The organism is Klebsiella sp. GFKo11 (assembly GCF_056490265.1).
The window spans coordinates 5910378-5966622 of sequence record NZ_CM151369.1; the positions used below are offsets into that span (position 1 = coordinate 5910378).

Here is a 56245-nt window from a genome sequence, read left to right on the forward strand (position 1 = left end):
CAGCTCAACGGCGCGACCATCGCAGAACCGGCACCGTATCGTGACGTACAGGGACTGGAACATTTCGACAAAGTGATCGATATCGACCAGAGCCCCATCGGCCGTACGCCGCGCTCTAACCCGGCGACCTACACCGGCGTCTTTACGCCAGTGCGTGAACTGTTTGCGGGCGTGCCTGAATCACGTTCACGTGGCTATACGCCTGGCCGCTTCAGCTTTAACGTACGCGGCGGGCGCTGTGAAGCCTGTCAGGGCGATGGCGTGATCAAAGTCGAAATGCACTTCTTGCCGGATATCTACGTGCCGTGCGACCAGTGCAAAGGCAAGCGCTATAACCGCGAAACGCTGGAGATTAAGTACAAAGGCAAAACGATTCATGAAGTGTTGGATATGACCATTGAAGAAGCGCGTGAGTTCTTTGATGCGGTTCCGGCGTTGGCGCGTAAGCTCCAGACCCTGATGGATGTCGGTTTGACCTATATTCGCCTTGGTCAGTCGGCGACCACGCTCTCCGGCGGTGAGGCCCAGCGCGTCAAGCTGGCCCGTGAGCTGTCCAAGCGCGGTACCGGGCAGACGCTGTATATCCTTGATGAGCCGACCACCGGTCTGCACTTTGCTGATATCCAACAGCTGCTGGAAGTTCTGCATCAGCTGCGCGACCAAGGCAATACCATCGTGGTGATCGAACACAACCTGGACGTTATCAAAACGGCTGACTGGATTGTTGACCTCGGCCCGGAAGGCGGTAGCGGCGGCGGTGAAATCCTCGTTTCCGGAACGCCTGAAACCGTCGCCGAGTGTGAAGCTTCATATACGGCACACTTCCTCAAACCAATGTTGAAGTAAGTTCATCTGCCTCTTCTCTGCGGGGAAGAGGCATCATTTAATCTCATTTCACCTCATTTTTTCCTGCTGAGCATTTGTGATTTGCGACCGTTCGTCATCTGGCATGACGATAGCTGCATAACCACTACTTGCAGGAAGCATCATGTCTTTAAAACACGGATTTTATCGATACGCCCTCGCCGCTGCGTTATTTGCGCTGACCGCCTGCAGTTGGGTGGATAGCTACAGTAGCTCAGCGCATCAGCAGTTACTTATGCTGGAACAACTTCATCTCCAGTTCATCACCGATGCCGCGGTAACGCCTGTCGTTCGGCCGCTGCTCAGGCAAGAGGATAGCCAGATTCGTCAGCTATTCAGCCTGGCGTTAAACAATAGCGATACGCTGCGGCAGGATAATCTGCTGGTACTGAAGCAAAACTACCAGCGGCTATACGCGCAAGTATCCAGCCAGGATACCGCACTGACGCCTTTCGCAGCCTCGGTTCTAACGAAACAAACGGAAAACCTTTACCAACAGGCCATCAATGGCGAACAACAACGTTCAGGGAAATAATGATGTCTACCCTAGAGGAACTCAGCACCCAGTTCACTGACGCCGGAGTCAATACGGCGGAGTGGTTACAGCTAATAAAAGACATCATTAACGATGATGATAGCGGCATCCGCGACGCCGGAACGCTAACGCTTCAGGCCTTACAGGAGAAGGCACGGGGCTGGTTGACCCAGGACGATCTGATTCTGCTGCTGCAAGGGCAGCGTGATATTGCCGCCATTCGTGCCAACAACGAACGTATCGCGATGCAGACGCATCTTCAGTCCACGCTGCTTCGACTCTTTGATATCACGCTGCTGGCGCTATTAGGCGGCCTGTAGTTTTTATGACAACAACTTACGCTTACTTTCAGGGAGCATATCAAGCGCCTGCTGGTAAGAAGCATCGACCAGGTAGTAAATCTGCGAATCCGGCAGGGAGCCGTCAAGGAACACCGTACTCCAGTGGGCTTTATTCAAATGTCTACTGGGACGAACATCGTGATGCTGCTCCCGCAACAGCTGAGCAAGCTCCGGGCTGGCCTTTAACGATACCGCAGGCCGATTGTCTTCCACTTCTTTTACCATCGCAAACAACACGTCTGCCACTTTGATCTGCGTGGCTTTCCAGTCGCTATGCACGCTTTGCTCCGCACCCGATTTCGCCATGCAGTAGCGCAATAACTCCGAAATTGTCATCTTTATTCCCCTGTGAGCGTCGCGATGATATGGCGCGATCCGCCGTGAATACGGTGCTCCCCTAGCCAGATACCCTGCCAGGTCCCCAGTCTGACGCGCCCATCCTGAACAGGTAGCATCAGCGATACGCCAAGCATCGACGACTTAATATGCGAGGGCATATCATCGGGACCTTCATAATCGTGTTCATACGGCGCGTTGTCCGGCACAGCATTGAGAAAATGCTGTTCCATGTCGTAGCGAACGGTCGGATCGCAGTTTTCGTTTAGCGTCAGGGAAGCCGATGTATGTTGGAGCAGCAGATGCAGCAGGCCGGTCTTAACGCGCGACAGCTCGCGAATTTGACCCAGAACTTCATCAGTGACCAGGTGAAAGCCCCGAGATTTCGGCCCTAAGGTCAGAGTTTGCTGATGCCACATGAACGACTCCTTTTACCAGTGAATCCTCCTAAGTGTGCAGCAATAAGCGAAAAGGTAAAACCTTTGACGCTTTATTTTGCACAAAAAAACGGCAGTTTGCGGGCTGCCGTTTTTACAATAAATGATTAACCCGCTAGGCGGCTTAATATTCTGAATTCACAATCACCTCTTCGCCCTGAGCTCCCGCCATCGGCAGTGGCTTATAGGACGAGTTTGAAGCCCGCATGATGCGGATACCACGAGCACCGACGTCGCGAGCAGCGGCAATATCATTATCTGAATCACCGTAGAAGACTTTGATGTCCTTCTCCTGCAACCATTGCGTCTTTGTATTCTGTCCCGGCTTGTCGCCGGCAAAAATAACCGGATTCATATTCGTGGCCGGGATCAGGAAATCATCCTGCAAGGTTTTTGATACCGTTTCTGTTTTGGTCTGGCTGCGGCCGGTGACAAAATAGATGCTATCGCCACGTTTAACGTGCATCGCGATCAGCTGGCGAGCGACCTCTTTCGGCATGCTGAATTCATCCCAGCCATTGTTCATTTTTTCCCAAAATTCCGGGTTTTTCAGGTAATCATCGCTGCCAGGTGAATAGGTTTTCTGCCCGCGCCAGAATCCTGGGCTGGAAAATAGAACCGTGTCATCAATATCAAAACCGACGGCCATCGGCTGGCGTCCCAACAGGCTATTTTCAATCTGAGCCACGGAAACCCAATGGATAGGTGCCTGTTCGGCGAGTTTCGCCATATTAGTGCCCGTCCACAGCGGTTGCGGTGTGGAAGCGCGGGCAACGACGGAGCTATTTAGTGCGAACAGTAAGCAGACGGCCCCAAAGGCCAGGGTAATCTTGCGCATATTTTTCCCTAAATAATCGAATCGTTATAGTTTTCAATAATGTGTGTGCTTATTAATGCACCAAAACCTTACCCCCGACGAGCCCGGATAGAAAGGTTTTTCTGCTTTGATGTCATATAAAAAGAGAATGATCACACTTCAGGAAGGGAGTTGCCCCACCAAAATACTGGCAAGGGCAACAAGTCAGGCAAAGACTTATATTACAGCTGCAAATGCCTGCGCCACGCGCTGAACATTGCGTGAATTCAGCCCGGCCACGCACATGCGGCCGCTGGCGATCAGGTAGACGCCAAATTCATCGCGTAGGCGATCAACCTGAGCCGCGCTGAATCCGGTATAGCTAAACATTCCGCGCTGCTTAAGCAGGTAATCAAAGTTACCTCCGGGCACCGTATCTTTGAGCACGTTAACCAGTTCCTGACGCATAGCCAGAATACGGGTGCGCATCCCTTCAACTTCCGCCAGCCATGAGGCTTTCAGCTCCGTATCGTTCAATACTGCCGCCACAACCTGCGCACCAAAATTCGGTGGGCTGGAGTAGTTGCGACGCACGGTCGCTTTTAATTGTCCCAGTACGCGACCCGCGGTTTCTGCATCTTCGCAAACCACCGACAAACCGCCAACGCGCTCACCATACAGGGAGAAGATTTTTGAGAAAGAGTTGCTGACGAGCATCGGTATTCCGGCGCTGGCGATCGCGCGGATAGCGTAGGCATCCTCTTCGATTCCGGCGCCAAAGCCCTGATAAGCGATATCCAGGAAGGGGATCAGATTGCGCGTTTTCAGCACCTTAACCACCTCATCCCACTGGGCGTTGCTCAGATCGGCCCCCGTTGGGTTATGGCAGCACGGATGCAGCAGCACGATATCGCGCTCCGGCAGGGTGTTGAGTTTTTCCAGGAAAGCCTCGAAACGCACGCCGTTGGTCTCATCATCAAACCAGGGGTAAGTACTTACTTCGAAGCCAGCCCCTTCAAATATTGCAATGTGGTTTTCCCACGTCGGATCACTCACCCATACGCGCGAGTCAGCGAAGTAGTATTTCAGGAAATCAGCACCCACTCTCAGCGCACCGGAACCGCCCAGAGTTTGAATGGAAGCGACGCGATTCTGCGCCAGTACCGGATGGTCAGCCCCGAACAGCAGCGGTGCAATCGCGTGACGGTAGGTATTCAGTCCTTCCATCGGTAAATACAGAGAAGCACCATGCGGCTGAGCATTAAGGCGCGCTTCCGCCTCCGCAACCGCCTGTAGCTGCGGGATAATTCCATCTTCGTTGTAATAAAGACCGATGCTGAGGTTTACTTTGTCACTACGCGGATCTTCTTTGAAACGCTCCATCAGGGAGAGAATGGGGTCGCCAGCATAGGCGTCAACTTTCTGAAACACGTGATGTTTCTCCAGGTTTACATAAGGCAGGTTATTACACAATAAACCGGATGCGCAGGAAGATCGAGAGGATGTTGGTGGATAAAACAGGGCAATAACAAATCGGTGACTGTCCCGGCGGCGGCGCTTGACGCGCCCTGTCCGGGCTACCTGACCTCAGCATAGCCCGAACGAGGTATGTATTAATCCACGTACTTCATCGACACCCTTGAAGTCAGGCGCGTGATAAGTTCGTAAGCACTTACTTTTGTGATCTCAGCAATACGTTCGACGGGCAAGCCTTCCCCCCAGAGCACAACCGGGTCGCCCGCTTTATCCTGCGATCCGGGCCCGAGATCGACGCAAATCATATCCATCGCCACGCGTCCGACAATCGGCACCTCGCGGCCATTAACCAGCACCGGCGTTCCGGACGGCGCAGCGCGCGGATAACCATCTCCGTAGCCCATCGCCACCACACCTAAACGCGTATCGCGCTCGCTTATCCAGGTACCGCCGTAGCCAACCGGTTCACCGGTTTTATGCTCGCGGACCGCGATCAGGCTCGAAGTCAGCGACATCACCGGCTGGCAACCAAAATCCGCACCTGTCGACTGGTTTTCCAGCGGCGATACGCCGTAGAGAATAATTCCAGGACGCGCCCAGTCGAAATGCGACTGCGGCCACAGCAAAATCCCACCCGAGGCAGCGATGGAACGCAGCCCCGGCTTACCTTCCGTGAAGGTGGTAAAGATATCCAGCTGACGTTCGGTGGCACCGCATTCCGGTTCATCAGCACGGGCAAAATGGCTGACCACGTTGACCGGCTGGCGGACGTTTTTGCACTGGCTCAGGCGCTGATAAAACGCTTCCGCTTGTTCCGGCAGGACGCCTAATCGATGCATCCCGGTATCCAGCTTCATCCATACGGTCACTGGCTCGGGCAAATCAGCCTCTTCCAGCGCCGCCAACTGCTCCGGGCTGTGTACCGCTGTGTGCAGGCGCTGGGCGGAGATCACCGGCAGATCGGCGGCCTCAAAGAAACCTTCCAGCAGCAGGATCGGCTGGGCGATACCGCCTGCGCGCAGGCGTAGCGCTTCTTCGAGACGGGCGACGCCAAAAGCATCGGCGTCAGGGAGCGTTCGCGCGGTCTCCAGAAGACCGTGTCCGTAGGCGTTCGCTTTCACCACCGCAACCAGCTTGCTGGCAGGAGCCAGTTCGCGTAGACGTTGCAGGTTGTGTCGCAGAGCGCGGCGGTTAATCACTACAGTTGCCGCTTGCATTTAAATTCCTTAATAAAAGAATCTCCTAAATCATTCGTGTTGCAGGAAGGCGACAAGCCTGAGAATCCCCGGGAGCTTAGTAAACTAAGTGGCTGGGGTGAACAGGCGTAGTCAACGCATCTGCGGCATGAAGGATGACGGAGATTTACTCGTCGTCGTATTGTGGCCCGGCATAGTTATCAAAGCGCGACCACTGACCGTTAAACGTCAAACGTACCGTCCCGATGGGGCCGTTACGCTGTTTACCAATAATAATTTCGGCAATGCCCTTTAAATCACTGTTCTCGTGATACACCTCGTCACGATAGATAAACATGATTAAGTCGGCATCCTGCTCGATGGAGCCGGATTCACGCAGGTCCGAGTTAACTGGGCGCTTATCCGCACGCTGTTCCAGAGAGCGGTTAAGCTGCGACAGTGCGACCACCGGGACATGAAGTTCTTTGGCCAGCGCCTTCAAAGAGCGGGAAATTTCGGCGATTTCTAGAGTTCGGTTATCGGAGAGCGACGGCACGCGCATCAACTGCAGGTAGTCGATCATGATAAGACCGATACCATCATGTTCACGGGCAATACGGCGCGCGCGGGAGCGCACTTCCGTCGGCGTCAGACCGGAGGAGTCATCAATATAGATGTTGCGTTTTTCCAGCAAGATCCCCATGGTGCCGGAGATACGCGCCCAATCCTCGTCGTCAAGCTGACCGGTACGAATGCGGGTCTGGTCAACGCGCGACAGCGAAGCTAGCGTACGCATCATAATCTGTTCCGAGGGCATCTCGAGACTGAAGATAAGAACCGGCTTATCCTGCAACATCGCTGCGTTTTCGACGATGTTCATCGCAAAGGTTGTTTTACCCATCGACGGACGGGCTGCGACAATAATCAGGTCTGACGGCTGGAGACCCGCCGTCTTTTTGTTCAGGTCGTCATAGCCGGTGTTCACTCCGGTGACACCATCATGCGGTTGCTGGAACAACTGTTCGATACGCGCAACGGTGGCATCCAGAACATCGGCGATATTTTTGGGGCCTTCATCTTTATTGGCGCGGCTTTCGGCGATCTTGAAGACTCTGGACTCAGCCAGATCGAGCAGGTCTTCACTGGTACGGCCCTGGGGGTCGAAACCGGCCTCAGCGATTTCATTCGCCACCGAGATCATTTCACGCACAACTGCACGTTCGCGCACAATATCGGCATAAGCGCTAATGTTCGCTGCGCTTGGCGTATTTTTCGATAATTCAGCCAGATAGGCGAAGCCGCCGACGCTGTCCAGTTGCCCCTGACGCTCCAGCGATTCCGCGAGCGTGATCAGGTCAATCGGGCTACCCGATTCTTGCAGGCGCGCCATTTCGGTAAAAATATGGCGATGCGGGCGAGTATAAAAGTCTTCTGAAACCACGCGCTCAGCGACATCGTCCCAGCGTTCGTTATCCAGCATTAAACCACCCAACACCGACTGCTCCGCTTCAATCGAGTGCGGCGGGACTTTCAGCCCGGCAACCTGATAATCGCGGTCACGGGGTTCAGTCTGTGGTTTGTTGAAGGGTTTATTTCCTGCCATAGTGAATGGAGTTACCGAGATAGTGAATGGGTCGAAAGATTACCACATTTATGGAGGAAGCATGGCAACACGTATTGAATTTCACAAGCACGGAGGGCCTGAAGTTCTGCAAGCGGCGGAGTTCACACCGAAGGATCCGGCGGAGCACGAAATTCAGGTAGAAAACAAAGCCATCGGTATCAACTACATTGATACTTACATCCGCAGCGGCCTTTATCCGCCCCCCTCTCTACCGAGCGGACTGGGCACCGAAGCCGCAGGCGTAGTGAGTAAAGTCGGCAGCGGCGTGAAGCATATTAAAGCGGGCGATCGGGTGGTTTATGCGCAATCCCCCCTGGGGGCCTACAGTTCGGTGCATAACGTACCTGCCGATAAAGCCGCCATTTTACCTGACGCTATCTCTTTCGAGCAGGCGGCAGCCTCATTCCTGAAAGGGTTGACGGTCTATTATCTGCTGCGCAAAACCCACGAAATTAAGGCGGGTGAACCGTTCCTGTTTCACGCGGCGGCCGGTGGCGTAGGATTGATTGCCTGTCAGTGGGCAAAAGCGCTGGGCGCTAAACTGATCGGCACCGTCGGCAGCGCGCAAAAAGCTGAGCGCGCTAAACAGGCCGGAGCCTGGGAGATCATTAACTATCGTGACGAGAATATCGTCGAGCGCTTAAAAGAGATAACCGGCGGTAAGAAAGTTAACGTGGTCTATGACTCGGTAGGCAAGGATACCTGGGAAGCGTCACTCGACTGCCTACAGCGCCGGGGACTGATGGTCAGCTTCGGCAACTCGTCCGGCCCGGTGACCGGCGTGAACCTTGGGATCCTCAACCAGAAGGGTTCGCTATATGTGACCCGCCCTTCGCTGCAAGGCTATATCACCACTCGCGAAGAGCTGACGGAAGCCAGCAATGAGCTGTTCTCGCTGATCGCCAGCGGCGTGATAAAAGTGGATGTGGCGGAGAGCCAAAAATATGCATTAACCGATGCCAGACGCGCGCATGAGGTGCTGGAAAGTCGGGCAACGCAGGGTTCGAGTTTGCTATTGCCGTAATGGCCGGAGCACAAAAGTTTAGGGCTTCCACATGGGAAGCCCTTACTTTTTTTGTTCGGCTGTATGTAGGGTACAGCTCGATGAATTCGTTAACGCGCTAATAGTGACAGATTTAATAAGCAAAGCCTACGCTGCTTTATGCAAAAATCTTCAGGTTGTGACATACCGCTCAATACCTTAGTAACGCCAACGGTTATTACGGCGATAACGACTTTCAGTTGGCGATTTTATCGCCCGAATCACCCAGACGACGACAACGGCCAGCAGCAACCATGGCAACAGTTTAATCATTAATGCAAACAGGCCGCCGACAAACATCAGCGCGGTTGCGACGACTATTGCGGCGATAATTCCCAGCAGCGATACGCCGGTAACCAACAGCATGACAAAAAAGCCAATAACAAATAAGAGTTCCAGCATCGTCTTCTCCCCAAAGAATTTCTGTATGTCTTCCCGGATATTACAAAAAACGTGCCAAATTTAACCTATTGAATTTAAAGAAAAACACCCTGCGTAATTAACGCAAAGCGTGGTGAATTTGACCAGGTTTTAGTGAAAAAATTAACGCTTGTCGGCAACCAGCTGCAACGCCTGCTCCAGCACATTAATATCGGCACCGGCTTTATGCGCATTCTCACTCAGATAGCGACGCCATTGACGTGCGCCCGGGATCCCCTGAAATAGTCCCAGCATATGACGCGTCACATGGCCCAGGTAAGTGCCGCTACTCAGTTCACGTTCGATATAAGGATACATCGCGCGAACCACGGCAACCGGATCGGGATCGATGCCTTCAATGCCGAAAATTTCCCGGTCAACCGAAGCCAGAATACCCGGATTCTGGTAAGCCTCACGCCCCACCATCACCCCATCCATATGCTCAAGGTGCAGCTTTGCCTCTTCCAGCGACTTGATGCCGCCATTGATGGACATGGTCAGGTGCGGGAAATCGCGCTTGAGCTGGTAAACGCGCGGGTAGTCCAGCGGCGGGATCTCACGATTCTCTTTCGGGCTCAGGCCGGAAAGCCAGGCTTTACGCGCATGGATGATAAACATCTCGCACTCGCCGCGACCGGACACGGTTTCAATGAAATCACACAGAAATTCGTAGCTATCCTGGTCGTCAATGCCAATACGGGTTTTAACCGTCACCGGGATAGACACCACGTCGCGCATCGCCTTGACGCAATCCGCCACCAGTTGCGCGTTACCCATCAGGCAGGCACCAAACATGCCGTTTTGCACGCGATCGGAAGGGCAGCCGACGTTGAGGTTTATTTCATCGTATCCGCGCGCTTGAGCCAGCTTCGCGCAGTGCGCCAGCGCTGCCGGATCGCTGCCGCCCAGTTGCAAAGCAACCGGATGTTCTTCTTCGCTATAGGCCAGATAGTCGCCTTTACCGTGGATAATCGCGCCGGTGGTCACCATTTCGGTGTACAGCAGCGTATGGCGCGACAGTTGACGCAGGAAGTAACGGCAGTGTCTGTCGGTCCAGTCGAGCATCGGCGCGATGGAAAAACGGTGAGCAGCAAAAGCAGTAGGCGTTGATTCTGACATCATGGCGAATAAATAAGCATCCGGGTAAAAAGGGGCGCTACTATAGCATAAAGATAAACCACTGGCGCATCGCGCCAGCGTTCACTTCCTCTATCCGGTAAGAAGCGCTATTTTCTCCGCGGCTTACCGTCGTGCGGGCCAAAAAACTGCGGTGGATGATCGACCCAGCGATCCTGGCGCGTGGCGGCATAACCGGGGTTAAGCGGATAGTAAATGCGATTAAATTTTTTGTTCGCCTCCCCCACCACTAACAGGCGAACTTCCTGTTCGGTGTTGTTAAGGAAAGTGTGGCAAACGCCGGTTCCGGCAGGAAAACCGACGCTATCCCCCGGCTCCAGCCTCCAGAGATAGCCGTTGATCCACACTTCAGGATAACCATCCAGCACGTAGATAAATTCTTCTTCATCGCTTTCCGCATGCGGATAAGAGGTACGACGCCCGGGCAGCAAGCGCTCGTGATGAATCCCTAAGCGGTTCAGGCGCAGGCCGCGCGCCAACGGTGCGCCAATAGAGAAAAGCTCCGTACTGTCGGGATAGGTGGAATCGTCCGCACCTTCCAGTTCGCGCCAATGTCGAATGCAATCAGGTCGTTTCATCGTTTTTTCCCGAAAATGAGATGCATCATGTATAGCACACCTGGTGGGTCTCGGTGTTTTACTGGGATCGTGATAAAGTAACAGCTTCGAATTCACGCAACCAGAGAACGCTCATGGATAAGACCACTTCGCAACAAATGTTAGCGCATGCTGAAAAGCTCTGCGCGCAGCGTGGCGTGCGCCTGACCCCGCAGCGCCTTGAAGTGTTGCGTCTAATGAGCCTGCAAAAAGGGGCTATTAGCGCCTATGACCTGCTCGATCTGCTGCGCGAAAAAGAACCTCAGGCTAAACCGCCGACGGTTTATCGGGCGCTGGAGTTTCTGCTGGAGCAAGGGTTCGTGCATAAGGTGGAGTCCACCAATAGCTACGTACTGTGCCACCTTTTCGATCAGCCAACCCACAGCTCGGCGATGTTTATCTGCGACCGCTGCGGCAGCGTCAAAGAAGAGTGCGCGGAAGGTGTAGAAGATATTATGCATACGCTGGCGGCAAGAATGGGTTTTGCCCTGCGTCACAATGTGATTGAAGCTCACGGCCTGTGCGCCGCCTGTGTGGAGGTGGAAGCGTGCAGTACGCCAGGGCACTGCCATCATGACCACACCATCCAGATCAAAAAGAAAGCCCGCTGAGGCGTTAGCCGCAGCGGGAATCAAGGGTATAGGTACCTCCATGTACCATTCGGGCAGGCAATAACCACGGGTTAAAACACGAACGTTAGTCGCTACCAGCGATAATCGTTTTTAGTTTCCCAATCCTTCACTTCTTTCTCGGCCTGGTCTTTGGCGTATCCATAGCGTTCCTGAATTCTGCCAACCAGCTGGTCGCGCTTACCCTCGATGACGGTCATATCATCGTCGGTAAGTTTGCCCCATTGTTCTTTCGCTTTACCTTTCAACTGTTTCCAGTTACCGCCGATTTCATCTTTATTCATCATGTCATCCTCATCGTTCGGTGATCGTTCGGTGAATGAACAGCCCGCTGTGTGCCGGACATGACTTAACTATAGATGAGTATTCTGAGTAAGATTTATTATTCGGAATCTTTAACCACCATCTGAACAATGCACGCTATGAAAACCAGGTGCCGCGCTGCCAGTGACGCCGCCAGACAATCGCCAGTGAAGCCCCGCGCAGGGCAAGAAACACCGCCAGCGCCAACCATAGACCATGATTACCAAGAACCGGCACCGTCAGCAGCGTCAGGGCGAATCCCGCCGCCGCTACCGCCATGCTGTTACGCATCTCGGCACCGCGCGTTGCGCCGATAAACATACCATCCAACAAGTAGCACCAGACGCCAATGACCGGCAGTATTGTCTGCCAGATGAGATAGCGGTCGGCAAGCTGCTGCAGAGAAGGGAGCGACGTTAACAAGGCGATAATCTGCTCGCCAGCAAGGCTGTAAATCAGCGCAAACGCCAGCGCTACCATGCCTGACTGACGGCAGGCCGCACGCCAGACCTCAAGCAATTGGCTGCCGTCGCGGGCACCGTAAGCCTGCCCGGAGTGCGCCTCCACGGCGTAGGCGAAACCATCCAGCGCGTAGGCGGTAAAGGTCAGCATCGTCATCAACACCGCATTGACCGCTACAACATCAGCGCCGAGCCGGGCACCGTATACCGTCATCGCCCCAAAGCATAGCTGTAGCAGCAGCGAGCGCAGCATAATGTCGCGGTTCAGCGCAAGGAGACGACGCACATCGCCGCGCCAGGCGTTTTTCAGCATCGATAGCGAAACGCCCCGTAGTACCAGCACGCGCTTCGCCATAACGAGTCCGATGAAAAAGGTGGCGTATTCAGCTGTTACGGTCGCCAGAGCTGCGCCCTGCACGTTCAAATGCAGGCCCATCACCAGCCATAAATCAAGCACGATGTTGAGTACATTGCCGACAACCAGCAGGATCACCGGTGCACGGGCATACTGCACGCCCAACAGCCAGCCCAGCAGCACTAGATTCGCCAGAGATGCCGGAGCGCTCAGCCAACGAATCTCAAGGAAACGGCGGGCCTGTTCAAGCACCGCATCACTGCCGCCGACGATATGCAGCGCCAGATTAATTAACGGCATTCTGAATAGGACGATGGCTATCCCGGCAGCCAGTGCCAGCCCTAGCGGCTGCACCAGCGCACGCGCCAGCCGTTGCGGATCTTTCGCGCCGAATGCCTGAGCCGTCAGGCCGGTGGTGCTCATGCGCAAAAACAGGAGCAGCATGAAGAGAAAGCTGGTCGCCATCGCGCCAACCGCAACGCCGCCCAGATAAACCGGACTATCAAGATGACCAATAACGGCGGTATCCACCAGCCCCAGCAAAGGAACGGTGATATTGGAGAAAATCATGGGCGGCGCTAAGCGCCACAGGGCTTTATCGGCGGCGTTAAAAAGCATGGGGAAGAGCCCAAATGAAGAAGGAAAACAGCGCAGCACCATGCATCAGATGATGCTGCGAGATGAAGAGGTTACTGCCAGTTGCCGTTGCGGATAACGCCGACAGCCAGACCTTCAATAGTGAAACTTTGCTGGCGTAAATCCACCACGATCGGGGAAAATTCGCTGTTTTCAGGCAGCAGTTCGACGACGTTACCCTGTTTTTTCAGACGCTTCACGGTGACTTCATCGTCAATGCGGGCCACAACAACCTGGCCATTGCGCACATCCTGAGTTTTATGTACCGCGAGCAGGTCGCCATCCAGGATACCGATATCTTTCATCGACATTCCGCTTACGCGCAGCAGAAAATCGGCATTCGGCTTAAACATTGCCGGATCGACCTGGTAGTGGCCTTCGATGTGCTGCTGTGCGAGCAGTGGTTCACCTGCTGCGACGCGGCCGACAAGCGGCAGGCCGTTTTCTTCTTCCGTCAGCAGACGGATACCGCGGGAGGCACCGGAAACGATCTCGATTGCGCCTTTACGCGCCAGCGCTTTCAGGTGTTCTTCCGCCGCGTTTGGGGAACGAAACCCCAAGCGCTGAGCAATCTCCGCACGCGTCGGCGGCATGCCCGTCTGGCTGATATGATCCCGAATGAGATCAAACACCTCTCGCTGCCTGGTCGTTAACGCTTTCATTCCGCCCCCTGGGTGTATATACAGTTATGCTGTGAGTATATACAGCTAACGGTGATTTTGGAACCATATTTCACACAAAAATCAGGAGTTTCTTTCCGTTTTGCGAGCCGCTATGGCAAGACTTAGCGGTAGTTTGCCCACAACAGCGTTCCCCATGTGATCAACGCGATAATAATCGCCAACAGGACCGCCGCAGAACCCATATCTTTCGCGCGGCCAGACAACTCATGATGTTCAGGGCCAATACGGTCAACAACCGCTTCGATCGCGCTGTTGATAATTTCAACTATCATCACTATCAGGACCGAGCCAATCAGCAAAACGCGCGTGATGGCATCGACATCCAGCCAGCAGGCTATCGCCACGGCAATAATGGCAGCGATGCCTTCCTGACGAAATGCGGCCTCATTGATCCACGCCGCACGGAATCCTTTCCAGGAATACCCCGCTGCTTTAACGATTCGAGTTAACCCAGTGGTATTATTGGCCATCAAACAAACCTTTTTATGTAAATGACGTCAATGAGTGTACGCGTTTGCCGCGTTACAACGGAAATTTTGCGCACTTTCTGTTATTCTTGCGGCGCATTTGCATGATTAACCAGAGGCTTCACATCGTCTATGTCTGGCTGGCAACGAATTTACTATAAATTACTGAATTTACCATTAAGGGCACTGGTAAAAAGCAAGTCAATTCCGGCACAACCTGCTCAGGAATTGGGCCTGGATACCTCACGTCCCATCATGTACGTCCTGCCCTACAATTCGAAGGCGGACCTGCTGACGCTTCGCGCTCAATGTCTGGAACATGAGTTACCGGACCCGCTTGAGCCGCTGGAGATCGATGGTACCCTGCTTCCCCGCTACGTGTTTATTCACGGCGGCCCGCGTGTTTTCACCTACTACACGCCAAAAGAAGAATCCATCAAGCTGTTCCATGATTACCTGGATCTGCACCGTAACCATCCCGATCTTGACGTGCAGATGGTGCCGGTTTCGGTGATGTTTGGTCGTGCTCCAGGGCGTGAAAAAGGCGAAGTAAACCCGCCGCTGCGTATGCTAAACGGCATTCAAAAATTCTTCGCCGTTCTGTGGTTGGGTCGCGACAGCTTTGTGCGTTTCTCGCCTTCGGTCTCTCTGCGCAAAATGGCAGACGAGCACGGTACCGATAAAATTATCGCCCAAAAGCTGGCCCGCGTGGCGCGTATGCACTTCGCCCGTCAGCGTCTGGCGGCGGTCGGCCCGCGCCTACCTGCGCGCCAGGATCTGTTCAACAAGCTGCTGGCGTCAAAAGCCATTGCTCGCGCGGTAGAAGACGAAGCGCGTAGCAAGAAAATCTCCCACGAGAAGGCCCAGCAAAACGCCATCGCCTTGATGGAAGAGATCGCCGCAAACTTCTCTTATGAAATGATTCGTCTGACCGACCGCGTACTGGGTTTCACCTGGAACCGGCTGTATCAGGGCATTAACGTCCATAACGCCGAGCGCGTACGCCAGCTGGCGCATGAAGGCCACGAGATAGTCTATGTTCCATGCCACCGCAGCCATATGGACTATCTGCTGCTCTCTTACGTCATCTATCACCAAGGTTTGGTGCCGCCGCATATCGCCGCCGGTATCAACCTGAACTTCTGGCCTGCCGGGCCGATTTTCCGTCGTGGCGGCGCGTTCTTTATTCGCCGCACCTTCAAAGGGAATAAGCTCTATTCGACGGTGTTCCGCGAATATCTGGGCGAGCTGTTCAGCCGCGGTTACTCCGTGGAGTACTTCGTTGAGGGCGGTCGTTCACGTACCGGACGCCTGCTGGACCCGAAAACCGGCACCCTGTCGATGACGATCCAGGCGATGCTGCGCGGCGGTACCCGCCCTATCACCCTGGTGCCGATTTATATTGGCTACGAACACGTGATGGAAGTCGGTACCTACGCCAAAGAGCTACGCGGGGCGACGAAAGAGAAAGAGAGCCTGCCGCAGATGTTGAAAGGCCTCAGCAAGCTGCGCAACCTCGGCCAGGGCTACGTCAACTTCGGCGAACCGCTGCCGTTGATGACCTATCTCAATCAGCATGTCCCTGACTGGCGCGAGGCTATCGATCCTATCGAAGCGGTCCGTCCGTCATGGTTGACGCCAACGGTGAACAATATCGCCTCCGATCTGATGGTTCGTATCAATAACGCCGGCGCGGCAAACGCCATGAACCTGTGCTGTACCGCGCTGCTGGCCTCACGTCAGCGTTCTCTGACCCGCGAACAGCTCACCGAACAGCTGGAGTGCTATCTCGCTCTGCTGCGCAACGTGCCTTATTCGCCGGATGCCACAACACCTGAGGCCTCCGCCAGCGAGCTTATCGACCACGCGCTACAGATGAACAAGTTCGAAGTCGAGAAAGACACCATTGGCGATATCATCATTCTGCCGCGCGAGCAGGCAGTGTTGATGACCTATTACCGCAACAACATCGCACACATGCTGGTGATGCCGTCGCTGTTAGCCGCCATTGTGACCCAGCATCGTCGCATTACCCGCGCCGAAATATTGCGTCATGTCGAGATGTTCTATCCATTCCTGAAGGCTGAGCTGTTCCTGCGTTGGGAGAAAGCCGAGCTGGGGGGCGTCGTCGATGCGCTGATTGCTGAGATGCAGCGTCAGGGGCTGATCGCCCTGAACGAAGACGAAGTGAGCGTCAATCCGTCTCACGCCCGCTCTCTGCAACTGCTGGCCGCAGGCGCGCGTGAAACGCTGCAGCGTTATGCCATCACCTTCTGGCTGCTGAGTGCCAACCCGTCCATGAACCGCAGTTCGCTGGAGAAAGAGAGCCGCACCGTGGCTCAGCGTCTGTCCGTGCTGCACGGTATCAACGCGCCGGAGTTCTTCGATAAGGCGGTGTTTAGTACTTTGGTGCTGACTCTGCGTGATAGAGGCTATATCAGCGATACCGGGGATGCCGAGCCGGAAGAGACGTTGAAGATCTACCGCATGCTGGCAGACCTGATTACTTCTGATGTGCGTCTAACGATTGAAAGCGTTACTCAGGATGAAGCGTAACGTTTGAAGAGCGATCCCGGCTTGCGCTACGCTTAGCCGGGATCGCAGAATAATGCGGTTTTGTAGCCCGGCTAAGGCGCTTACGCCGCAAGACGGGTAAACCACAAAACTACTGCATATACCCCATCGCCAGGCCAAGAAACAGCACCAGCCCCACGTAGTTATTGTTTAAAAACGCCTTAAAGCAGTCATCGCGTTCACGTTTAAATATCAGCTTCTGCTGCCAGACAAACAGCGCTGCGGCGATAAACAATGACCAGTAATACTCCCAGCCCAGACCGCTCAGCCAGCCCACTGCCGCCATCAGCGCCAGTACCGCCACCTGTAAAATCCCAATAATTAAACGGTCGTTGTCGCCAAACAGAATCGCCGTCGACTTAATGCCAATCTTCACGTCATCATCGCGGTCGACCATTGCATACTGGGTATCGTAGGCCACCGCCCACAGAATATTGGCGAGAAACATCAGCCAGCAGCTCAGCGGCAGAGATTCGCTGACCGCAGAAAAAGCCATCGGAATCGACCAGCCGAACGCCGCGCCCAGCACCACTTGTGGCAGGTGGGTGTAGCGTTTCATAAACGGATAGACCCAGGCCAGCGCCAGCGCGGCAACCGACAGCAAAATGGTCATGGTGTTTAAGGTCAACACCAGTAGAAATGAGAACAGCACCAGCACAACAAACAGCGTTCGCGCCTCTTTTTCGGTGACGTCGCCGCTTGGCAGCGGGCGGCGGGCGGTGCGCTTAACGTGGCCGTCAAACTTACGATCTGCATAGTCATTCACTACGCAGCCGGCAGCGCGCATCAGCCAGACGCCCGCGACAAAAACGGCGAGGATCCACAGCGGGGGTATCCCCGGCGTTGCTACCCACAGCGCCCACAGCGTCGGCCACAGCAGCAGCAGCGCGCCGATCGGTTTGTCAGTCCGCATCAGGCGGTGAAACGCCAACAGCTTATTCTGCGTCAGACTCCACTCCATTTTCTCTTCCTCTTAATACAACGGCGATGCAGGCAGAAACAATTCTGTCAGCAGCAGCGGTTTGCCACTCAGCCGGAGGCGGGAACGACGCCCCCAAAGCTCTGCATGACGACCGATTTCAATAAAATCACGGGTTAACGTAGACGACGTAAACAGATAGCGGCCCAGCGGCGTCTGCCCAAGCTGTTGCAGCGCCAATTCCGGACCATTGAGCGTCGACTCCGGCACGATAGTCCGACCGGCCAGCCAGGGTTCATCATCGGCACAAAGGATAATTTCCCGCAGCCAGTAACGCGGTTCATCCGCGAGCAGGGTCTCTTCACCCGCCAGCGCTTCGCGTCCAACAAAACCTTCGTTGACCATGATGACGCTGATTTTTTTCCCTTGTTGCTCAAAACGTTTGGTCATTGAGTCTTCAAGCAATAACCAATCGCGCAGATGCGCGTCCAGCGGGGGCTGAGTGGCAAAATAACGCAGCGCACGCAGTTGCGTCAGCGCAGGATGTGACATGCCTGATTCTCCGGAACATAACGAGAAACTATTGTATCGCAGAATGGGGCGGTGGGGGCGGGCAAACGTCAATATACGATCATCCGCGCAACAGCCATGCAACAGCGGCTATCGCGCGATAAAAAAAGGTGCGCCCAGGCGGACGCACCTAAAGGCTGTGCCTAAACATCAGCATTGTGGGGAGACGATCACCCCTTGCCTTTTACACTGCTGATAAAGGTGGAACGAGCAGATTTCGAGCCAAGACGTTCAGCTTCGTTCATCAATTTCAGAGCCTTGTCGATATCGCCTTTCGCGACAGCCTGCTTGATACCGTTGTTGAAGTAGGTTTCGGTGTCATCAAGCATCGGCTCGCTTTTCGCCGCCGGAGCTGGGGCGGCTACAGGTGCAGCAACAGGCGCCGCCGTATTACCGACGGTTACAGGGCCAGGGCCGGAAGAGCCAAACAGCGGGCCGACCAGCACGCTAGAGCCGCTATTGGTTTTCACTTTTAGCTTCAGCACGCCATCAGTGGTGTGCCTGGCAATCGGGTCTGGAATATCCGGGATCGCGTTGCCTGCGCCTTTAGCGTAAGCCTTCGCCGGATCCATCAACGTTGTGGTTTGCTGTAAATCTTTTTCCGTTGTAAAGACCAGCACATACAGCTTCTGCTGTCCTAATGCCGGAGTCAGGCGCATCACGCCCTCAAGCCGATCTGCGGTCATCACGCCAGGCTGCTGATAGGTAAAATAGCTGCTGGGGAAGAACGCGGCTGGCGTCATATTCTGGTCAAGAATCAGTACGTTCGGGGCAAAAATTTGTTTTTGCTTATTCACTTCACTAGTGAGCGTCAGGGTCAGCTCGCCAATATTCGCCGGAACGCTCCAGGCGGCAACCGGTCCAGTGATACCAGCAACATCTAAACGTTGCCCGCCGGTGAGTAAATCAACGGACTGCGTCTTAGATTGATCAACTGGAGTCCAGACTAATTGCTGCAGGGCAGCGCCAGGTATGGAGGGGGCTGAACTGGTGTTTTGTGGGACAAAGTTGACATCGGCAAGGCTAATCCCCGGCACGCATGCCAACATCCCTGCGGATAAACACAGGGCGACGAGAGTTTTCTTCATTTTCATTGTTCTCACCTCGGATAGCATAGATTTAGCGGTAGCCAGGCAATAGCGCGCTAATTCTGAATAATCAGGAGGGGCATAAGCCCCTCCGTGTTACGACATAATGACTACTGAATTACCACCAAACTTCCATCTGCGCGCCGAAGGTCACTTCGCTATCGCTACCGCGGCTGTTAGTCAGGAGACCATTACCGCTGCTGTCTTTAGTCTGCAGACCGGAGATGTTGCTGTTACCCCAGTTTTCATCCCATTTCGCGTAGGTGGCGAAAATACGGATTGCCGGACGGGACCAGACGCTGTTACCTGCCTGCCATTGCTGGGCCAGAGTAATTTTGTACTGGTTGTTGTTTTCGCTGGTACGCTGGGATTTCACGTTGTCATAACCGACTTCCAGCTGGGTGCTCATGATCGGCGTCCATTTGTACATCGGACGAACACCGACGGTGTACCAGGTAGAACCGTTGTTGCTGTCCAGATCCACATCCTGGTACATCGCAACGTACATCAGACCCCAATCATCGTTGAAGTCCATCGCGCCGTGATCCAGAACGCGGATCATGCTGCCGTTGTTATCAATGCTGGTACCCTGAGAGTGACCGCTGTTCCAGGAAGTCATCGAGTCGGTCGCATACTGAACAACAAACTTATTGAAGCCGCCCCAGATAGACTGAGTATGTTCACCAGTGAACATCCAGCCATCTTTCGATGCGCCATCAGCCAGACGGTAGTCATCCTGCGGGTTAGCACGGCCATAATCCACGCCTAACTCCAGTACGCCGCCTGGGTTAATTTCCATACCGGCCAGACGCACGTCGAAGACGTCATTCGCGGTTTTAGCAGCATATTTCTTGGTGTCATCGCTGGAGAAAGTGTAAGAACCGCCGCTTTCAGAGTTACGTGTAGCTGCCAGAGAGAGTTTACCGAAGCCGACATCCACGTTTTCCAGACCCGCACCCGGACCGGAGATATCCCAGTAGTAGAAGTCGATCATGTGAACGTCATGACGCTGGTAGAAGCGCTTACCAGCCCACAGGGTAGAACCCGGTAACCAGTCAATCAGGTTTTTACCCTGGATGTTAGCTTCACGGAATGCAGGAGAGGTACTTTCCCAGTCATCCTGTTGGTCTACGGAATACGCGACGTTAGTATCAAAATAAAAACTCTTGTCACCCTCTTTCCATAATTCCTGGCCCAGCTTCAGTTCCGCATAGGTTTCACATTCGTTACCGAGACGGTATTTACTTTGAGCACCTGTTGCTTTGAAACATTCCTGTGAACCACCGCTACCGGTCCAGCCGATACCAGAACGAGCATAGCCATGGAAATCAACGGCCAGCGCCTGAGCAGACATAACGCCTGCTGCAACGGCGATCGCCAGTGGAAGTTTGCGCAGAGTAATCATCATTCTATCTCCTGAGATCATTGCTTTTCTTTGAACGCTTCGCCTGTTGTTGCGCCTGTTTTTCGGCGCTCCAGGGTGCACGTTTTTTTTAATGGGAAGCCTTACACGCCCGGCTCTTTATGCAGCCGACGACAAGCGGTGCCATCCTCACGGAATAAATGGCAACGCTCCGGCGGCAAGCCGATGGCGAATGTGGCTCCCTCTTCGACCAGCACCACGTCGTTCTGGCGGTAAACCAGGTTTTGACGGATGGCGGGGATCTGGATATGAATTTGTGTTTCGTTACCAAGCTGTTCCACCACCTGAATCACGCCTTCGAGGGTGACGTCAGCGATATCGCTGGGCAGCAGATGTTCCGGGCGAATCCCTAAGGACATATTCGCGCCGACCTGAACGCGGGCGCTGTCCACCGGCAGCCAGATTTGCTGGCGGTTAGGCAGTTCCACCTGCACCTGTTCAATGGCGGTAGCGGTGACTTTAACCGGCAGGAAGTTCATCTTCGGCGAGCCAATAAAGCCCGCGACGAAGCGATCCGCCGGGTAGTGATAAAGCTCAAGCGGTTTCCCGACCTGCGCGACGCGACCGGCATCCAGTACCACGATTTTGTCAGCGAGGGTCATCGCCTCGACCTGATCGTGGGTCACGTAAATCATCGTGCGCCCAAGGCGCTTATGCAGACGGGAAATCTCAATACGCATCTGTACGCGCAGCGCGGCATCAAGGTTAGAGAGAGGTTCGTCAAGCAGGAAGACGCGCGGTTCGGCCACCAGGGTACGGCCAATCGCCACGCGCTGACGCTGACCGCCGGAAAGCGCTTTTGGTTTACGCTCCAGCAGATGAGCCAGTTGCAGGACTTCTGCCACCTGGGTGACGCGTTGATTAATCAGGTCTTTTTTGGCACCGGCCAGCTTCAGGCCGAAAGACATGTTTTCCGCGACGGAAAGGTGGGGGTAAAGCGCATAAGACTGAAACACCATCCCGATACCACGTTCGGCGGGCGGGACATCGTTCATTCGGGTATCGCCAATCATAAGATCGCCGCTGGTCACCGTTTCCAGCCCGGCAATCATACGCAGCAGGGTGGATTTGCCGCAGCCCGATGGGCCAACAAACACGACGAACTCCCCATCCTGGATCTCGAGATTGATATCTTTCGATACCACCACGTCGCCCCAGGCTTTCGTTACATTTCGCAGCTGTACGCTCGCCATGCCCTTCTCCCTTCGTTACAACCAGTCACTTAACGACACATTCAAGATGGGCTGACTATGCGGTATTCATAAATCTGGTAAATCCTCCACCCCCGGCTTTTTTATGGGGGAGGAGACGGGAGGATGAGAGATGACGTCTCGCCTCCGGGGGGGACGGGCTGATACCGATTTCGTGATGTAGGCGACAAAAATGGCCTCGTTTTTATGTGCTCCAGGGCTCATAACCGGCGATTCTGCAATGGAGATCACACAAACGATGGGTGGGGCGTAGACATAGGGAGGATGGAAAGAGGTTGTTAAAAAAGGAAACTCATCACCGTTAAGCCATCCAAGTGTATCCACGAGCACATCACCAAATAGGACGGGTATATGAAAATCAAAACTGGCGCTCGCATCCTCGCGCTGTCTGCATTGACCACGATGATGTTTTCCGCCTCTGCCCTCGCGAAAATAGAAGAAGGTAAGCTGGTTATCTGGATTAACGGCGACAAAGGCTACAACGGCCTCGCTGAAGTCGGTAAAAAGTTCGAAAAAGACACTGGCATTAAAGTTTCCATCGAACACCCTGACAAGCTGGAAGAGAAATTCCCGCAGGTTGCTGCAACCGGCGACGGCCCGGACATCATCTTCTGGGCCCATGACCGTTTCGGCGGCTATGCCCAATCTGGCCTGCTGGCAGAAATCACCCCGGACAAAGCCTTCCAGGACAAACTGTATCCATTCACCTGGGACGCCGTACGCTATAACGGCAAACTGATTGCCTACCCGGTCGCGGTAGAAGCGCTGTCGCTGATTTACAACAAAGACCTGGTACCAAACCCGCCGAAAACCTGGGAAGAGATCCCTGCGCTGGATAAAGAACTGAAAGCGAAAGGTAAGAGCGCGCTGATGTTTAACCTGCAAGAACCGTACTTCACCTGGCCGCTGATTGCTGCCGACGGCGGTTACGCGTTCAAGTTTGAAAACGGCAAATATGACGTGAAAAACGTTGGCGTTGATAGCGCTGGCGCGAAAGCAGGCCTGACCTTCCTGGTCGACCTTATCAAAAACAAACACATGAACGCCGACACCGACTACTCCATCGCTGAAGCGGCATTCAACAAAGGCGATACCGCGATGACCATCAACGGTCCGTGGGCATGGTCTAACATTGATAAGAGCAAGGTTAACTACGGCGTTACCCTGCTGCCAACCTTTAAAGGCAACGCGTCCAAACCGTTCGTTGGTGTTCTGAGCGCCGGTATTAACGCCGCCAGCCCGAACAAAGAACTGGCGAAAGAGTTCCTCGAAAACTACCTGATGACCGACCAGGGTCTGGATGAAGTGAACAAGGACAAACCGCTGGGTGCCGTTGCGCTGAAATCCTTCCAGGAGAAACTGGAAAAAGATCCGCGTATCGCCGCCACCATGGCGAACGCCCAGAAAGGCGAAATCATGCCGAACATCCCACAGATGTCCGCTTTCTGGTATGCCGTACGTACCGCGGTTATCAACGCAGCTAGCGGTCGTCAGACCGTCGATGCCGCGCTGAAAGATGCACAGGCTCGTATCACCAAGTAATACTTTTGTTCCCCTCTCCCTCAGGGAGAGGGTTAGGGAGAGGGTTGTGTTGATAGACTCGCCCTCACCCCGGCCCTCTCCCCCAGGAGAGGGAGAAAAGCTCAAACGCTGTAGAGGAATATCCCCATGGATGTCGTGAAAAAGAAACACTGGTGGCAAAGCCCGCAGCTCACATGGTCTGTGATCGGCTTGCTGTGCCTGCTGGTGGGTTACCTTGTTGTTTTGATGTACGCCCAGGGGGAGTACCTGTTTGCCATCATGACGCTGATTTTAAGCTCGGTTGGCCTGTATATTTTTTCCAATCGCAAGGCCTATGCCTGGCGCTATGTTTATCCGGGTGTTGCCGGGATGGGGCTGTTCGTTCTGTTCCCGTTGATCTGCACCATCGCTATCGCTTTCACCAACTACAGCAGCACCAACCAGCTGACCTTCGAACGCGCTCAGCAGGTACTGATGGACCGCTCTTTCCAGGCGGGTAAATCCTACAACTTCGCACTCTATCCCGCTGGAGATGAGTGGAAGCTGGCGCTGACCGACGGTGACAGCGGCAAAAACTACCTTTCCGATGCGTTTAAATTCGGCGGCGAGCAGAAGCTGGCCCTTAAAGAAGCCGATGCGCTGCCGGAAGGTGAACGCGCTAACCTGCGCGTCATTACGCAAAACCGTACCGCCCTGAACCAGCTGACCGCGATACTGCCCGACGAAAGCAAAGTCATCATGAGTTCGCTACGTCAATTCTCCGGCACCCAACCGCTGTATGCGCTGGCGGATGACGGCATGCTGACCAACAACCAGAGCGGCGTGAAGTATCGCCCGAATGCTGATGTTGGCTTCTACCAGGCCATTAACGCCGATGGCAGCTGGGGCAGCGAGAAGCTGAGCCCGGGCTACACCGTGACCATCGGCTGGGATAACTTCACCCGTGTGTTCCAGGACGAAGGTATTCAGAAACCGTTCTTCGCAATCTTCGTCTGGACAGTAGTGTTCTCCATCCTGACCGTCATTCTGACCGTCGCGGTAGGGATGATTCTCGCCTGCCTCGTGCAGTGGGATGCCTTAAAAGGCAAAGCGATTTACCGCGTACTGCTGATTCTGCCTTACGCCGTACCGTCGTTTATCTCGATTCTGATTTTCAAAGGGTTGTTCAACCAGAGCTTTGGTGAGATCAACATGATGCTCAGCGCGCTGTTCGGCATTAAACCGGCTTGGTTTAGCGACCCGATTACCGCACGTACCATGATCATCATCGTCAACACCTGGCTCGGCTATCCGTACATGATGATTCTGTGCATGGGCCTGCTGAAAGCGATTCCTGACGACCTGTATGAAGCCTCGGCAATGGACGGCGCAACCCCGTTCCAGAACTTCTTTAAGATTACGCTGCCGCTGCTGATCAAGCCGCTAACACCGCTGATGATCGCCAGTTTCGCGTTTAACTTTAACAACTTCGTGCTGATTCAGCTGTTGACCAACGGCGGGCCGGACCGACTCGGCACCACCACGCCAGCGGGCTATACAGACCTGTTGGTGAGCTATACCTACCGTATCGCCTTCGAAGGCGGCGGCGGCCAGGACTTCGGCCTCGCGGCGGCTATCGCTACGCTGATCTTCCTGCTGGTAGGCGCGCTGGCGATTATTAACCTGAAAGCCACACGTATGAAGTTTGATTAATTGGAATAACCAGGCGTCATTGGCGCGGGCAGTTTGGGCTCGGCCAGCGCGGAAGAACCGGAGCGTACACGTAGTACGTGAGGATTCTGAGCACTGCCCGAGTTCAAAATGGCAAGCAAAATAGCCTGGAGCGGTATCAAGGGGAGTAAAAATATTATGGCTATGGTTCAACCCAAATCTCAGAAGCTGCGTCTACTGACTACGCATCTCCTGCTACTGATTTTTATCGCGGCGATTATGTTCCCGCTGCTGATGGTCATCGCTATCTCGCTGCGCGAAGGTAACTTCGCTACCGGTAGCCTGATCCCTGAAAGTATCTCCTGGGAGCACTGGCGGCTGGCGTTAGGCTTTAGCGTTGAACACGCTGACGGTCGCGTCACGCCACCACCCTTCCCGGTCCTGCTGTGGCTGTGGAACTCCATCAAGGTGGCGGGCATTACCGCGATTGGTATCGTCGCGCTCTCTACCACCTGTGCTTACGCTTTTGCCCGTATGCGTTTCCCGGGTAAAGCCACGCTGCTCAAAGGGATGCTGATTTTCCAGATGTTCCCGGCGGTTCTGTCGCTGGTTGCTCTGTACGCCTTGTTTGATCGCCTCGGCCAGTACGTGCCATTTGTCGGCCTGAATACCCACGGCGGCGTAATCTTCGCCTACATGGGCGGTATCGCGCTGCACGTCTGGACGATTAAAGGGTATTTCGAAACCATTGACGGCTCGCTGGAAGAAGCAGCGGCGCTGGATGGCGCGACCCCGTGGCAGGCTTTCCGCCTGGTGCTGCTCCCGCTGTCGGTGCCGATTCTGGCGGTAGTGTTTATTCTGTCGTTCATCGCCGCGATTACCGAAGTGCCTGTAGCCTCGCTACTGCTGCGCGATGTGAACAGCTACACCCTGGCGGTCGGAATGCAGCAGTATCTCAACCCGCAGAACTATCTGTGGGGCGACTTTGCCGCTGCGGCGGTACTCTCCGCTATCCCGATTACTGTGGTGTTCCTGCTGGCCCAGCGCTGGTTGGTTAACGGCCTGACGGCAGGCGGAGTGAAAGGTTAAGTTTTTGTAACACCCGCCCCAAATTTCAGAGGAGGGATGACGATTTAGCGGCAATGCACGACCCCAACCGGGTATTGCCGCTGTCACCCTCAGCTGAAAAAGTAAGGCAAATGCCACTGCTATCCTCAACTGGACCCTACATAAATTATATTTGTGACTGTTGGTCAGCGGCCCTGGAGGCCGCTTTTTTTTATTCGCGTTTCAGGCGGTTGGAGTTACACAGCCAGAGCGTAATCACCAGAATCAGGATCGCGGCGGAGTAAATCAGCACCGCCATCGGCGAGTCATGATCGATGATGATCAAGCGCACAATAGCGGTAATGCCGATATAGACAAAATAGCGTAGCGGGAAGTGAAATCCCGATTCGAAGTACTTCACAATCAGCGCAATAAACTCAAAATAGAGGAAGTAAACCACCAGCCCTTCCACCAGCTTGTACTTGCTGACTGGCTCCGGGGTAAACAGCACGTGCGCCAGATGCAGTGTCTCCTTGCCCAGAAAAACAATCAGAATAATCCCCAGGCACAGCAGGCCGAGGTTCAAAACGGTTTGCATTGCGGTTGCGATAAAACTCACCAACGGACGATAAACCGGCGGCATAGATACACCTCATAATCATCATTATTTGTGACCTGTATAACGCAAAAGTGTGATCCAGATCGACATTATTCGTTAACTTTTTGCCACCGGCGGCGTAGATGTAACAATCACTTGCCACACTGACAGGTTAAAAAGGAAACAACCATGTTCAAAATTCGTATTGCAGGGCCAGAAGATGCAGCCTTGCTCAACGAAATGGGTAATGCCAGCTACCGCCACCACTTTGCTCACCTCTGGCATAACGCCGACGAGATGGAACTCTACCTGCGGCAAGAGTATTCCATGGCCTCTCTGGAACGCAGCCTGGCCGATACGCAGTGCTGCTGGTTAATTGCTGAAGCCACGCACCCGATTGGCTTTGCTAAATACGCCTGCCGCCAGGATATCAACCCCGATGGCCCGTCCGGCACGCTACTGCATAAGCTCTACCTGCTGCCTGACGCAACGGGGCATCGCTACGGCGAGCAGTTTTTTAACGCCGTTGAGACGCGAGCAAAAGAGGCCGGTGAAAGCTGGCTATGGCTGGAAGTGCTCGACGCCAATACTCGCGCCCGTCGTTTCTATGAGCGTCAGGGGATGCAGCACGTGAAAGACGTTGAATTTCATTCCGCCACCCAACAAAGCACATTACATATTCTGGCCAAACAGATCTGAGAGGCAGCATGCATACGCTTCGAGAAACTGCTATTCGCAACGTCACCAGCGGCGAGAACGTGGTGATTTACCAGCCCGCCAACCTCTACGACTGCACGCTTGGCGATAATGTCTTCGTCGGGCCGTTCGTTGAAATTCAGGGCTATACCCGTATCGGCAACAACAGCAAAATTCAATCCCATACCTTTATTTGCGAGTACGTCACCATCGGCGAGCGTTGTTTTATCGGCCACGGGGTGATGTTCGCCAACGATATGTTCCGCGACGGCAAGCCCAACGCAGACCGCGAAAGCTGGGGGAGAATTGTGATTGGCAGCGATGTGTCGATTGGCAGCGGCGCGACTATCCTGGCGGTCAGCATCTGCGATGGCGCGGTGATCGGCGCAGGCAGCGTGGTGACGAAGTCGATTACCGAGAAAGGCGTGTGGGCGGGAAACCCGGCGAAGCTGTTGCGGCGGTTAGAATAAAAAATGCCGACCACGTGGGTCGGCATTGTGCTCGCATTTTTGCCGGGCGGCGGCTAACGCCTTGCACGGCCTACAAAACAATCTACCATCCGCAGGCCCGCTCAGACGTCAGTCTAATTATGCACGCCAGGATTTATAGCGGTTAATCAGACCGTTGGTAGAACTGTCGTGGCTGCTCACTTCGCTGCCATCTTTCAGTTCCGGCAGGATGCGGTTAGCCAGCTGTTTGCCCAGCTCAACGCCCCACTGGTCGAAGGTGAAGATGTTCATAATCACACCCTGAGTGAAGATCTTGTGTTCATACAGGGCAATCAGCGCGCCCAGGCTGAACGGAGTGATTTCACGCAGCAGGATGGAGTTGGTCGGACGGTTACCTTCGAACACTTTAAACGGCACCACGTGGTCCAGGGTCGCCGGGTCTTTACCCTGATCGCGATATTCCTGCTCAACCACTTCGCGGGATTTACCAAACGCCAGCGCTTCAGTCTGTGCGAAGAAGTTAGACAGCAGCTTCGGATGGTGATCGGACAACGGGTTGTGGGTAACCGCCGGGGCGATAAAGTCGCAAGGCACCATTTTGGTCCCCTGGTGAATCAGCTGGTAGAACGCATGCTGACCGTTAGTACCCGGCTCGCCCCAGATGATTGGGCCAGTCTGGTAATCCACGGCGTTGCCGTTACGGTCAACGTATTTGCCGTTGGATTCCATATTGCCCTGCTGGAAGTAAGCGGCAAAGCGGTGCATATACTGGTCGTACGGCAGAATCGCTTCGGTTTCAGCACCGAAGAAATTGTTGTACCAGATACCAATCAGCGCCAGCAGCACCGGCAGGTTTTTCTCCGGCGCGGTAGTGGAGAAGTGTTTGTCCATCGCATGCGCGCCGGACAGCAGCTCAACAAAGTTGTCGAAGCCGACGGACAGGATGATCGACAGGCCGATGGCTGACCACAGTGAGTAACGACCGCCGACCCAGTCCCAGAATTCGAACATGTTGGCGGTGTCGATACCGAATTCGCCGACTGCTTTACCGTTGGTCGAGAGCGCGGCAAAGTGTTTCGCCACGTGCTTCTCATCGCCAGCGGTCGCCAGGAACCAATCGCGCGCGCTGTGGGCGTTGGTCATGGTTTCCTGAGTGGTAAAGGTTTTAGAAGCGACCAGGAACAGGGTGGTTTCCGGGTTCACGCCTTTCAGCACTTCGGCGATGTGGGTGCCATCGACGTTAGACACAAAGTGCATATTCAGATGATTTTTGTACGGGCGCAGCGCTTCGGTCACCATGAACGGGCCAAGGTCGGAGCCGCCGATACCGATGTTAACCACGTCGGTAATCGCTTTGCCGGTATAGCCTTTCCAGTTACCGGAGATAATGGCTTCAGAGAAGGATTTCATCTTCTCAAGCACCGCGTTCACTTCCGGCATCACATCTTTGCCATCAACCACAATCGGAGTATTGCTACGGTTACGCAGCGCAACGTGCAGTACCGCACGATCTTCAGTACGGTTAATCTTTTCGCCGGAGAACATGGACTTAATGGCGTCTGCCAGGAAGGTCTCTTTGGCCAGATCCTGCAGTTTTGCCAACGTTTCTTCGGTGATGCGGTTTTTGGAGAAATCCACCAGCATCAGATCGTCGAACGTTGCGGAAAACTTAGTGAAACGGTCGCTATCTTTCGCGAACAGGTCCGCGATGGTAACGTCTTTCATTTCATCAAAGTGTTTTTGTAGTGCCTGCCAGGCAGATGTCTGCGTTGGATTGATGTTTTTCATTAGCAATACTCTTCTGATTTGAGAATTGTGACTGCGGTCGATTGTAGCGCCGGTGGCGGAAAATTGTGATGATTTTTGTGTTATGCCGATGATACGTGTCAGAAATAGGGGCAATTTGGGGCAAAACGTCCCTGATAGTATAGCCATCATAAGGCTTTTTTCTTTCAGCCACTCGTGTATGAAAAATCCGCATAACCCTGACGTTGACATACTTCGCCTGAAGCCTTTATATAACGGCAATACCTATACATTCACGTAGGTATGTTGCTCGCGCATTTCACGCTACAGCGAAAGGGTATTGCAGGGGGGTATAATGACCCGCGTCCCCCCAGGCAAAGTGAAAGACGTCGGTAATTGCCAGAAGAGGTGCGTTGCCCAGGTAACCGTATTGGAGGAGCCAGTCCGGGGAAAATACGTGAGGGGGAGCAGCGCCGAGGTGAATAAGCGTCTGGTTACGCTCATCACCGGCCACAGAGGCTGAATCCTCTGGGTTGTCACCAGAAACGTTCGCAGTCGGGCGTTTCATACTCGCCAAATGGTGCAATGCATCAGGAAGCGGGTCTACAAGGTGGAGCACTTCTGGGTGACATCGTAGTTTGTTTATCGCTCTGCGCCCACCCTGTTTTTCGCTCTTCCCTTGTGCCATGGCTGAATAATTTGGCCTGGCTTATTAAGACATTTTATTGCAATCCGGATGCGTCCAGCCTTACCAGGATTGGTTGTCAGGAATCGTTTTAATAAGTCAGGCCCCCTGACACGAGGTTGTTATGACAGACTTAGTTATCGCCAAATTTGGCGGCACCAGCGTTGCCGATTTTGATGCCATGAACCGCAGCGTAGACGTCGCGCTGCTGGATGCCAATACCCGCGTGGTCGTGCTTTCCGCTTCTGCGGGCGTGACTAATCTGCTGGTTGCTCTAGCGGATGGGCTGGAACCTGGCGAACGCTTCGAGAAACTCGATGCCATGCGCCAGATCCAGTTCAATATCCTGGAGCGCCTGCGCTATCCGAACGTAATTCGCGACGAGATTGAGCGCCTGCTGGAAAATATTACCGCTCTGGCAGAAGCCGCCTCGCTGGCGAGCTCAACCGCATTGACTGATGAGCTGGTCAGCCACGGTGAGCTGATGTCCACCCTACTGTTTGTCGAGATCCTGCGCGAGCGTGGTATCGCCGCACAGTGGTTTGACGTGCGTAAAATTATGCGCACCAACGATCGCTTTGGCCGCGCGGAACCGGATATCGCCGCACTTTCTGAACTCACCCAACAGTTACTGGCTCCACGCCTTGCAGAAGGCCTGGTGATCACTCAGGGCTTTATTGGTAGTGAAGCCAAAGGCCGCACCACCACGCTCGGTCGCGGCGGCAGCGATTACACCGCCGCTTTGCTGGGCGAAGCGCTGCATGCGACTCGCGTTGATATCTGGACCGATGTTCCCGGCATCTATACCACCGACCCACGCGTTGCTCCGGCGGCCAAACGTATTGACGTCATCGCCTTTGAAGAAGCGGCGGAAATGGCGACGTTTGGCGCGAAAGTCCTGCATCCGGCAACTCTGCTTCCCGCCGTGCGTAGCGAGATTCCGGTATTTGTTGGCTCCAGCAAAGAGCCGAAAGCGGGCGGTACGCTGGTATGCAACACGACCGAAAATCCACCGTTGTTCCGCGCGCTGGCGCTACGCCGCAAGCAGACTCTGCTGACCCTGCACAGCCTGAATATGCTGCACTCTCGCGGTTTTCTCGCCGAAGTGTTCGGCATCCTGGCGCGACATAATATCTCCGTGGATCTCATCACCACTTCAGAAGTGAGCGTGGCGCTGACCATGGACACCACCGGTTCCACTTCCGCAGGCGACACCTTGTTAACCCAGGCGCTGCTGACCGAGTTGTCTTCCCTGTGCCGCGTAGAGGTCGAGCAGGATCTGGCGCTGGTCGCGCTAATTGGCAATGATTTGTCGAAAGCGTGCGGCGTCGGTAAAGAGGTGTTTGGCGTACTGGAGCCGTTCAATATTCGTATGATTTGTTACGGCGCATCCAGCCATAACCTGTGTTTCCTCGTACCTGGCGCGGATGCCGAGAAAGTGGTGCAGAAGCTGCATCATAATCTGTTCGAGTAATGGCCAAATAAAATGGCCCGCAATCTTGCCGGGCCACTTCAGACTGCTGACAACATGCGCCTCTTTGGAATTGCCCGGTGGCGGCTAGCGCCTTACCGGGCCTACGGAAAATGAGCAGCCTGAAGATATTGTGGTATTTGTAGGCCGTGAAAGGCGCTAGCCGCCGCCCGGCAGATAATGCGGGCACAATAACCCCAACAGGTTCACCATCCGTGTCAAACGTCCCAACTTTTAGTTCCCCATCACCGTGGTCATCAGCAGTTTGTCCAGCTCTCTGGCATCGCCCGTCCGACTATCCGGCAGCATCGGCGGAACCTCACCTCTTGCCAGTTCTGACTGAATAAACGCATGCAACAGTGGGCGACGTGGGCCATACTCTGCCTCTCCTGCTCGCTGTTTACGCTCCAGCAGCTCGTCTATTTCCTGACGCAAACCCGTTTCCAGTTCGCTCCCCGCCAGCAGTTCAGCAAAACGCATCGGCGGCACGCCTTTTCCCGCCTCAACCCAGCGAACGGCCAGCAAGGGACGCAGCACGTAGAAGTACTTTTTCAATCGCACATCGTCACCTTGCAGATAACCGCGAAAATTTTTCCGTGCCATCGAGTAGTAGTGCCAGCGCGCGCGGACCGGGGAAAACCATTGCGGAACCAGCGTCTTAAGCGCTGATATCGTCGCCGCATCTTGTTGATAAACTACCGGCGAATCCAGCCACTCGATAAGCGTCGGGTTAGCCCCTTTCAGCAAGCCCAGCGCCTTACGCCACTCCCAGCCGCAAACGTCCAGCTCATCGTCTATCGGCAATTCGATCACATCTCTCGGTACCTCTACTCGCAGATACCATTCCGGTGGATGCACATAGAGAAATCGCACGTCATAATCGCTATCCGGCGAGGCAAAGCCCCAGCCCCGACTGCCGGACTCGCAGGCGTAGAGCACCTTGACGCCATAGCGTTGCTCCACCGCTTCCAGTTGCCGCTGCACCCGCTGGCGCATGGCGGCATCTACTCCGTTACACGTCATTTTCGTTATCCTTTTATATTCACCAGGCCATGCAACACCTGGTCCAGACCGCCAAAGACTGAGATTTTATCGATACGCTCCGCCACTCTTTCCAGCGTTTCCAGTTCTTTTAAGCGCAGCGCCACCGGGTTGTTTTCCATCACCTTCGCGGTGTTCAACAGCGAGCGGGTGGCGGCGGTCTCTTCACGCCGACGGATCACATTCGCCTGCGCCGACTTTTCTGCCTCGACCAACTGTGAAAAAATCGCTTTCATATCGCCCGGCAGCACAATATCTTTCACCCCCAGGGACGCGACTTCGATGCCAAAGGGCGTCATGCGGGCTTTCACCTGCGCGCTCACTACTTCATCAATCATCTGCTTATCTTCCAGCAGCTCGTCCAGCGTGCGCGTCCCCACTGCTTCACGCAGGGCAAACTGCAGCTCGCGATACAGATGATCCAGCGGTTTCGTCAGCTGGCAATAAGCCTGCAAAACATCGCTGTAGCGCCAGTTCGCCGCCAGATTTAAACGCAGGTTCACTTTATCTTTAGTCAGGATCTCCTGGCCGCCGACCTCCAGTACCTGTAAACGGGTATCGACCACTTCGGCTTCCACCAGATGATTAACCTTCCAGTAAGCAGACAGCCCCGGCGGCAGTAACGGCTGGGTCTCGCCATCGATTTTCAGCACCCCAACGTGCCACGCAGGAACCGATACGGTGAGGATCGACTCACGGCCTTTTACCGCACCGTGACGTCGCGGCTGCAATACGGCATTCATCACCGCAGTCGGAACCTGAACCTGCCGGGTATCCATGCGTATCAGCTTCATATCCTCGCTGGCGGGCCAATACAGACGACGCGTAGAGGGCGGTAAAATTTCCTGCAATACACCGTTTGTATACAGCGCTCCGGTCTCGGTATCCGTCAGATCCGCCGCCAGGCAATAACGTTCAACCCATGCAGGCTGAAACTGACGTAAATACTCCGCCAGCGCTTCCGGCACTTCGCTACCGTCCATGTTGACGATCAGCACTTCAGGGACGTTAAACCACGGCAGGCGGTGCGTACCCGCTTCCAGAACCTGATAGTAGTCGCCCTGGCGGGATAAAAGACCCAGTTGACCTTTACGTATCGTAATTTTCTTCGTCATTTTTTATTCCTTTAAAAGTTAATCAGGCGCGGATGCAGGGGCGAAGCCGCAGGGGAATTCCCTTTTGCCTGCGGCCCGGCATCTTTACCGGCGGCCTGTTTTGGGGATTGCTGACAGCTCAACGCCCCGTTTTATTTCTATGATTAACAACCAGTTTTCATTCGGAGATGAAATTGGGAATCGAACCCGTGGTGGTCATCGGCTGACGGAACACGCCCGGAAAACAGCCTCTGCCGTTCCTGAAGTGCCGGCGGGGTTTAACCCCCTGCGTTTTCAGCGTGTTGACGAGAGAGTTATTGCCAGATGCGTGCCAGAAAGAATAAATGGCAAAATAAATCATTATCTAATTGATTTTTATGTATTTATTTTGAAACACCTTTTTTACCATTGCCGCCAGGAAGCAATTTTTTTATCTTTAAATATCGAGCATTATCTTTTTGGATAAATCATGAAAAAGCGGCGGGTAGTGATTGGCGTACTCGGAACGGTGCTGGACAAGCGCGGTAAGCGGGCAAATCGATTAAAAAAATGGCGGCCCACCGTTGGGCTATGCCAGCAAGCAGATTTTCCCGTCGACAGGCTGGAACTGCTCCATCAACCGCGTGATGAAAGCATGGCGCAAAGATTGATTGAAGATGTGGCTCTGCTTTCACCCCATACCCAAGTGCGGCCACATAAGGTCGAAATTAACGATCCATGGGATTTTGAAGAGGTTTACGCCGCCTTCCTCGATTTTGCGACTCACTACGAGTTTGATACCGAGAACGAAGAGTATCTGGTACATATCACCACCGGGACTCACGTGGCGCAGATTTGCTGGTTTCTGCTGACGGAAGCGCGCTATCTTCCCGCCAGCCTGCTGCAAACCAACCCTGCACCGAAAGGTTCAGCGGATGAGCAGATCGCAGCTGGCACCTGCTCGGTTATCGACCTTGATTTAAGCCGCTACGCCACGCTCACCAGCCGCTTTCAGCGCGAGCAGCAGCAGTCCGTCTCCTTCCTGAAGGCCGGTATTGATACGCGCAACGCGACATTTAATAAACTCATCGATCGTATTGAGCGCGTGGCGATCCGATCGACCGATCCGATCCTGCTCACCGGCCCAACCGGTGCCGGTAAGTCTTTCCTCGCCAAACGTATTTTTCAGCTTCGTCAGTCACGCCATCAGGTTGCGGGCAGTCTGGTGGCAGTAAACTGCGCTACCCTGCGCGGAGATAACGCCATGTCCACGCTATTTGGTCATGTAAAAGGCGCGTTTACTGGTGCGCTGACGCCGCGAGCGGGCCTGCTGCGGGAGGCCGATGGCGGAGTGTTGTTTCTCGACGAAATCGCCGAGCTGGGGCTGGATGAGCAGGCTATGCTGCTAAAAGCCATTGAAGAGAAAACCTTTTTCCCGTTTGGTTCCGATAAAGAGGTCTACAGCAATTTTCAGTTAATAGCCGGTACCCATCGCAATATGCAGCAATGGGTGGCGGAAGGTCGTTTTCGCGAAGATCTCTATGCGCGCATCAATATGTGGCGCTTTGCCCTGCCGGGTCTGGCGCAGCGGCGGGAAGATATCGCACCAAACGTAGAGTATGAATTACAGCGCTTTGCAAACGAACGGCAAACGCAGATCCGTTTCGATAAAGACGCCCGCGAGCGCTATCTGACTTTTGCCTGCTCGCCGCAGGCGCAGTGGCGCGGTAACTTTCGCGAGCTCGGATCGTCCGTCGCGCGAATGGCAACCCTGGCCGAGCAGGGGCGGATTACGCTCGCTCTTGCGCAAGAGGAGATGGCGCTCTTACAAGAGAGCTGGCAGCTCACCACATCTTCTCCTGATATCGAAATGGAAATCGATCTCTTCGATCGCCGCCAACTGGAAACCGTTCTGGAGGTGTGCCAACGCAGCGCTTCGCTGTCCGAAGCCGGACGCGAGCTGTTCGCCGTCTCCCGTCAGAAAAAGGCCAATCCCAATGATGCCGACCGCCTGCGCAAGTATTTAGCCCGCTTTGGGCTGAGCTGGGAGAGTATCCGCAGTGGAACATGAACATAATTAGTTTGAATAATATTCCTTAGCACGATAAACAATAGCTATGGCCGGGCTCGATCCCGGCCTGTTTATAACAAGCAAACACAACATACGTGCAAGGAAAACAACATGCTCGCCACGCTTACGCGGCTGTTCCCATTATGGGCGCTGCTGCTCTCGGTTATCGCGTATTACACGCCATCCACTTTCACTCCCATTGGTCCCTGGGTCCCGACGCTGCTGATGCTGATTATGTTCGGCATGGGCGTTCATCTGAAGGTGGACGACTTTAAACGCGTCCTTTCCCGCCCGGCACCGGTAGCGGCGGGAATTTTTCTGCACTATCTGGTGATGCCGCTTGCCGCCTGGCTGCTGGCGCTGATTTTCAATATGCCGCCGGAGCTCTCCGCCGGGATGGTGCTGGTCGGCAGCGTTGCCAGCGGCACGGCATCCAATGTCATGATCTACCTGGCTAAAGGCGATGTGGCACTGTCGGTCACCATCTCGTCGGTTTCCACGCTGGTCGGCGTGGTGGCAACGCCGCTGCTGACTCGCCTGTACGTCGATGCACATATTCAGGTGGACGTGATGGGAATGCTGCTCAGTATTCTGCAAATCGTGGTGATCCCGATTGCGCTGGGACTGGTGGTTCATCACCTTCTGCCAAAAGTCGTCAGGGCGGTAGAACCGTTCCTCCCGGCCTTCTCAATGGTTTGTATTCTGGCGATTATCTGCGCCGTGGTAGCCGGTTCCGCTTCGCATATCGCCTCCGTGGGCTTTGTGGTAATCATCGCGGTTATCTTGCACAACACCATCGGCCTGCTCGGCGGCTACTGGGGCGGACGACTGTTTGGTTTTGATGAATCCACCTGCCGTACGCTGGCGATTGAGGTAGGGATGCAGAACTCAGGTCTGGCCGCCGCGCTGGGGAAAATCTACTTTGGCCCGCTGGCTGCACTGCCAGGCGCACTGTTTTCGGTCTGGCACAACCTGTCCGGCTCGCTGCTAGCTGGTTATTGGTCAGGGAAGCCGATTGCGGATGAATCGCGTAAGGCAGGAAAAAAGATCAGATAAAACGTAACTTTGATGAAAATCTCCCGGTGGCGCTGCGCTGACCGGGCTACAGGTCCACAGCCGTTTGCGGTCTGGTAGATACTGTGAGCATCGGCAACCATTTTTAGTTGCGGGGCTCTCTCCGGTTTCTGGATGACAGACACACCACCGACAGCACCCTCTGGGTGCTGTTTTTCTATTCCCGCAGTCTTTTCGTCCCTACGCTACCGCTATTCCATGTTGTGACGCATCGAACGGCTCCCCTGACTTCAGCACTCCGTACGCCACCTGCGCCAGCTTGCGCATCATCGCCCCTATGATAACTTTCGCGCGTTTGCCATTCCCTTCCAGTCTCTTTCTGAACGCTTTTCCCCACGCCGTGTGATACAGCGCTGATATTGCTGGCATATATAATGCTCTGCGCAACTGAACCGGACCCGCTTTACTCATCCGGCTTGCCCGCATCACGCTACTGCCTGACTCATGCTGCACCGGCGTCAGCCCTGCATACGCGGCGAACTGCCGCGCTGTGGCAAACCTCAGCTTCAGTCCCGTATACGCCAGCAGGACCGCCGCCGTTTTCTCGCCGATACCCGGGATGCTGTTCAGCAGCTTCCGCCGTTGCTTCATATCCGGGTCGTTGTCCGTCAGGTCTTTTATCTGTTTTTCGATACGTTTCAGTTCAGCACTCAGGCACTCCAGGAGCACATCGATGCTCGCTAACTGGACCTCCGGGGCTGTTTCCTGACGGTTTTTCTCCTGCGTCTGCATCTCTGTCAGCGCCTGATGCCGTAACACCAGCGCTTTCAGGGCCCGCTCTGTCGGGTGCGGTGCCTCCCATGCTGACGGACGTTTCTCCCGGCAGAAGTGCGCCAGCATACGGGCATCGACTTTGTCGGTTTTACTGCGCAACCCTTCACTACGGGCGAAGGCGGCACTCAGGGCGGGGTTGATAATGGAGACGGTATAACCGGCATCACTCAGATACGCGGCAGCCTCTTCCATGTAGGTACTGGTGGACTCCATGCAGACATGGGCATGGTTCACATCATGGCTGCGAAGCCAGCGGACAAGCGCTTCATGTCCGGAGGGCGTATTTTCGAATTTTTTACCGCGATGCCGACCATCAGGGCGCAGGATATCAACATCGAGCTTAGCTTTGGCTACATCAATGCCGATGAAGTACAGTTCATTTTCCATAGTGAAACCAACCTTGCGAATACGGGTTACCGGTGAAAGCCGGTCCATGATACTGTCCGGTTTATCACATGAGAAAGAACGGCAGTCCGGTGCAAAGATCTACGGAACAGGCGCGAAAGCCTAAGCCCGGACACGGCATCCGGACCGCCATCAGAGAGAACTGGCCGGTTCTTTCTGATGGAGTCATCATACAAGCCCGGACAGGTGCGCCAGCACCGCCTCCGGGATCTCACCTGATGGTGCCGCGCTTACCAAAGCGACGAGTTTGCGGGTTTTATACTTACCGTACACTGGAAGCATTGTCTTAACCCACCAGGAGCGTGACCGGTCTGCCTAATTTTCCCAACATCATCACCAGCGCATCCAGGGTGAATTTATTCGTTTTTAGGTTAACGACATCCGAAACCCGGGGGCGGGAGATGTTTAATTTCGCTGCGGCCTCCGTCTGTTTCAGATGGTTCTCATCAATCCAGTCAGAGATCTCCTGCATAAGCTGTTGCTTAAGAATAATAAGCTGCTCAACTTCACGCTCAGCGCCCTGCTGGAGCAGGTTTGCCTGAGTCTCATCAAATCCCAATTCGGCAAAAATATTGGCATCCGCAGAGGTGATATGGCGAATGTTACTGTCGATGACTTTGCTCATTTATGGCTCCTGTGCTCTTGCTGAACGGCCTGGAAACGAACTCTTGCTATGCGTTTATCATGGTCGGAAATTCGCTGTGTTTTTTTACTGAAGCAGTGCAGGACATACACCGCATTGCCAAAACGGGAAAGATAGATAATCCGGAATGTCCCGGACGTCTGACGAAGCCTTATTTCTTCCACTCCACGACCAATTTCCGACATCGGTTTCCAGTCGGCAGCCTCTAAGCCCGCTTGTAAACGATGCAACTGGTATCCGGCATCTTTACGAACGTCTTCAGGAAAACTAAGCAAGTCCTCAAACGAACTTCCAATCCATGCAATAGACTTATGTTCTCGCTTCTGTAATAGCATACCACATCCTTGTATAAAATTTTATACAAAACAAAGAGAGATAGCCGAGACGAGCGCTTCTCCATTGCTACGCTACGTCAGCCAGAACGGCCCGTCACTTCAGAAGGGAATAATCTGCGAGTCGCTTTCAGGATTAGTTCTATTTTGTATCGAATACCGTACACTGAAGTCATCGGCTAACTGAGGGCACCACTATGGCACTCCCCCGCATTACCCAAAAAGAGATGACCGAGCGCGAACAGCGCGAACTGAAAACCCTGCTTGACCGTGCGCGCATTGCGCATGGCCGTCCGCTGACTAACGCGGAAACCAATAGCGTGAAAAAAGAGTACATCGATAAACTGATGGTTTTACGCGAAGCAGAAGCCAAAAAAGCCCGCCAGTTGAAGAAAAAGCAGGCTTATAAACCGGATAGTGAAGCATCGTTTTCCTGGTCGGCGAGTACGCCGACGCGCGGCAGGCGTTAGCGCCCTTTCTTTTTGCGCCCCGGCTGAACAAAACGTTTACCGTTCGACGCCGGGCGCGATTTCTCAGCCGTCTTTTCGATTGCCACCACCGGGCGTTTAATCCCCGCCGTTTTCGGCTTCGCTTTCGCCTTCGGTTTCGCTTCTGAAGAAGACCCTTCAATCAGCTTAAACAGATCAATCAGCTCATCATCAGTCAGATCGCGCCATTCCCCCAGCGGGATCCCCGTCAGGCTGACGTTCATAATCCGCGTGCGTTCAAGCTTCGTGACTTCATAGCCAAAGTGCTCGCACATGCGGCGGATCTGGCGATTCAGTCCCTGAACCAGGGTGATACGGAACACAAACGGCGCTTCCTTTTTGACTTTGCACTTCTTCGTCACCGTCCCGAGAATCGGCACGCCCGCGCCCATGCCGCGGATAAACTCATCGGTCACCGGCTTATCGACGGTAACCAGGTACTCTTTTTCGTGATCGTTACCAGCGCGCAGAATCTTGTTAACCAAATCGCCATGGTTGGTCAAAAAGATCAGCCCCTGGGAATCTTTATCCAGACGACCAATCGGAAAAACGCGTTTGCTGTGGTTAACGAAATCGACGATGTTGTCGCGCTCGCCGTCTTCGGTGGTGCTGACAATGCCAACGGGTTTGTTCAGCGCAATCAGCACTAAATCATCCGCTTCACGCGGCTCGATCAACCGACCATTGACCTTTACCACGTCGCCAGCTTTCACCTGGTCGCCAATGGTGGCGCGCTTGCCGTTGATAAAAACGTTGCCTTGTTCGATAAAGCGATCGGCCTCGCGGCGCGAGCAAATTCCGCTTTCGCTGATGTATTTATTGAGTCGGGTTGACGAGTCGGGCAGCATAACTTCTCCTGAAACACTTCATCCTTCAAGTTGTCCGGGCGCTCACTCTCTTGCCGCCTTGATAAAACTTGAATGCTTTTATGTTTAAAAAGCGAAATATACCCTACCTTGCGAACGATAAAAAATAATCGCGTACTCGCTGCCTGGCACTAAATGTGATCTATCGCGCCTTTCAACACAAAAGTGTTCATTTAAGACCTCTGCAACTTTGATCGGCGAAATAAAGCAGAATCAGGCCTTTAGCACTACCAGCACAAACGTGCCGTAAACCACCCACTCACACATCAAATGTGCAACAGAAACCGCCAGTATATCGTCATGAAATAGATGAAAATTGCTTTGAAGTACAGCATCGATAGGGTTATATCAGATCAGGACAGCAAATATGTGATTTGCACAAATGTGCAGGAGTCGAAAGATGACGATGGAAAATAGCGACGATATCCGCCTGATCGTGAAAATCGCCCAGCTCTATTACGAACAGGATATGACCCAGGCGCAGATTGCCCGCGAACTGGGGATTTATCGCACCACCATCAGCCGTCTATTAAAACGCGGTCGCGAACAGGGCATCGTCACTATCGCCATTAATTACGACTACAACGAAAACCTGTGGCTTGAACAGCAGCTCAAACAAAAATTTGGCCTCAAAGAGGCGGTGGTCGCCACCTGCGACTCCCTGTTGGAAGAGGATCAGCTTAATCTTATCGGTCAGCACGGCGCACAGTTGGTCGACAGGTTGCTGGAACCTGGCGATATCGTCGGTTTCTCCTGGGGCCGCGCGGTGCGTGCGCTGGTAGAGAATCTACCCCAAGCCAGCCAGTCGCGTCAGGTTATTTGCGTACCGATCATAGGCGGCCCCTCCGGCAAACTGGAAAGCCGCTACCACGTCAATACGCTGACCTACGGCGCGGCGGCGAAGCTAAAGGCAGAATCGCATCTCGCCGACTTTCCGGCGCTGCTGGATAACACATTAATTCGCAACGGCATTATGCAGTCCCAGCACTTTAAAACGATTGCCTCCTATTGGGATAACCTCGACGTCGCACTGGTAGGGATTGGTTCTCCGGCGATTCGCGATGGCGCCAACTGGCATGCATTTTACGGCAGCGAAGAGAGTGACGACCTCAACGCCCGCCAGGTCGCTGGTGATATCTGTTCACGCTTTTACGACATTGATGGCGGAATGGTAGAAACCGCCATGAGCGAAAAAACGCTCTCTATTGAGATGGCGAAACTTAAGCAAGCACGTTATTCCGTAGGTATCGCGATGGGCGAGGAAAAATACTCCGGTATTCTTGGCGCATTAAATGGAAATTATATTAACTGTCTGGTGACAAACAGAGAAACTGCCGAGTCGTTACTGAAGTAAATTTCAAGAATATGATTTCACGCAGCGCTGCTGCGGGGGATCCCTTTATCTAAAGAAAACAGGAGTCGATAATGGAAACGTGGTTAAATTTAAAAGACAAAATTATTATTGTTACCGGCGGCGCATCAGGAATTGGTCTGGCCATTGTCGATGAGTTATTAGCCCAGGGCGCAAATGTGCAGATGAGCGATATTCACGGCGGTGATAAACATCAGGACGGTGAAAATTATACTTTCTGGCCGACCGATATCTCCAGTGCCAGCGAAGTGAATAAAACTATCGACAGTATCATTCAACGTTTTGGCCGCATTGATGGTTTGGTAAATAATGCCGGGGTTAACTTCCCTCGTTTATTAGTCGATGAGAAAGCGCCGGCCGGTCGTTATGAATTAAATGAAGCCGCATTCGAAAAAATGGTCAATATCAACCAGAAAGGCGTGTTCCTGATGTCGCAAGCGGTGGCTCGTCAGATGGTCAAACAGCGCGACGGCGTGATCGTTAACGTCTCGTCGGAAAGCGGGCTGGAAGGCTCCGAAGGCCAGAGTTGTTATGCCGCAACCAAAGCCGCGCTGAATAGCTTTACCCGCTCCTGGTCGAAAGAGCTGGGCAAACACGGCATCCGCGTCGTAGGCGTTGCGCCCGGCATTCTGGAAAAAACAGGACTGCGTACGCCGGAATACGAAGAAGCGCTGGCCTGGACCCGCAGCATCACCGTTGAACAGCTACGCGAAGGCTACACCAAGAACTCCATTCCGATTGGTCGCTCAGGTCGCCTCTCTGAAGTCGCTGATTTTGTTTGCTATCTGCTCTCAGAGCGCGCCAGCTATATCACCGGAGTAACCACTAACATCGCGGGCGGAAAAACGCGCGGCTAAGGAGGAAAAATGGTTAATGTCATCTTCTGTGCCCACGGCCAGCTGGCCTGCGCCATGCTCGACTCGGTACGCATGGTCTACGGTGATGTCAACGTCAACGCCGTGGAATTTATCCCCGGCGAGAACGCGGGGGATATCGCCACAAAGATTGAAAAGTTAGTAAGCACTCACAGTGATGAGCAATGGCTTATTGCCGTCGATTTACAGTGCGGCAGCCCGTGGAACGCCGCCGCCGGGCTGGCGATGAGCAACCCGCAGCTTCGGGTCATCAGCGGCTTGTCGCTACCGTTGGCTCTGGAACTGGTGGATAACCAGCAAACGATGAACGCTGACGAACTGTGCCAACACCTGGAGACCATCGCCAGCCAGTGCTGCGTCACCTGGCAGCAGCCGGAAACCGTTGAGGAGGATTTCTGATGAACATTACGCTCGCCCGTATCGATGACCGTTTAATTCATGGTCAGGTCACCACCGTGTGGTCAAAAGTGGCCAACGCCCAGCGAATTATTATCTGTAATGACGATGTTTATAACGACGAAGTTCGCCGTACGTTACTTCGCCAGGCCGCACCTCCGGGGATGAAGGTTAACGTAGTGAATCTCGAAAAAGCCGTCGCGGTCTATCACAATCCGCAATATAAAGACGAAACGGTTTTTTATTTATTCACTAACCCGCAGGACGTATTAACCATGGTGCAGCAGGGCGTGAAAATAGCGACGCTGAATATTGGCGGCATGGCCTGGCGACCGGGTAAAAAACAATTAACCAAAGCGGTGTCATTAGACGAAGCGGATATTCATGCTTTTCAGCAACTGGATAAGCTGGGCGTTAAACTCGATTTACGCGTCGTGGCCTCCGATCCATCGGTTAATATTCTCGACAAAATAGCTGAGCAATCCGTTACAGAATAATAAATCGCGCCTGTAGTGATATGCCGTAACAGGCAGGGATTCTTATACCCTCAAGGTGACAAATTATGGAAATCAGTACCCTACAAATAATAGCCATATTTATTTTTTCCTGTATTGCCGGGATGGGCAGCGTACTGGATGAATTCCAGACTCACCGCCCATTAATCGCTTGTACCGTCATTGGCTTAATTCTCGGGGATTTAAAAACCGGGATTATGCTCGGCGGCACTCTGGAGCTCATTGCGCTGGGCTGGATGAACGTCGGCGCGGCGCAGTCTCCGGACTCGGCGCTGGCCAGTATTATCTCGGCCATCCTGGTGATTGTCGGCCATCAAAGCATCGCCACCGGGATAGCTATCGCGCTACCGGTCGCCGCTGCGGGCCAGGTGCTCACCGTGTTCGCCCGTACCATTACCGTGGTGTTCCAGCATGCGGCGGATAAAGCAGCAGAAGAGGCGCGCTTTGGGACCATCGATTTGCTGCACGTCTCAGCGCTGGGCGTCCAGGCGCTGCGCGTCGCTATCCCCGCGCTGGTGGTCTCGCTGTTCGTCAGCGCCGATATGGTCAGCAATATGCTTAACGCCATCCCGGAATTCGTCACTCGCGGTCTGCAAATCGCTGGCGGTTTTATCGTCGTGGTCGGCTACGCCATGGTGCTGCGCATGATGGGCGTGAAGTATCTGATGCCCTTCTTCTTCCTCGGCTTCCTCGCGGGCGGTTACCTCGACTTCAGCCTGCTGGCCTTCGGCGGCGTAGGGGTCATCATCGCGCTGATTTATATCCAACTGAACCCCCAGTGGCGCAAACCTGAACCGCAGGCCACCGCCACCTCTTCCACCGCCCTTGACCAGCTTGACGACTGATGGAGCCCAACATGGAACAGAGAAAAATTACCCAAGGCGACCTGGTGAGCATGTTTCTGCGATCCAACCTGCAGCAGGCGTCATTCAACTTCGAACGTATTCATGGGCTTGGCTTTTGCTACGACATGATCCCGGCCATTAAGCGTCTCTATCCGCTGAAAGAGGATCAGGTTGCCGCGCTGAAACGCCACCTGGTGTTCTTTAACACCACCCCGGCAGTCTGCGGCCCGGTCATTGGCGTAACGGTGGCGATGGAGGAAGCGCGGGCTAACGGCGCGGCTATCGACGACGGCGCAATCAACGGTATCAAAGTCGGCCTGATGGGCCCGCTGGCCGGGGTTGGCGACCCGCTGGTGTGGGGGACATTGCGGCCGATTACCGCCGCCCTCGGCGCATCGTTGGCGCTCTCCGGCAATATTCTTGGCCCGCTGCTGTTCTTCTTTATTTTCAACGCAGTACGTCTGGCCATGAAATGGTACGGACTGCAGCTGGGCTTTCGTAAAGGGGTCAATATCGTCAGCGATATGGGCGGCAACCTGCTGCAAAAACTGACCGAAGGGGCCTCCATTCTGGGCCTGTTTGTGATGGGCGTGCTGGTCACCAAGTGGACCACCATCAACGTGCCGCTGGTGGTTTCGCAAACGCCGGGCGCCGATGGTTCGACCGTCACCATGACCGTGCAGAACATCCTCGATCAGCTCTGCCCCGGCCTGCTGGCCCTTGGCCTGACGCTACTGATGGTGCGTCTGCTTAATAAAAAAGTGAATCCGGTATGGCTGATTTTTGCCCTGTTTGGTTTAGGGATTATCGGTAACGCGCTGGGCTTCCTGTCCTGATTATTCCGCCCCGGCGATGCCGGGGCTACTGTGCTAAATATGAGGTGGTTTATGCAAACAACAACAGCCCTGCGCCTTTATGGCAAACGCGACCTGCGCCTGGAAACCTTTGAACTCCCGGCGATGCAGGATGATGAAATCCTCGCCCGCGTGGTCACCGACAGCCTGTGTCTCTCCTCCTGGAAAGAGGCGAATCAGGGCGAGGACCACAAAAAAGTGCCGGACGATGTGGCGACCAACCCGATCATCATCGGCCATGAGTTCTGCGGCGAGATTATCGCCGTCGGTAAAAAGTGGCAGCACAAGTTCCACGCCGGTCAACGCTATGTGATTCAGGCCAACCTGCAAATGCCGGATCGCCCGGACTGCCCCGGCTATTCATTCCCGTGGATCGGCGGCGAAGCGACCCACGTGGTGATCCCTAACGAGGTGATGGAACAAGATTGCCTGCTTTCCTGGGAAGGCGACACCTGGTTTGAAGGCTCGCTGGTGGAGCCGCTCTCCTGTGTGATTGGCGCGTTCAACGCCAACTATCATCTGCAAGAAGGCAGCTATAACCACGTGATGGGCATTCGTCCGCAGGGACGTACGCTGATCCTCGGCGGCACAGGTCCGATGGGGCTGCTGGCTATCGATTACGCGCTGCATGGCCCGATCAACCCGTCGCTGCTGGTGGTTACCGACACCAATAAGCCAAAGCTCAGCTATGCGCGTCAGCACTACCCGTCCGAGCCGCAAACGCTGATTCACTATCTTGATGGTCATGATGCCAGTCGAGAAACGCTGATGGCACTTACCGGCGGCCACGGTTTTGACGATATTTTCGTTTTCGTCCCTAACGAACAGCTCATCACCATGGCTTCATCGCTGCTGGCTGCTGACGGCTGCCTGAACTTCTTCGCCGGTCCGCAGGATAAACAGTTCAGCGCGCCAATTAATTTTTACGATGTGCATTACGCTTTCACCCACTATGTGGGCACCTCCGGCGGTAATACCGACGATATGCGCGCCGCCGTAGCGCTGATGCAGGCGAAAAAAGTCCAGACTGCAAAAGTGGTGACCCATATTCTGGGACTTAACGCGGCGGGCGACACCACCCTGGATTTACCGGCGGTTGGCGGCGGTAAAAAGTTGGTCTACACCGGGAAAAACATTCCGCTCACGCCGCTGGGGAAAATTAGCGACCCGGAGCTGGCGGCGATTATGGAGCGCAACCACGGCATCTGGTCAAAAGAGGCGGAAGAGTACCTGCTGGCCCACGCGGAGGATATTACTCATGATTAATCGCGACACGCTGCTGTGTATGTCCCTGGCTGGTCGTCCGGGCAACTTCGGCACCCGATTTCATAACTATCTGTATGAAAAGCTGGGACTGAACTACATCTATAAAGCCTTTACGACCAGGGATATTGAAGCGGCGGTCAAAGGCGTGCGCGCGTTAGGTATTCGCGGCTGCGCGGTATCGATGCCGTTTAAAGAGAGCTGCATGCCGTTTCTCGACGCTATCGACCCTTCGGCGAAGGTGATCGACTCGGTTAATACCATTGTCAACGACGACGGTAAGCTGACCGGGCTGAACACGGACTACATCGCGGTGAAAAGCCTGATTGACAGCAATCAGCTCGATTCCTCCGCCAAAGTGATGATCCAGGGCAGCGGCGGGATGGGTAAAGCGGTGATCGCCGCCTTTCGCGATGCGGGGTTCCGCGACGTGATTATCGCCGCCCGTAACCGTGATAATGGTCTGGCGCTGGCGAAGCAGTATGGCTTTCAATGGCAGCCAAAGCCGGAGGGGATCCCGGTGGATATTCTGGTTAACGTCACCCCGCTCGGTATGGCGGGCGGCGCGGAAAGCGAAACCCTGGCCTTCAGCCAGACAATGGTGGAACAGGCCAGCGTGGTGTTTGATGTGGTCGCCCTGCCGCCGGAAACCCCGCTTATCAAGCTGGCACAGCGGCTGGATAAGCAGGTGATCAGCGGCGCGGAAGTCATTGCCTTACAGGCCGTGGAGCAGTTTGCGCTCTACACCGGCGTACGCCCTGACGATGCGCTGGTCGCCGAAGCCTCGGCGTTTGCCAGGGGGTAAGGAACAGGGGCACGGTGTACCCCCTCTCCCTTTTTAAGGGAGGGGGCTGGGGTGAGGGTTAACGCTCAGTAAACTATCCGTGGAATGTCCCGGAGGCGGCGCTTGACGCGCCTGTCCGGCTACCAAAACCCAGACCGCACGGACCCATAGCCCGGGTAAGGCGCTAGCCGCAACCCGGGGAATTTCCAGGCCTGTAGGGCCTGCAGATTTATGGGGAAATACCGCTCAACATCCCCTATCTATGATGGCGCTTTCCAGATTAATTCAGAGAGTCGCTGGCGAAAACTTGCCGATCTGCCTTCGCTTCCAGCAGCGCCAGCGCAGGAATCAACTGGCTGATGCAGACCAGGCTATGCCCTAATTGACATACGCTTTCAGCGGAAAAAGGCACCGGATCTTCGTTAGCCATCGTGACAAGGCTGTCACCCAGAAAATGCAGCGTGTGGCACAACCCCGCCAGACACTCCTCGCAGCCAAAAGAGAGCGCCAGATTTTCTTCAGGAGTTAACGGACTAAAATCGAGATGATGGATCGCGTCGACAAGCGGGAAATGGAGCAGATTAGCCTCGGGGATCGGGGAGAAAGACTCGGGGCAGGCGTTAGTGGTACGATTAGCAGCAGCCATGGCATTACCTCGTATAATGTGGTGGTCAGACGCCCCGATCGTGTTGCTGCACTTTCGGGGCGTTGTCATTTTTAGCATGTGATAGTAATGTGTCATCACACATGCTCACACTACTCTAGTGTAATTTAGGTGTCAACACACATGAATGAAAGAAGAGGAAACCCACCGTTTCAGTTTCGCCTGGACCCGGAACTGAGAAAGGCAATGGAAGAGGCACAACGTTTAGATGGAGACGAATCGTTAGCCGCCTGGATTAAACGAATTATCAGAAAAGAGTTAAAGCAGAAGGGGTTTGATATTTAAACCCCCGACGTAAACAGCCTCGCTGCGCCGGGGGTTTAGCGTAAAGATAAGACTTAGTGTCCGCCTGCGCCGGCCTCCACCACGCGTGAAGGGCGCGGCGCCAGCCAGATAACGCTGGCGGCGATCACAAATGCGATGCCGATACCGATCATCATCTGGTTGGTCGCCAGCATCGAGCTCTGGCCGACAATCAAACCGTCAATCGCCTGATTCACCGCATCCACCGGCATCCCGCTGTGGGTCAGCATCTCGCGCACGCTGCCGTCGCTGTCCACAATCCCCACCAGCTCGGCGTGGTTATAGGTGATACGGTTATCCCAGACGGTGGTCACCAGCGAAGTAGCAAATGCGCCTGAGAGGGTACGGAGGAAGTTCATCAGCCCGGCGGCGGAATCCATCTCCCGCTCCTCGACACTGGCCAGCGCCAGAGTGGTGGTCGGGATAAAGAAGAACGGCAGCGCGAACCCGAGCACCAGCAGCGGAATAGACACATCCCAGAACGCCATATCGGTGTTGGCGATGGCGCGCCAAAATGAAACCACGCCCATCCACAGCACGCCCCAGAACACCAGCTTACGCGGGTCGAAACGACCAGCGGCCATCGCCACCAGCGGCGCAACGAGGAAAGAACTGACCCCGGTCCAGGCGGTGGCAAACCCTGCTTGCGTTGCGGTGTAGCCCATAAAGTTTTGCAGCCACAACGGCGTCAGTACGTTAACGCCAAAGAAGGCGGCAAACGCCAGGCTGATGGTCAGCACGCTGACCGAAAAGCCGCGATGGCGGAAAACCCGCAGGTCCACCACCGGCGTCTCCTCATGCCACTCCCAGATAAGAAAGGCGATAAACCCCACTACCGCGACAACGCAGAGGGTGATAATGGTATTTGACGAGAACCAGTCGAGGTTTTTCCCTTCATCCAGCATCAACTGTAATGCGCCTACCCACACCACCAGCAGAACCAGCCCAACCATATCAATGCCGCTGCGCGACAGCTTATCGGTATAGCGCTTCAGCAGGTTCCAGGCGAAGAAAGCGCTGATCCCGGCAATCGGTGCGTTGAGGAAGAAGACCCACGACCAGCTAAAGTCATCGCAAAGATAACCGCCGAGGATCGGCCCAATCACTGGCGCAACCATTGTCGTCATCGACCACAGGCCAATCGCGGCAGAGACCTTCTCACGCGGGAAGATGCGCATCAGCAGCGTCTGCGACAGCGGCATCAGCGGCCCGCCGCTCAGCCCCTGGAAGACCCTCGCCACCACCAGAATGCCAATGGAGCCGGAAATCCCGCAAATAACAGAAAAGACACCAAACAGCACCATCGAGGCGATAAACACCCGCACCGAACCAAAGCGCGACGCCAGCCAGCCGGTCAGCGGCACGGTGATCGCCTCCCCCACCGCATAGGCGGTAATCACCCAGGTGCCCTGACTGCTCGCGGCCCCCAGGGCGCCAGCGATATGCGGCACCGCCACGTTGGCGATGGTCATATTCAGCACGGCGATAAAGTTGGCCGTCGCCAGGATAATCGCGGCTAACCACAGCGCTGCGCCGGTCAACGGCTGGATCTGCGGCTCTGCAACAGACTGATTCATACCATCCCCCATCAGCGCCCACGGGTGTCGATTTCAGCGTGCATCGACAGCCCCACCTTCAGCGGATGTTTATCCAGCTCGATCGGGTCAAGCTTGATACGTACCGGCAGGCGCTGAACAACCTTGATCCAGTTGCCGGTGGCGTTCTGCGCTGGAATAGCTGAAAACGCTGAGCCGGAGCCGCCGGAGAAGCCTTCCACCACGCCGTGATAGGTCACGGAGCTGCCGTACAGATCGGCATGCAGCTCCACAGGCTGACCGACGCGGACGTTGGTTAGCTGCACCTCTTTATAGTTGGCGTTAACGTACATCTCATGGACCGGCACGACGGTCATCAGCGGCATCCCCGCCTGCACGCGCTGCCCCGGTTCAACCTGACGTTTAGCAATAATGCCTTCGACCGGCGCACGAATTTCAGTACGCGCTAAATCGACGGCGGCCTGATCGCGGCGTGCGCGAGCCAGCGCGACTTCTGGATGGTTTTCCACCGAGGTATCGCGGATACGCACGGCGTTGGTTTCCCGCGCGCTCAGCGCCGACGCGCGGTTAGCTTTCGCCTGGCTGGCCGCCGCCTGCTCCGCCGCCTGCCGGGCTTTGGCGCTATCCCAGGCATTCTGCGCCTGCGTCAGCTCGTCGCCGGATACCGCGCCGTCAGCCACCAGCGCTTTACGCCGCTTCAGGTCAATACTGGCGCGGGAGAAATCTGCCTGCGCAACCGCCAGCTGCGCCGCCGCCCGCAATTCATCCGCTTCACGGGCCTGAATCTGCGAATGGAGGTTACTGTCGGTGGTAAAATAGCCCTTCACCCGCCGGATAGTGTTTTCCAGCTCTGCGTCGGCCTGGGCCTTCGCCAGTTGAGCATCGGTAGGGTCGATACGCACCAGCAGGTCGCCCTTTTTCACCATCTGCGTATCCTTGACCAGCACTTCACCGACCGTTCCGCCAATTGACGGCGTCACCTGGGTGATCTCCACCGCCGCGTAGGCGTTATCGGTGGCGACAAAATGCGAGCCGTACAAAAACCAGTATCCACCGGATAGCGCCCCGGCGATGATAACTACGCCAGCCAGCAGCATCAGCTGTGCTTTACGTCGTTGTTGGCTTACGTTTGGGGTTTTAGACATCATCAGATCCTTTTGCTTCTTCATCCTGCGGCTGCTGGTAGCCGCCACCCAGCGCGCGTTGTAGCGCGACATCAACAGAGAAGGCGCGCGACTGCACCACGGCAAGCCGACGCTGACACTCCAGTACCGAATCCTGGGCGTACAACACATCGATGTACGTCGCCAGGCCTCCTTCATAACGTTTGCTCACCACCCGCCAGGCCTCGCTTGCCTCGGTTGCCGCCGTTTGTGCGCTGGCAATTTGCGCCGTCAGGGCTTTCTGGCTCAGCCCCGCGCTCGCCACCTCCTGCAACGCATGGGTGACGGTAGCGTTGTAGCGGGCGGCGGCGATATCGTACTCAGCCATTGAGCCGCGCAGCTCACCGCGCAGGCGACCCCCGCTGAAGATAGGCAGCCAAATAGCCGGTCCGGTGTTGCCGAATTTCGATCCTGATTCGATGAGGTTATCCAGCCCCAGCGCCTGGAAGCCGATAAACGCCGACAGGTTGATGTTGGGGTAAAACGCCGCTTTATGAGCGCTAACCTGACTATCCTGCGCTTGTGCCATCAGGCGGGCGGCGACGATATCCGGGCGACGACCCAGCAGGTTGACAGGGAGCTGTTCCGGCAGTCCGCGCACGTTGTGCAAATTAATTTGCGGCCGCTTGATGGCCAGCCCGCGATCCGGCCCGGCCCCCAGCAGTTCTGCAAGCTGATAACGCGTAAGCTGGATACGCTCATCAAGCACCTGCAGTTCGCCCTGCGCGGCAGCCAGCCGCGACTGGGCAATATGCAGGGCCGAGCGTGTTTCCATACCGTTGTGATAGCGTTTATCAAACAGCTCGGCTGTTTTACGCCGCGCCTCCACCACCTCCGCTACGCTGTCGCGTTCGGCGTAATATTGCGCCAGATCGGCATACGCCATCGCGACCGCGGCGGACAGCTCCAGCTGCGCCTGATACTGCTCCGCGCGGGTCGCCTCAATTACCGAAGTCGCCGCCGCCAGCGAGGCGCGGTTTTTACCCCAGAAATCCAGATCCCACGAAAGGTCGAGCGTCATCTGGCCATACTCTTTCCAGCCAATGGGCGACATTTCGCGCGGCAGTAAATAGTTGTAGGACTGACGCTGCTGGCTGGCCGTTGCCGAAGCGCTGAGCTGCGGCAGCAGTGCCGATTGCGCCTGCTGGCCTCTGGCCTCGGCGCTGCGCAAACGCGCGGCGGCAATCGTCATATCGGGGGCGTTTGCCAGCGCCTCGTCAATGAGCGTATTGAGCTGGCTGTCGCCGTAGCTACGCCACCACTGCTGTGTCGGCCAGACCGCCTGCGCATTCAGCGGCAGCGTACTCGCCCCATAGCTTTCAACGGCTTTGAGTTCCGCCTTAGGCGGCGTATCCGGTAGCTGTGCGCAGCCGACCAGCCACAGCGCTGCCACTAGCGGCATCAGCGTTCTGCGACAGGCAGTGCGCGTAAAAAATGAAGGTAAGGCATCCTGTTCCATAATTATGTCTATCCTGATATTGAACTGTACTGTACGGTACAGTTTTGGAGTGTATCAGAGTCGTGATAAAATTGAACAGCCCTTTCTTTTCTCAGCCGGTCGTCAAATATGAAAAGCACCAGAACCGAAGCAAAACGACAAAATATCCTTGATGAGGCCACGCAGGTATTTCGCGAACTGGGCTATGAAGGGGCCTCAATGGCGGAAATCTGCGCCCGCGTTGGCGGCTCGAAGGCCACGCTGTATAACCATTTTGCGTCAAAAGATGAGTTATTTTTTGAAGTGATGTCGCGCCTGTGCGAAGAAGAATTCTCCGCAGTGCTCAAGCTGGTGGAGCCATCAATGCTGGAGCGCGGCGACATTACGCTCGCGCTGAATCAGTTTGGTCAGCGCTTTTTGCACTTTATCTACTCTCCGGATGTGCAATCCAACCAGCGGCTGGCGATTGCCGGTTCCGGTAACAACAAGTTAGGCGATCTTATCTATCAGCGCGGCATCCTGCGCGTTCAGCAGCTGATCGCCGATTTTTTATCTCTCGCCATGGAGAATGGTTTGCTGCGCCATGCCGATCCGCGCATTACGGCGCTGCACTTGAGCGCGTTGTTGCAAGCAGAGCTGATGGACCGGTTTTTATTCCGCCAGCAGGACCGCGTTAGCGATGAAGAAGTGCAGCAGGTGACGGCGCGTGCCGTTGAGGTGTTTATGGCGGCTTATCTTCCGCGTTAAGCTCGTTTTAGCGTGAGCCACGTCAGCAAGCAGAATGATAAGCTGTGCTAACATCCTCAGCCGACGAATCATCTGGCTGAATGGAGAAATAATGGAACTGCTGCTATTAAGTAACTCAACGCTACCGGGCAAAGCCTGGCTGGAACATGCGCTACCGACGATTGCCGGGCAGCTAAACGGTCGCCGTTCTGCGGTATTTATTCCTTTCGCCGGGGTGACGCAAACCTGGGACGATTACACCGCGAAAACCGCCGCCGTCTTTGGCCCAATGGGCGTGGCGGTTACCGGAATTCACAGCGTGGCTGACCCGGTGTCGGCGATTGAAAACACAGAGATAGTTATCGTTGGCGGCGGTAATACCTTCCAGTTGCTGAAAGAGTGCCGCGAGCGCGGCCTGCTGGAACCGATGGTGGATGTGGTGAAGCGCGGCGCGCTGTACGTCGGCTGGAGCGCGGGGGCTAACCTTGCCTGCCCGACCATCCGCACCACTAACGATATGCCGATTGTCGACCCTCAAGGCTTTGATGCTCTGGGGCTGTTCCCGCTACAAATTAACCCGCATTTCACCAACGCCCTACCGGAAGGCCATAAAGGCGAAACCCGCGAACAGCGGATTCGTGAGCTGCTGGTGGTTGCGCCGGAATTGACAATTATCGGCTTGCCGGAAGGCAACTGGATTCAGGTGACGCAGGGCCACGCCACCCTCGGCGGCCCGAACCCGACGCTGGTGTTCAGAGCGGGAGAAGAGGCGGTAACTCTTAACGCAGGGCATCGTTTCTGATCCCTTGATCTCACTTTCCCGGAGGCGGTGCTGCGCACCTGTCCGGGCTACCCAACCCCAGACCGCACGGGCCTGTAGCCCCGGGTAAGGCGTCTGCCGCGACCCGGGGAATTTCCCGGAGGCGGCGCTTGACGCGCCTTGTCCGGGTGACCAAACCGCAGACTGCTGTGAACCTGTAGCCCGGTCAGCGCAGCGCCACCGGGGATTTTTGCGACATCACCGGTTAATAATCATCCCGCTCATCGTCCTCATCCGGCTGCTCCATCACACTATAGGCCACCGAGCAGAACAGCGAGTTCAGACGTTTCATGTCGCCCAGTAGCGCCAGATGCAGCGTACTGGTTTCAATACTCTGCACGTTTTGCTGATGTAGTCGGTCAACGTGAGCATGCGAATAGCGGCGGTTTAAAATGCGAAAACGATGCTTACTACGCCGCAGACGACGGGCGCTCGGCACGTCGCCGGAGAAGAATACCGACATCGCCAGCTGTAGATTACTCAGTAATTGATCGTACAGCCCATCCAGCTCCTTCAGCCCCTCCATGGAGAAAGCGCGGCGCGCAGCCAGAGATTTATCGGCGATTTCGCTGCCCATCCTCTCGACAATGTCCGAAGCCTGCTCCAGGTTGAGCGCCATTTCGATGATCTCCGCCCAGCGGCGGGATTCCTCTTCCGCCAGCTCCTCTTTTGGCATCCGCGCCAGATAGAGCTTAATCGCGGTATAAAGCACGTTGATGTCATCCGCCATCCGCCGTAGCTCTTTCTCCTCACGCGACTCACCGTGCATGATCTTGCGCAGGCCTTCCAGCATCTGCTCCATCGCATCGCCAATACGCAGCGTTTCACGAGCGGCATTGGCCAGCGCCAGCGCGGGGGTATCTAGCGCAGAAGTATCGAGATGCTTCGGCTTCAGTCGCGCGTCCAGCTCCGGCTCGTCGCGAATCAAACGCTTACAGAGGCGGGCCATCGGCTCAGCGAACGGCACCATGGCGATACAGCGGATCAGGTTGTAGAAGACGTGGAAGTAGATAACCAGCTCAGCTTCCGCTAACGGCAGCTTATGCATCACCTCAGCCAGGACATGGACAAACGGCAGGATAATCAGGCTGCCCACCAGCTTGAACAGCAGGCTACCAAGCGCAACACGGCGCGCGGCGGCATTCGCTCCGCTGTTATTGAGCATCGCCAGCAGCCCGGAGCCGAGATTAGCGCCAATCACCAGGCACAGCGCGACCGGAAATGAAATCACACCGGTCGAGGTTAACGTGGCGGTCAGCAGCACTGCTGCCAGGCTTGAATAGCTGATGATCGCGAATACCGCGCCAATCAGCGCATCCAGCATAATATCGCCGGTCAACGAGGCGAAAATCACCTGCACGCCGTTGGCCTGGGTGATGGGATGCACCGCCTGTACGATCAGCTCCAGCGCGAGAAGAATCAGCCCCAGGCCAATCCCAACGCGTCCGAGCTGGCCTGCGCGCGTTTGCTTGCGCCCAAGGAAAAAAATCACGCCGATAAAAATCAGCAGCGGCGAAAGCCATGACAGGTCGAAGGTCAGCACCCTCGCCATCAGCGCGGTACCGACGTCCGCCCCCAGCACCATTACCAGCGCAGGGGCCAGCGCCACCAGGTCCTGAGCGACAAAAGAGGTGACCAGCATGGTGGTGGCGTTGCTGCTCTGGACCAGCGCGGTGACGCCGATGCCCGCACAGAAGGCGAGCGGCTTTTTCTCCACGCTGCTGCTCAGAACGCTTCGCAGGCGTGCACCGTAGACGCGCATCACGCCGGTGCGAACAATATGGGTGCCCCACACCAGCAGGGCGACGGCAGAAAGCAGGTGTAGCAGAGTTAACACGGAATCAGCTTCTCCTTATATTTATCGGTTCCTGAGGCTCAAGGCGTCGGCATCATGCCTGATGGCGCTGCGCTTATCAGGCCTACAAAAGATTCTCCCGTAGGCC

General features: G+C 55.0%; 58 protein-coding genes and 1 riboswitch (1 of these 59 running past the window's edge). Of the genes, 27 read left to right on the forward strand and 31 right to left on the reverse strand.

The features are described 5' to 3' along the window. The 3 genes from uvrA to AC07P6_RS28350 all read left to right on the forward strand — a co-directional run. A protein-coding gene (gene uvrA, locus AC07P6_RS28340) for an excinuclease ABC subunit UvrA (RefSeq protein ID WP_181484019.1) crosses the window boundary here: on the forward strand, positions 1-846 show its end. Its footprint begins 1980 nt before the window's first position; only the last 846 of its 2826 coding nucleotides appear in the window; its start codon lies off the left edge, out of view; the stop codon is at positions 844-846. A 142-nt stretch (positions 847-988) separates the two neighbouring features. Then, the gene (locus AC07P6_RS28345) at positions 989-1399 is read left to right on the forward strand and encodes a hypothetical protein (protein WP_478315205.1); all 411 of its coding nucleotides are present in this window, start codon (positions 989-991) and stop codon (positions 1397-1399) included. A gap of 2 nt (positions 1400-1401) precedes the next feature. Then, positions 1402-1719, forward strand: a complete 318-nt coding sequence (locus AC07P6_RS28350; protein ID WP_181484021.1) for a hypothetical protein — start codon at positions 1402-1404, stop codon at positions 1717-1719. Positions 1720-1722: 3 nt separating this feature from the next. On the opposite strand, the gene AC07P6_RS28355 is transcribed toward AC07P6_RS28350, so the two are convergent. The 6 genes from AC07P6_RS28355 to dnaB form a co-directional block, all read right to left on the reverse strand. Then, the gene (locus AC07P6_RS28355; RefSeq protein WP_112215887.1) at positions 1723-2076 is read right to left on the reverse strand and encodes an MmcQ/YjbR family DNA-binding protein; all 354 of its coding nucleotides are present in this window, start codon (positions 2074-2076) and stop codon (positions 1723-1725) included. A gap of 2 nt (positions 2077-2078) precedes the next feature. Next, positions 2079-2495 (reverse strand): secondary thiamine-phosphate synthase enzyme YjbQ, encoded by a 417-nt coding sequence (locus tag AC07P6_RS28360; RefSeq protein ID WP_181484023.1) that lies wholly within the window; start codon positions 2493-2495, stop codon positions 2079-2081. 142 nt (positions 2496-2637) lie between these two features. Further along, the gene (aphA, locus tag AC07P6_RS28365) at positions 2638-3351 is read right to left on the reverse strand and encodes an acid phosphatase AphA (RefSeq protein WP_181484024.1); all 714 of its coding nucleotides are present in this window, start codon (positions 3349-3351) and stop codon (positions 2638-2640) included. A 195-nt stretch (positions 3352-3546) separates the two neighbouring features. Next, positions 3547-4740: an aromatic amino acid transaminase gene (gene tyrB, locus AC07P6_RS28370; protein WP_304255123.1), complete on the reverse strand. Its 1194-nt coding sequence runs from the start codon at positions 4738-4740 to the stop codon at positions 3547-3549. A gap of 182 nt (positions 4741-4922) precedes the next feature. Beyond that, positions 4923-6002 (reverse strand): alanine racemase, encoded by a 1080-nt coding sequence (alr, locus tag AC07P6_RS28375; protein WP_478315206.1) that lies wholly within the window; start codon positions 6000-6002, stop codon positions 4923-4925. Positions 6003-6147: 145 nt separating this feature from the next. Next, positions 6148-7563 (reverse strand): replicative DNA helicase, encoded by a 1416-nt coding sequence (gene dnaB, locus AC07P6_RS28380; protein ID WP_181484027.1) that lies wholly within the window; start codon positions 7561-7563, stop codon positions 6148-6150. Positions 7564-7624: 61 nt separating this feature from the next. Between dnaB and AC07P6_RS28385 the strand changes: the two genes are divergently transcribed. Continuing rightward, complete coding sequence (locus AC07P6_RS28385; RefSeq protein WP_304255119.1) at positions 7625-8608, forward strand: quinone oxidoreductase; 984 nt, start codon at positions 7625-7627, stop codon at positions 8606-8608. Positions 8609-8785: 177 nt separating this feature from the next. On the opposite strand, the gene pspG is transcribed toward AC07P6_RS28385, so the two are convergent. The 3 genes from pspG to AC07P6_RS28400 form a co-directional block, all read right to left on the reverse strand. Next, positions 8786-9028: an envelope stress response protein PspG gene (pspG, locus tag AC07P6_RS28390; protein WP_182235641.1), complete on the reverse strand. Its 243-nt coding sequence runs from the start codon at positions 9026-9028 to the stop codon at positions 8786-8788. A 141-nt stretch (positions 9029-9169) separates the two neighbouring features. After that, on the reverse strand, positions 9170-10168 hold the full coding sequence (dusA, locus tag AC07P6_RS28395; protein WP_434660658.1) for a tRNA dihydrouridine(20/20a) synthase DusA: 999 nt from the start codon (positions 10166-10168) through the stop codon (positions 9170-9172). Between the two features lie 104 nt (positions 10169-10272). Next, positions 10273-10761 carry a cupin domain-containing protein gene (locus tag AC07P6_RS28400; RefSeq protein WP_478315207.1) on the reverse strand — a complete coding sequence of 163 codons (489 nt, stop codon included), beginning with the start codon at positions 10759-10761 and terminating at the stop codon, positions 10273-10275. Positions 10762-10874: 113 nt separating this feature from the next. Here AC07P6_RS28400 and zur point away from each other — a divergent pair, with 113 nt between their 5' ends. Then, on the forward strand, positions 10875-11390 hold the full coding sequence (gene zur, locus AC07P6_RS28405; RefSeq protein WP_110274588.1) for a zinc uptake transcriptional repressor Zur: 516 nt from the start codon (positions 10875-10877) through the stop codon (positions 11388-11390). Between the two features lie 92 nt (positions 11391-11482). Here zur and AC07P6_RS28410 read toward each other — a convergent pair whose 3' ends face one another. The 4 genes from AC07P6_RS28410 to AC07P6_RS28425 all read right to left on the reverse strand — a co-directional run bounded on the left by AC07P6_RS28410 (position 11483) and on the right by AC07P6_RS28425 (position 14316). After that, entirely contained in the window at positions 11483-11692 is a 210-nt protein-coding gene (locus tag AC07P6_RS28410; RefSeq protein ID WP_110274589.1) for a CsbD family protein, read from the reverse strand. A 136-nt stretch (positions 11693-11828) separates the two neighbouring features. After that, positions 11829-13145: an MATE family efflux transporter DinF gene (gene dinF, locus AC07P6_RS28415; RefSeq protein ID WP_478315208.1), complete on the reverse strand. Its 1317-nt coding sequence runs from the start codon at positions 13143-13145 to the stop codon at positions 11829-11831. Between the two features lie 71 nt (positions 13146-13216). Continuing rightward, the gene (gene lexA / locus AC07P6_RS28420) at positions 13217-13825 is read right to left on the reverse strand and encodes a transcriptional repressor LexA (protein WP_182235639.1); all 609 of its coding nucleotides are present in this window, start codon (positions 13823-13825) and stop codon (positions 13217-13219) included. A gap of 122 nt (positions 13826-13947) precedes the next feature. After that, on the reverse strand, positions 13948-14316 hold the full coding sequence (locus AC07P6_RS28425) for a diacylglycerol kinase (protein ID WP_181484032.1): 369 nt from the start codon (positions 14314-14316) through the stop codon (positions 13948-13950). Between the two features lie 129 nt (positions 14317-14445). Between AC07P6_RS28425 and plsB the strand changes: the two genes are divergently transcribed. Further along, on the forward strand, positions 14446-16869 hold the full coding sequence (gene plsB / locus AC07P6_RS28430) for a glycerol-3-phosphate 1-O-acyltransferase PlsB (RefSeq protein ID WP_434660662.1): 2424 nt from the start codon (positions 14446-14448) through the stop codon (positions 16867-16869). Between the two features lie 109 nt (positions 16870-16978). Here the strand turns inward: plsB and ubiA are convergent, their stop codons facing one another. The 5 genes from ubiA to malK all read right to left on the reverse strand — a co-directional run bounded on the left by ubiA (position 16979) and on the right by malK (position 22080). Beyond that, entirely contained in the window at positions 16979-17848 is an 870-nt protein-coding gene (ubiA, locus tag AC07P6_RS28435; RefSeq protein WP_181484034.1) for a 4-hydroxybenzoate octaprenyltransferase, read from the reverse strand. Between the two features lie 12 nt (positions 17849-17860). Beyond that, positions 17861-18358 (reverse strand): chorismate lyase, encoded by a 498-nt coding sequence (gene ubiC, locus AC07P6_RS28440; RefSeq protein WP_181484035.1) that lies wholly within the window; start codon positions 18356-18358, stop codon positions 17861-17863. A gap of 188 nt (positions 18359-18546) precedes the next feature. Further along, a complete protein-coding gene (malM, locus tag AC07P6_RS28445) occupies positions 18547-19470 on the reverse strand; it encodes a maltose operon protein MalM (RefSeq protein ID WP_182235636.1) in 924 nt (307 codons plus the stop codon). A 112-nt stretch (positions 19471-19582) separates the two neighbouring features. Next, positions 19583-20872 (reverse strand): maltoporin, encoded by a 1290-nt coding sequence (locus AC07P6_RS28450; RefSeq protein ID WP_182235635.1) that lies wholly within the window; start codon positions 20870-20872, stop codon positions 19583-19585. A 98-nt stretch (positions 20873-20970) separates the two neighbouring features. Beyond that, positions 20971-22080 (reverse strand): maltose/maltodextrin ABC transporter ATP-binding protein MalK, encoded by a 1110-nt coding sequence (malK, locus tag AC07P6_RS28455; RefSeq protein ID WP_110277223.1) that lies wholly within the window; start codon positions 22078-22080, stop codon positions 20971-20973. Between the two features lie 369 nt (positions 22081-22449). On the opposite strand from malK, the gene malE reads away from it, so the two are divergent. From malE to malG, 3 genes are all read left to right on the forward strand, one after another. After that, positions 22450-23640 (forward strand): maltose/maltodextrin ABC transporter substrate-binding protein MalE, encoded by a 1191-nt coding sequence (malE, locus tag AC07P6_RS28460; protein WP_110277224.1) that lies wholly within the window; start codon positions 22450-22452, stop codon positions 23638-23640. A gap of 126 nt (positions 23641-23766) precedes the next feature. Continuing rightward, positions 23767-25311, forward strand: a complete 1545-nt coding sequence (gene malF, locus AC07P6_RS28465; RefSeq protein WP_304255105.1) for a maltose ABC transporter permease MalF — start codon at positions 23767-23769, stop codon at positions 25309-25311. 156 nt (positions 25312-25467) lie between these two features. Next, the gene (gene malG, locus AC07P6_RS28470; RefSeq protein ID WP_004109572.1) at positions 25468-26358 is read left to right on the forward strand and encodes a maltose ABC transporter permease MalG; all 891 of its coding nucleotides are present in this window, start codon (positions 25468-25470) and stop codon (positions 26356-26358) included. Between the two features lie 190 nt (positions 26359-26548). Here the strand turns inward: malG and psiE are convergent, their stop codons facing one another. Further along, entirely contained in the window at positions 26549-26959 is a 411-nt protein-coding gene (psiE, locus tag AC07P6_RS28475) for a phosphate-starvation-inducible protein PsiE (RefSeq protein WP_110277227.1), read from the reverse strand. 144 nt (positions 26960-27103) lie between these two features. Here psiE and AC07P6_RS28480 point away from each other — a divergent pair, with 144 nt between their 5' ends. Together AC07P6_RS28480 and AC07P6_RS28485 are read left to right on the forward strand one after the other, a co-directional pair. Beyond that, complete coding sequence (locus tag AC07P6_RS28480) at positions 27104-27613, forward strand: N-acetyltransferase family protein (RefSeq protein WP_478315209.1); 510 nt, start codon at positions 27104-27106, stop codon at positions 27611-27613. 8 nt (positions 27614-27621) lie between these two features. Continuing rightward, positions 27622-28080, forward strand: a complete 459-nt coding sequence (locus AC07P6_RS28485; RefSeq protein WP_434660672.1) for an acyltransferase — start codon at positions 27622-27624, stop codon at positions 28078-28080. A gap of 117 nt (positions 28081-28197) precedes the next feature. On the opposite strand, the gene pgi is transcribed toward AC07P6_RS28485, so the two are convergent. Then, positions 28198-29847 carry a glucose-6-phosphate isomerase gene (gene pgi / locus AC07P6_RS28490; RefSeq protein ID WP_112215904.1) on the reverse strand — a complete coding sequence of 550 codons (1650 nt, stop codon included), beginning with the start codon at positions 29845-29847 and terminating at the stop codon, positions 28198-28200. 353 nt (positions 29848-30200) lie between these two features. Continuing rightward, positions 30201-30434: riboswitch (Lysine riboswitch) on the forward strand. 180 nt (positions 30435-30614) lie between these two features. Between pgi and lysC the strand changes: the two genes are divergently transcribed. Next, a complete protein-coding gene (lysC, locus tag AC07P6_RS28495; protein WP_112215905.1) occupies positions 30615-31964 on the forward strand; it encodes a lysine-sensitive aspartokinase 3 in 1350 nt (449 codons plus the stop codon). A gap of 231 nt (positions 31965-32195) precedes the next feature. Here lysC and AC07P6_RS28500 read toward each other — a convergent pair whose 3' ends face one another. Both AC07P6_RS28500 and AC07P6_RS28505 read right to left on the reverse strand, forming a co-directional pair. Then, a complete protein-coding gene (locus tag AC07P6_RS28500; RefSeq protein WP_182235631.1) occupies positions 32196-32984 on the reverse strand; it encodes a nucleotidyltransferase domain-containing protein in 789 nt (262 codons plus the stop codon). A 5-nt stretch (positions 32985-32989) separates the two neighbouring features. After that, complete coding sequence (locus tag AC07P6_RS28505) at positions 32990-34117, reverse strand: slipin family protein (protein WP_478315210.1); 1128 nt, start codon at positions 34115-34117, stop codon at positions 32990-32992. A gap of 100 nt (positions 34118-34217) precedes the next feature. Between AC07P6_RS28505 and AC07P6_RS28510 the strand changes: the two genes are divergently transcribed. The 3 genes from AC07P6_RS28510 to panS all read left to right on the forward strand — a co-directional run bounded on the left by AC07P6_RS28510 (position 34218) and on the right by panS (position 37202). Continuing rightward, complete coding sequence (locus AC07P6_RS28510; RefSeq protein WP_478315211.1) at positions 34218-34562, forward strand: hypothetical protein; 345 nt, start codon at positions 34218-34220, stop codon at positions 34560-34562. A gap of 3 nt (positions 34563-34565) precedes the next feature. Continuing rightward, complete coding sequence (rtcR, locus tag AC07P6_RS28515) at positions 34566-36146, forward strand: RNA repair transcriptional activator RtcR (RefSeq protein WP_478315212.1); 1581 nt, start codon at positions 34566-34568, stop codon at positions 36144-36146. A 111-nt stretch (positions 36147-36257) separates the two neighbouring features. Further along, the gene (gene panS, locus AC07P6_RS28520) at positions 36258-37202 is read left to right on the forward strand and encodes a ketopantoate/pantoate/pantothenate transporter PanS (RefSeq protein ID WP_478315213.1); all 945 of its coding nucleotides are present in this window, start codon (positions 36258-36260) and stop codon (positions 37200-37202) included. A 198-nt stretch (positions 37203-37400) separates the two neighbouring features. Here the strand turns inward: panS and AC07P6_RS28525 are convergent, their stop codons facing one another. From AC07P6_RS28525 to AC07P6_RS28535, 3 genes are all read right to left on the reverse strand, one after another. Continuing rightward, entirely contained in the window at positions 37401-38381 is a 981-nt protein-coding gene (locus AC07P6_RS28525; protein ID WP_434663922.1) for an IS110 family RNA-guided transposase, read from the reverse strand. A 304-nt stretch (positions 38382-38685) separates the two neighbouring features. Next, complete coding sequence (locus AC07P6_RS28530) at positions 38686-39024, reverse strand: helix-turn-helix domain-containing protein (protein ID WP_139540801.1); 339 nt, start codon at positions 39022-39024, stop codon at positions 38686-38688. After that, positions 39021-39377, reverse strand: coding sequence for a type II toxin-antitoxin system RelE/ParE family toxin (locus tag AC07P6_RS28535; protein ID WP_139540800.1), 357 nt, complete (start codon positions 39375-39377; stop codon positions 39021-39023). The genes AC07P6_RS28530 and AC07P6_RS28535 overlap by 4 nt, the downstream gene beginning before the upstream one ends. A 194-nt stretch (positions 39378-39571) precedes the next feature. Here AC07P6_RS28535 and AC07P6_RS28540 point away from each other — a divergent pair, with 194 nt between their 5' ends. Then, positions 39572-39844, forward strand: coding sequence for a YjbD family protein (locus tag AC07P6_RS28540; RefSeq protein WP_110277236.1), 273 nt, complete (start codon positions 39572-39574; stop codon positions 39842-39844). Here the strand turns inward: AC07P6_RS28540 and rluF are convergent. Next, a complete protein-coding gene (gene rluF / locus AC07P6_RS28545) occupies positions 39841-40710 on the reverse strand; it encodes a 23S rRNA pseudouridine(2604) synthase RluF (protein WP_434660684.1) in 870 nt (289 codons plus the stop codon). The genes AC07P6_RS28540 and rluF overlap by 4 nt on opposite strands. A 424-nt stretch (positions 40711-41134) precedes the next feature. Here rluF and AC07P6_RS28550 point away from each other — a divergent pair, with 424 nt between their 5' ends. The 8 genes from AC07P6_RS28550 to AC07P6_RS28585 all read left to right on the forward strand — a co-directional run bounded on the left by AC07P6_RS28550 (position 41135) and on the right by AC07P6_RS28585 (position 47653). Next, the gene (locus AC07P6_RS28550) at positions 41135-42082 is read left to right on the forward strand and encodes a sugar-binding transcriptional regulator (RefSeq protein WP_434664289.1); all 948 of its coding nucleotides are present in this window, start codon (positions 41135-41137) and stop codon (positions 42080-42082) included. A 71-nt stretch (positions 42083-42153) separates the two neighbouring features. After that, entirely contained in the window at positions 42154-42957 is an 804-nt protein-coding gene (locus tag AC07P6_RS28555; protein WP_181484048.1) for an SDR family oxidoreductase, read from the forward strand. Between the two features lie 9 nt (positions 42958-42966). Next, on the forward strand, positions 42967-43374 hold the full coding sequence (locus tag AC07P6_RS28560; protein ID WP_478315214.1) for a mannose/fructose/sorbose PTS transporter subunit IIA: 408 nt from the start codon (positions 42967-42969) through the stop codon (positions 43372-43374). After that, complete coding sequence (locus AC07P6_RS28565; RefSeq protein ID WP_142464690.1) at positions 43374-43868, forward strand: PTS sugar transporter subunit IIB; 495 nt, start codon at positions 43374-43376, stop codon at positions 43866-43868. Before AC07P6_RS28560 ends, AC07P6_RS28565 begins: the two co-directional genes overlap by 1 nt. 65 nt (positions 43869-43933) lie before the next feature. After that, positions 43934-44731 (forward strand): PTS mannose/fructose/sorbose transporter subunit IIC, encoded by a 798-nt coding sequence (locus tag AC07P6_RS28570; protein WP_142514418.1) that lies wholly within the window; start codon positions 43934-43936, stop codon positions 44729-44731. Positions 44732-44742: 11 nt separating this feature from the next. Next, entirely contained in the window at positions 44743-45567 is an 825-nt protein-coding gene (locus AC07P6_RS28575) for a PTS system mannose/fructose/sorbose family transporter subunit IID (RefSeq protein ID WP_105889496.1), read from the forward strand. Between the two features lie 51 nt (positions 45568-45618). Beyond that, positions 45619-46851, forward strand: coding sequence for an L-sorbose 1-phosphate reductase (gene sorE, locus AC07P6_RS28580; RefSeq protein WP_478315215.1), 1233 nt, complete (start codon positions 45619-45621; stop codon positions 46849-46851). Beyond that, positions 46844-47653, forward strand: a complete 810-nt coding sequence (locus AC07P6_RS28585) for a shikimate 5-dehydrogenase (RefSeq protein WP_142514416.1) — start codon at positions 46844-46846, stop codon at positions 47651-47653. The genes sorE and AC07P6_RS28585 overlap by 8 nt, the downstream gene beginning before the upstream one ends. Positions 47654-47912: 259 nt before the next feature. Here the strand turns inward: AC07P6_RS28585 and AC07P6_RS28590 are convergent, their stop codons facing one another. Further along, positions 47913-48278, reverse strand: coding sequence for a hypothetical protein (locus AC07P6_RS28590; protein ID WP_478315216.1), 366 nt, complete (start codon positions 48276-48278; stop codon positions 47913-47915). 141 nt (positions 48279-48419) lie between these two features. Here AC07P6_RS28590 and AC07P6_RS28595 point away from each other — a divergent pair, with 141 nt between their 5' ends. Continuing rightward, positions 48420-48581: a YlcI/YnfO family protein gene (locus tag AC07P6_RS28595; RefSeq protein WP_182235620.1), complete on the forward strand. Its 162-nt coding sequence runs from the start codon at positions 48420-48422 to the stop codon at positions 48579-48581. A 53-nt stretch (positions 48582-48634) separates the two neighbouring features. Here the strand turns inward: AC07P6_RS28595 and AC07P6_RS28600 are convergent, their stop codons facing one another. Genes AC07P6_RS28600 through AC07P6_RS28610 form a run of 3 tightly spaced genes read right to left on the reverse strand, consistent with a single transcriptional unit; the run spans position 48635 to position 52777 of the window. After that, a complete protein-coding gene (locus tag AC07P6_RS28600) occupies positions 48635-50176 on the reverse strand; it encodes a DHA2 family efflux MFS transporter permease subunit (RefSeq protein ID WP_478315217.1) in 1542 nt (513 codons plus the stop codon). A gap of 11 nt (positions 50177-50187) precedes the next feature. After that, complete coding sequence (locus tag AC07P6_RS28605) at positions 50188-51300, reverse strand: EmrA/EmrK family multidrug efflux transporter periplasmic adaptor subunit (protein ID WP_478315218.1); 1113 nt, start codon at positions 51298-51300, stop codon at positions 50188-50190. Then, a complete protein-coding gene (locus AC07P6_RS28610; RefSeq protein WP_478315219.1) occupies positions 51293-52777 on the reverse strand; it encodes an efflux transporter outer membrane subunit in 1485 nt (494 codons plus the stop codon). Before AC07P6_RS28610 ends, AC07P6_RS28605 begins: the two co-directional genes overlap by 8 nt. A gap of 108 nt (positions 52778-52885) precedes the next feature. Here AC07P6_RS28610 and AC07P6_RS28615 point away from each other — a divergent pair, with 108 nt between their 5' ends. Beyond that, positions 52886-53503 carry a TetR/AcrR family transcriptional regulator gene (locus tag AC07P6_RS28615; protein ID WP_182235617.1) on the forward strand — a complete coding sequence of 206 codons (618 nt, stop codon included), beginning with the start codon at positions 52886-52888 and terminating at the stop codon, positions 53501-53503. Between the two features lie 91 nt (positions 53504-53594). Further along, positions 53595-54284 carry a dipeptidase PepE gene (pepE, locus tag AC07P6_RS28620; RefSeq protein ID WP_478315220.1) on the forward strand — a complete coding sequence of 230 codons (690 nt, stop codon included), beginning with the start codon at positions 53595-53597 and terminating at the stop codon, positions 54282-54284. A gap of 223 nt (positions 54285-54507) precedes the next feature. Here the strand turns inward: pepE and AC07P6_RS28625 are convergent, their stop codons facing one another. Next, positions 54508-56139 carry a Na/Pi cotransporter family protein gene (locus AC07P6_RS28625; protein WP_181484057.1) on the reverse strand — a complete coding sequence of 544 codons (1632 nt, stop codon included), beginning with the start codon at positions 56137-56139 and terminating at the stop codon, positions 54508-54510. Positions 56140-56245: the final 106 nt, after the last annotated feature.

Bases quoted from the DNA above. Each gene is read 5' to 3' on its own strand.
- AC07P6_RS28345 (WP_478315205.1), top strand. From the start codon at position 989: ATGTCTTTAAAACACGGATTTTATCGATACGCCCTCGCCGCTGCGTTA.
- AC07P6_RS28350 (WP_181484021.1), top strand. From the start codon at position 1,402: ATGTCTACCCTAGAGGAACTCAGCACCCAGTTCACTGACGCCGGAGTC.
- AC07P6_RS28355 (WP_112215887.1), bottom strand. From the start codon at position 2,076: ATGACAATTTCGGAGTTATTGCGCTACTGCATGGCGAAATCGGGTGCG.
- AC07P6_RS28360 (WP_181484023.1), bottom strand. From the start codon at position 2,495: ATGTGGCATCAGCAAACTCTGACCTTAGGGCCGAAATCTCGGGGCTTT.
- aphA (WP_181484024.1), bottom strand. From the start codon at position 3,351: ATGCGCAAGATTACCCTGGCCTTTGGGGCCGTCTGCTTACTGTTCGCA.
- alr (WP_478315206.1), bottom strand. From the start codon at position 6,002: ATGCAAGCGGCAACTGTAGTGATTAACCGCCGCGCTCTGCGACACAAC.
- dnaB (WP_181484027.1), bottom strand. From the start codon at position 7,563: ATGGCAGGAAATAAACCCTTCAACAAACCACAGACTGAACCCCGTGAC.
- AC07P6_RS28385 (WP_304255119.1), top strand. From the start codon at position 7,625: ATGGCAACACGTATTGAATTTCACAAGCACGGAGGGCCTGAAGTTCTG.
- pspG (WP_182235641.1), bottom strand. From the start codon at position 9,028: ATGCTGGAACTCTTATTTGTTATTGGCTTTTTTGTCATGCTGTTGGTT.
- dusA (WP_434660658.1), bottom strand. From the start codon at position 10,168: ATGATGTCAGAATCAACGCCTACTGCTTTTGCTGCTCACCGTTTTTCC.
- AC07P6_RS28400 (WP_478315207.1), bottom strand. From the start codon at position 10,761: ATGAAACGACCTGATTGCATTCGACATTGGCGCGAACTGGAAGGTGCG.
- zur (WP_110274588.1), top strand. From the start codon at position 10,875: ATGGATAAGACCACTTCGCAACAAATGTTAGCGCATGCTGAAAAGCTC.
- AC07P6_RS28410 (WP_110274589.1), bottom strand. From the start codon at position 11,692: ATGAATAAAGATGAAATCGGCGGTAACTGGAAACAGTTGAAAGGTAAA.
- dinF (WP_478315208.1), bottom strand. From the start codon at position 13,145: ATGCTTTTTAACGCCGCCGATAAAGCCCTGTGGCGCTTAGCGCCGCCC.
- lexA (WP_182235639.1), bottom strand. From the start codon at position 13,825: ATGAAAGCGTTAACGACCAGGCAGCGAGAGGTGTTTGATCTCATTCGG.
- AC07P6_RS28425 (WP_181484032.1), bottom strand. From the start codon at position 14,316: ATGGCCAATAATACCACTGGGTTAACTCGAATCGTTAAAGCAGCGGGG.
- plsB (WP_434660662.1), top strand. From the start codon at position 14,446: ATGTCTGGCTGGCAACGAATTTACTATAAATTACTGAATTTACCATTA.
- ubiA (WP_181484034.1), bottom strand. From the start codon at position 17,848: ATGGAGTGGAGTCTGACGCAGAATAAGCTGTTGGCGTTTCACCGCCTG.
- ubiC (WP_181484035.1), bottom strand. From the start codon at position 18,358: ATGTCACATCCTGCGCTGACGCAACTGCGTGCGCTGCGTTATTTTGCC.
- malM (WP_182235636.1), bottom strand. From the start codon at position 19,470: ATGAAAATGAAGAAAACTCTCGTCGCCCTGTGTTTATCCGCAGGGATG.
- AC07P6_RS28450 (WP_182235635.1), bottom strand. From the start codon at position 20,872: ATGATGATTACTCTGCGCAAACTTCCACTGGCGATCGCCGTTGCAGCA.
- malK (WP_110277223.1), bottom strand. From the start codon at position 22,080: ATGGCGAGCGTACAGCTGCGAAATGTAACGAAAGCCTGGGGCGACGTG.
- malE (WP_110277224.1), top strand. From the start codon at position 22,450: ATGAAAATCAAAACTGGCGCTCGCATCCTCGCGCTGTCTGCATTGACC.
- malF (WP_304255105.1), top strand. From the start codon at position 23,767: ATGGATGTCGTGAAAAAGAAACACTGGTGGCAAAGCCCGCAGCTCACA.
- malG (WP_004109572.1), top strand. From the start codon at position 25,468: ATGGCTATGGTTCAACCCAAATCTCAGAAGCTGCGTCTACTGACTACG.
- psiE (WP_110277227.1), bottom strand. From the start codon at position 26,959: ATGCCGCCGGTTTATCGTCCGTTGGTGAGTTTTATCGCAACCGCAATG.
- AC07P6_RS28480 (WP_478315209.1), top strand. From the start codon at position 27,104: ATGTTCAAAATTCGTATTGCAGGGCCAGAAGATGCAGCCTTGCTCAAC.
- AC07P6_RS28485 (WP_434660672.1), top strand. From the start codon at position 27,622: ATGCATACGCTTCGAGAAACTGCTATTCGCAACGTCACCAGCGGCGAG.
- pgi (WP_112215904.1), bottom strand. From the start codon at position 29,847: ATGAAAAACATCAATCCAACGCAGACATCTGCCTGGCAGGCACTACAA.
- lysC (WP_112215905.1), top strand. From the start codon at position 30,615: ATGACAGACTTAGTTATCGCCAAATTTGGCGGCACCAGCGTTGCCGAT.
- AC07P6_RS28500 (WP_182235631.1), bottom strand. From the start codon at position 32,984: ATGACGTGTAACGGAGTAGATGCCGCCATGCGCCAGCGGGTGCAGCGG.
- AC07P6_RS28505 (WP_478315210.1), bottom strand. From the start codon at position 34,117: ATGACGAAGAAAATTACGATACGTAAAGGTCAACTGGGTCTTTTATCC.
- rtcR (WP_478315212.1), top strand. From the start codon at position 34,566: ATGAAAAAGCGGCGGGTAGTGATTGGCGTACTCGGAACGGTGCTGGAC.
- panS (WP_478315213.1), top strand. From the start codon at position 36,258: ATGCTCGCCACGCTTACGCGGCTGTTCCCATTATGGGCGCTGCTGCTC.
- AC07P6_RS28525 (WP_434663922.1), bottom strand. From the start codon at position 38,381: ATGGAAAATGAACTGTACTTCATCGGCATTGATGTAGCCAAAGCTAAG.
- AC07P6_RS28530 (WP_139540801.1), bottom strand. From the start codon at position 39,024: ATGAGCAAAGTCATCGACAGTAACATTCGCCATATCACCTCTGCGGAT.
- AC07P6_RS28535 (WP_139540800.1), bottom strand. From the start codon at position 39,377: ATGCTATTACAGAAGCGAGAACATAAGTCTATTGCATGGATTGGAAGT.
- AC07P6_RS28540 (WP_110277236.1), top strand. From the start codon at position 39,572: ATGGCACTCCCCCGCATTACCCAAAAAGAGATGACCGAGCGCGAACAG.
- rluF (WP_434660684.1), bottom strand. From the start codon at position 40,710: ATGCTGCCCGACTCGTCAACCCGACTCAATAAATACATCAGCGAAAGC.
- AC07P6_RS28550 (WP_434664289.1), top strand. From the start codon at position 41,135: ATGGAAAATAGCGACGATATCCGCCTGATCGTGAAAATCGCCCAGCTC.
- AC07P6_RS28555 (WP_181484048.1), top strand. From the start codon at position 42,154: ATGGAAACGTGGTTAAATTTAAAAGACAAAATTATTATTGTTACCGGC.
- AC07P6_RS28560 (WP_478315214.1), top strand. From the start codon at position 42,967: ATGGTTAATGTCATCTTCTGTGCCCACGGCCAGCTGGCCTGCGCCATG.
- AC07P6_RS28565 (WP_142464690.1), top strand. From the start codon at position 43,374: ATGAACATTACGCTCGCCCGTATCGATGACCGTTTAATTCATGGTCAG.
- AC07P6_RS28570 (WP_142514418.1), top strand. From the start codon at position 43,934: ATGGAAATCAGTACCCTACAAATAATAGCCATATTTATTTTTTCCTGT.
- AC07P6_RS28575 (WP_105889496.1), top strand. From the start codon at position 44,743: ATGGAACAGAGAAAAATTACCCAAGGCGACCTGGTGAGCATGTTTCTG.
- sorE (WP_478315215.1), top strand. From the start codon at position 45,619: ATGCAAACAACAACAGCCCTGCGCCTTTATGGCAAACGCGACCTGCGC.
- AC07P6_RS28585 (WP_142514416.1), top strand. From the start codon at position 46,844: ATGATTAATCGCGACACGCTGCTGTGTATGTCCCTGGCTGGTCGTCCG.
- AC07P6_RS28590 (WP_478315216.1), bottom strand. From the start codon at position 48,278: ATGGCTGCTGCTAATCGTACCACTAACGCCTGCCCCGAGTCTTTCTCC.
- AC07P6_RS28595 (WP_182235620.1), top strand. From the start codon at position 48,420: ATGAATGAAAGAAGAGGAAACCCACCGTTTCAGTTTCGCCTGGACCCG.
- AC07P6_RS28600 (WP_478315217.1), bottom strand. From the start codon at position 50,176: ATGAATCAGTCTGTTGCAGAGCCGCAGATCCAGCCGTTGACCGGCGCA.
- AC07P6_RS28605 (WP_478315218.1), bottom strand. From the start codon at position 51,300: ATGTCTAAAACCCCAAACGTAAGCCAACAACGACGTAAAGCACAGCTG.
- AC07P6_RS28610 (WP_478315219.1), bottom strand. From the start codon at position 52,777: ATGGAACAGGATGCCTTACCTTCATTTTTTACGCGCACTGCCTGTCGC.
- AC07P6_RS28615 (WP_182235617.1), top strand. From the start codon at position 52,886: ATGAAAAGCACCAGAACCGAAGCAAAACGACAAAATATCCTTGATGAG.
- pepE (WP_478315220.1), top strand. From the start codon at position 53,595: ATGGAACTGCTGCTATTAAGTAACTCAACGCTACCGGGCAAAGCCTGG.